We start from the raw sequence: 57,671 nt of genomic DNA, 5'->3' as shown, positions 1-57,671 counted from the left end.
CCGCCGTGCGACTGGTTCGCGGCGCCGATGTCGCCGGAGCGGTGGATCTCACAGCGGTCGGCCGTTCGGACGCCGCGGCGGTGGTCGCGCAGGGGCGTGCCGCCGCACCGTCCGCGGCGACGGCAGTGCTCGCGGGCCTCGGCGGTGCGGTCGCGCCCGCGCCCGCGCTCGCTCCGACCGCCGTGCCGATCAGAGCCTTCGGCGGCGTCTCGATCGCCGCGACCGTGACCACCACGCTCGGTGCGATCGGGGCCGCTTCCGTGCCGCTGCGTTCCGGCGGTGGCGTCAGCCTCGCCGCCGTGAGCGGCGGCACGACCACGACCGGCGGCTCGGGTGCCCTCGGCGGCGAGATGTTCCTCTTGCCGCCCCTGATGCGTGCCGGCACGGTGCGGGTGAACAGCCCCATCGTGGCCGGTGGAGACGTCGTGCTGCACGCCGGGCGCGGTCCCCCGGCTGCGGATGCCTCCGTCTCCCTGAGCGTCGACGTCGACGCCGCCATCACTCTCCTCGATCCCTCCGCCACCCTCGAGATCTCGCCCTCGACGCAGACGCCGGCATTCACGCCGCCTGCCGGGGCAGTCCTCGTCTCGGCCGCCGCCGGCGGCACCGTCAGTACCGGACGAGCGACCCTCTCCTTCGCCCCCGGTGCGCTTCCCGCCGACGCATGGGTCACGATCACCGCTCGTGATGCCGCCGTCTCCGGCATCCTCACCCGCTCTGCGGTCTTCGACCTCCGCGCGTACGACGCCCGCACCGGTGCGCTCATCTCGACGTTCCTGATCGACCCGGTGCTGACCATCGGGGTCGGAAGCACGGCAGGTCAACCGCGCATCTGGTACGTGGCGCCGGACGGGTCGGTGCAGGCGATCGCGACGACGGCGGATGCCGCATCGGGCACGGTCAGCGCCGCGCTCCCCCACTTCTCCGACTATGTCGCCGGCTCTCCGCTCGCCGGCATCGTCGGAATCATCGTGCAGCAGCTCGAGGCCTACGTCGCGAGTCACCCGTACGACCAGGACCTCGACGACATCGTGCTCAGCGACGCGCTCTCGCTCACCGGCATCCACCTGGCCATCTCCCTGAGCGGGCTCACCTCGCCGTACACGGGGACCGCCAGCTTCACCGCGACCCTCCTGCTCGACCTCGCGATCGGCGCCCTGCGCATCCAGGCGAGCGCCGCGGTGAGCGCGACGTACACGCTGGCGGGCGCGACGACTCTCGACGCCGGCACCCTGCTGATCACGCTGGGCCCTGCGTCTCCCGCGACGACCTTCGGCATCTCCGTGTCGTCGGGCGGCACCGAGATCGCAGAACTGTCGGTCGCCTCGGCCACACTCAGCCAGGACGGCTCCGACCTCACGATCTCGGCCACCGGCGTCTCCGTCGCCTTCGGCGACGCGGTGGAGATCACCGGCGGGACGCTGCTCCTCGTCTCGCGCGACGACACCGGCGACGTCGACTTCGCACTCACCGGGGGGACGGTGAGCATCACCGCCGGCGGATCCGGTCTGACGGTGTCCGACGCGCAGCTGAGCTACAACGGCGCCGACGGCCTCTCGCTGGCGGGCGACCTCGAGCTGGCGGTCGCCGACACCACGCTCACCGGCACGGTCCGCATCACGCGGGCTGCCGGGGTGACGACACTCACCGTCAGCGCGCTGCGAGCCACGCTCGCCTCGGGCACCGCCCAGACGCTCGACCTCGCCGACGGGGGCGGCACCCTCGTGCTCGCGCCGGCGGGCGTGAGCGGCACGCTCACCGCGACGGTCGTCGCGACGGGCTTCGTGACCGCGACGCTCGCGGGCCGCGTCGAGATCGACACGGCGGCCGGCACGACGGCGGTCGCACTCGCGGCCAGGAACCTCGGCATCGATCTCGGCGGCGGGCTCGCGCTGTCGGGCGCGGTCGTCGGCCTGTACGTCGAGTCGTCCGCCGCCGGTACGAGGATGGCGCTCGACGCGAGCGGCGCGGTGTCCCTCACCGGCTGGACGGATGTCGCGATCAGTGGACTCTTCCGCGCGAGGGTCAACGGATTCACGGTCGTCGTCGACGAGGTCGTCGCGCTCGGCGACGGATCCGGAGATGTCACCATCGCGTTCGCCGCCGCGGAAGGCGACTCCTACAGCGGGACGGGCCTCTCGATCACGGTGGTGGGCCAGGCGATGACCGGCGACCTCGCCTTCGCGACGACGCCCGACGGATACTCGGTGACCGTCTCGAACCTCTCCCTCGTGCTCGGCGACGGGGCGGCGGCGCGGTTCGAGAACGCGGCGGGCACCTTGACCCTCGACGGCGGCGAGGCGACGGCGACACTCGCCGGGGACCTACGCATCTCGGTGCCGGGGCTGGCACTCGACGTCTCGCTCGCTCTCGACATCAGCACAGCGGCCGCCGACCGCCATGTGCGGGTGAGCGGCGCCGACGTCGTCCTGACGCTCGCCGGCCAGGAGATCACCTTCGAAGACTTCGATGTGTCCCGTATCGTCGTCGACGGCGCGACCCAGACGCGGATCTCGGTCGGCGGCGGCGCCTTCGCGATCACCTCCGGAACGACAGACCTCCTCGCGCTCTCCGGGATCACCGGGTCGCTGACCATCGGTCCCGCCGGCGTCGCCGGACGACTGACCGCGGGCATCTCGTCGGACGTGGCGGGCTTCGACTTCGCCTCGCAGGTCGGCCTCGCCGTGAACACCGGCTCCTCCGCCGTGGGCGATCTGCCCGCAGGGCCGTACCTGCGCATCGACACGATCGGCACGGTGCTCACCGTCGCCGGACAGGAGTTCAGCGCCGATGTCGCCTTCGAAGGCGGCGTCGACGCGGCCGGAGCCGTCGTGCTCCGTGCGGGGGTGGCCGAGGGACGGCTGGTGTTCGCGGCAGGCGGGACCTCCGTCGTCACACTGACCAAGGGCACCGGCGCGCTCGTCGTCTCGGCCGGCGGGTTCGCGGCATCGTTCACGGGCTCCGTCGCGGTCGCCCTCCCCGGCGTCTCGTTCACCGGCGGCCTGAGCGTGCGGGTGAACACCACAGGCGTCGATGTCGACACCACGGTGACCGTGGGAGGTGCGGACCTCGCGCTCGTGCTCCCTGCGGGCGGCGGCTACCTCGAACTGGCGGGCACCGACGTCGTGCTCGTGATCGCTGGGCAGCGCCTCACCGGCTCGGTCTCGGTGGAGAGCATCGGCGGCGTGACGACGATCGGTGTGACCGACGGCACACTCGACTTCGGCGACGGCGTCGTCACCCTCACGGGTGTGACGGCCGCCCTCGGCGTGGGGACCGGCGGAGCCTGGGGCTCGTTCACCGGCACGCCGACGGTCATGCTGCCCGGTGTCGGGATCAGCGCCGGTTCGCTCACGGTGCAGTTCAACACGGATACCGCGACGCACGACACGATCACGGCGGGTACTTTCCGGGTCGGAGCCTCGACGCTCTCGGTCACGGTGGCCGGGGTGTCGATCACCGGCACGGTCTGGTTCGAGCGCGTCGTCACCTCGGGAGCGGCGTCGTACCGTGTCAGCATCGCGGGCGGCACGGCGAGCCTCGGCGCGTTCGTCTCCGTGTCGGCCATCACGGGGGCGTTCGTGATCACGCCGGCTGGCGTCGCAGGAAGCATCGCCGCGACGGCCGACCTGACGGTCCCCGACCTCCTCTCGGTGACCGGGACGGCCGTGACCGTCTCCGTCAACACGACGCCGGGACCGATCGACCCGGGCACCGGCGTGCTGCCGGCCGGACCGTACCTGCGCGTCGAGGTGGCCGGGCTCACCGCCACGATCACGGGCGCCGGGACGATAGAAGGCTCCTTCGCCTTCAGCCGGTCGACGGCGCCGGGCGGGACCGTCGAGACCATCGTCGCGATGACGGGCGTCTCGGTGACGCTCGACGGCGACGCCGAACCTTCCCTGTTCGACGGGTCGGGGGCGCTGGTCGTGCGGTCCGGCGGCGTCGCGGGCTTCCTGTCGGGCTCGGCCTCGCTCGGCGGAGGAGGCGTGTCGGTCGACGGCACCGTGCTCCTGCAGATCAACACCACGCCCGACCCCATCGACACCGTCCTGCGCGTGGGCGGCGCGGACATGGTCGTGAAGCTCCCCGCGCCGGCCGCGGGCGACATCATCTTCAGCCTGACCGCGTCGGATCTCACGCTGACGATCGGCGACTTCGTCACGATCGAGGGCAACCTGACCTTCAGCGACACGGTCATCGGCGGTGTGCCGGTGCGCGTGGTCGCGGCATCCGGTCTCACGATCTTCCTCGGACGAGGACCGGCGTTCCTCGAATCCGGGGCGCTCAACCCCCTCGCCATGGGTGTGCTCCTCACGGATGCCACGATCGGCCTCATCGAGATGGGTGCAGGCCACGCGCTGGTCGCGACCGGGACGGTCAGCGTCATCGGGGTGCCCGGTGTGACGCTCACCGGCACGACCAGCGTGCGCGTCAACGACACCGGCCTCGCCGTGACGCAGACCATCGAGATCCCCGGCAGCACCGCGCCGGGAGTGCTCGTCGATTTCGCCACGGATGCTGCGGTCACCGAGTTCGTCGTCAGCGGGGCGACGCTCGCTTTCGGCGGTCAGTCGCTGAGCGGCACGTTCGAGTTCGGCCGTGACGGCACCGATCTCGCCCTGTCGGTCAGCGACGGCGCGATCTCGCTGGGCGACGCCGTCGCCGTCACGGGCATCCACGGCGACCTCGTCGTGCGTCCGGGCGGCGTCGCCGGCGTGCTCGACGCGACGATCTCGATCGCCGCCCTCGGCGTGAACGCGGTGCTCGCGGAGCTCGCGGTCAACACCGCAGCGGCGACCGTCACCGTCGGAGGCGCGTCGCTCCCCGCCGGTCCCTATCTGCGTGTCGCTCTCTCAGGGCTCGACCTCGTGCTGCTTGGTCAGACGATCCGGGCCGACATCGCGGTCGAACGCGTGACGACCGTCGGCGTGTCCACCACGATCATCGGACTCTCGAACGTCGCGCTCTTCCTCGGCGACGACGGCGGCACGCCGGGCGACTCGGGCACCGCTGTCGACGACGACCTGGGAGTGCGGCTGAGCGCGGGGTCCGGCCTCCTCGTGCTCACGGCGGCCGGGTTCGCCGGTCAGGTCGACGGCACGATCTCGGTGCGCCTCGGCGCCGACGCGAGCCTCGAGGGCGAGCTGTCGCTCGTGCTCAACACCACGGGCGCGAGGATCCAGGCGTCGGTGGTCGTCGGCACGACGAGCACGACGCTCGACGTCGCGGCCGGGCCGTACCTCCGGTTCGAGGGACGGGGCCTGACGCTCGAGGTGCTCGGGCAGTCGCTCAGCGCGAACGTCGCGATCGAGCGCGTGACGCCGCTCGGCGCGGGCGGCGTGCCGGACGGGACGAAGACGCTCATGCGGATCGCCGCCACGGACGTCGAGCTGCGGCTGGCGGGTGACGCGCTGGTGCTGTCGAACGGAAGCGCGCTGATCCTGTTGTCGTCCGCCGGCGCCTCCTCGGCCTTCGCCGGCCGCATCACCGGCGACCTCGTCCTCGATGTCCCGGGCCTCGCCTTCTCGGCCGGACTCGCCGCCGAGTTCAACACCGGGACGGATGCTGCCGACCAGACCTTCCTCGTCCGCGGCGAGACTCTGACGCTGGCACTGCCGGCGGGCGGCGCGACCGGCTACGTCCGGGTCGCGGGCACCGGGGTCGCGCTCACGATCGCCGGGCAGACGCTCACCACCGACCTCGAGGTCGTCGACGACGGCGGTACGCTGACCCTCACCCTCCGCAACACGCGCATCGTGCTCGGCGGCGGGTCACCGCTGCTCACGGTCAGCCAGCCCGGATCCGGCCCCGGTTCGACAGCGACGATCGTGCTCGCACCGGAGGGCGTCTACGGCGCGATCATGGTCGCCGTGGCATTCGGCGTCGCCGACATCGCCGTGACCGGCACGGTCACCGTCGCCTTCAACACGACGGGCACAGCGCAGACCGTCGCCGGGTGGTCGGACACCCTCCCGGGTGGCCTGCTCCGTGTCGGGGGCGAGAACCTGGCGATCACGGTGCTCGGCCAGTCGCTCGGCGCCGACGTGACCTTCGAGCAGGTGGCGGGCGCGGGGGGCCCCGTGGTGCGGGTCGGCGTCGCGAACGTCGCACTCGCGCTCGGCCCGCTCACCGTGAGCGACGGCTCGGGGTTGTTCGTGATCACGCCGAACGGCGTGGCCGGCTCGCTCGAGCTCACCGTCGGGGTGTCCGGCTCGGTGTTCTCGATCGACGGTGGTTTCGAGCTGCACGTCAACACGACGACACTCGCGGTGACGGACACCCTGCAGGTCGGTGCCGGAACGGTGACCCTCGATGTGCCGCCCGGCCCGTACGTGCGCATCGCCGGGACCGGTGTCGTGCTGACGGTGCTGGGGCAGCAGATCCGTGCGGACGCCGCGTTCGAACGCGCGACCTCCTACGGCGCGGACGGGGTCGCCGGCGGCGCGGACGACTCGGTGCTCACGCGGATCGCGCTGACGAACGTCTCGGTCTCGGTCGCGGCGGGTTCCGCGGCGCTCTCCCTCAGCGGCGGCGAGGCCGTCTTCGTGCTCCTGTCCGGCGGCGGGCTGGCGGGTCGGATCACAGCGACCGCGTCCCTGAACGGCGTGCCCGGGGTGAGCATCGCCGCGACGCTCACGGTCGAGATCAACACGACCGCCGCGGAGGTCGACGAGATCGTCCGGGTAGGAGCGGGCACCGTCGCGGTGAACCTTCCCGCGGGCGGCACGAGCGGGTACCTCCGGGTCGTCGGCGACGATGTCTCGATCGTCATCGCCGGCCAGACCCTCGCCGGCGACATCGAGGTGGTGAAGCAGGGCGCCGCGCTGACCTTGACCATCTCGGACGGAACAATCGTGTTCGGAACGCCGACCTCGCCCCTGGTCAGCGTCACCGCCATCCACGGTTCGTTCCGCGTCACGAGCGCCGGCATGGCGGGCTCGCTCGCCGCCACGCTGGAGGTCACCGTGCCGGGGCTCGCGGTGAGCGGTGACGTCGCGGTGCAGGTCAACTCCGGGCTCGCCGCCGTGACCCTCGACCCCGGCGGTCCGGCCGAGGTCGTCGTGCAGCCGGGTCTCAAGGTCGAGGTGACCGGCGCGAGCATCACTGTGGCGGGCCAGTCGCTCGGCGCCGCTCGGGTCCTCGTCAGCCGTTCGCCCACCGGCGAGGTCGCGTTCGCGGTCACCGACCTCACGCTGCAGCTCGGGACGTTCGTGAACGTCACCGCCGCGCACCGCTGGTCGGGCGCCTTGCTCGTGACCGCCGGCGGCGTCGCGGGGAGCTTCTCGGGCAGCGTCACCGGGATCTTCTCGCTCCCTGCCGGGCTCACCCTCGGCGGCGACATCGAGTTCGCCGTCAACACGTCGATCGCGGCGGTGCGCCGCGCCGACCTCGGCATCGACGTCCCGGCGGGTCCGTTCCTGCACGTCGCCATCGCGCGCGGCGTGCTGGGCGTCGCGGGGGGCCCGTCGTTCTCGGGGAACTTCCTCCTCAGTCGCGGCTCGGCCGGCGCCACGACGATCGCGTTCAGCGACGTCTCGGTCGCGCTGACGCCCGAAGGCGGTGAGGGGCTCGAGATCGTCGACGGTCGTGGCGCGTTCCTGCTCACCACCGGTGGCATCGTCGGCAGCTTCTCGGGGGCCATCGCGGCCGCCGCGGGCGGCCTGGACGCCGAGGCCACCGTCGCGGTCCGGTACAACGGCACCACGCAGCCGCTCAACCAGACGATCACGGTCGGCGGCGTGGACGTGCCGCTCGTCTTCGCGGCCGACGAGATCGCCGACGCCGGCGGCGCCTTCATCGCGCTGGCGGTGTCGGGCTCGATCAAGCTCGGCGACTTCGTCGAGATCATCGGCAGCGTCGACTTCAGCGGGGCCGAGCTCGCGGTGGCGGATCTCACCGTGTTCGTCGGGCAGGGCCCCGGGTTCGTCGAGGACGACGCCCGCAATCCCTTCGCCGTGGGCCTGTATCTCACCGGCGTGAACGGGTTCGTCAAGGGCACGACCGGCAGCCGCGTCGTCGCGATCTCCGGGACGGTCGAGCTCGTCGGCATCCCGGGCGTCACCCTCGCGGGCACGGCGTGGATCTCCTACAACGAGACCACCGCCGAGCAGGTGCTCGGCACGGGCGACGACGCCGTCACCGTGGCGGAGGGCGCAGCGGGAGCGCCGCATCTGCTCGTCGTCGGCGACCTCACCCTCGCGGTCGCCGGGCAGGAGCTCACCGGCACGTTCGCCTTCGAGACCCTCGCCGGCGGCGGACTGCGCATCCGCTTCGGGTCCGAGGCCCGCGACGGCGGGGCGCCCCTCACCCTCAGCCTCGGAGACGGCGTCGCCGTCGCCACCGTCGCCGCCGGAACGCTCGAACTCACGCCGCAGGGCCTCGCGACAGTCCTGGTGGCTAACCTGACGCTCAACGCGGGCGACGACTTCGAGCTGACGGGCGACATCGGCCTGCAGCTCAACACATCGACGTCGGCCCGCACCGTGGGCGGAGTGGTGCTGCCGGCCACCTCGCTCCGCGTCCAGGTGGGCACTCTGGCGACCCCGGCGGCCCTCACCATCGCGGGCCAGACCCTCTCCGGCGTCTTCGTCTTCTCGCAGGTGCGCGGGCCGGTGCTGCCGAGCGCTCCCCCGGGCACTCCGGCACCGAGCACCGCCGTGATCATCGCGTCGGCGCTGACGCTGTCGCTCGGCACCGCGACCGCGGGCGCCCGGCTGACCGACGGCTCCGCGGTGTTCCTCATGCGGGACTCCGGGCTCGCCGGCCGCATCAGCGGGACGGTCCGGTTCCTCGTCCCCGGCGACGCCGTGCAGTTCAGCGGTGCGTTCACCGTCGCGGTCAACTCCGGGCCCGAGGTGGACGAGAGCTTCCAGCTCGACGGAACCACCGTCGCGCTCGACCTGCTCGCCGGCCCCTTCCTCCGCGTCGAGGGCACCGATGTGGCGATCGTCGTCGCCGGGCAGCGGCTCTCGGGCGACTTCACCTTCACCCAGTCCGGAAGCGGCCCGTCTGCCACCACGGTGATCACCATCGCGGACGCGAGCGCCGGTTTCGGCGACGGCACGACGGACTTCGTGTCGCTCACCGGCGGCGAGGGCCAGTTCGTCCTCAGCGCCACCGGCGTCGCCGGCAGCGTGAGCGGAACCCTCGCGGTGGCGCTTCCGGGGATCCTCGTGAGCGGCGACTTCTCGGTTGTGCTCGACACGACCGACCCGGCGGCGAGCTCGATCTCCGTGGCCGGCGAGGACATCACCATCGACATCGGCGGATTCCTCCTCACCGAGGGTGAGGTCCGTTTCTCGCAGCGCACCGTCGGCGGCGTCAGGATCGTCGACATCGCGATCGCCGCGATCGCCGACTTCGGCGCCCCGATCGGCGAGCTGTCGCTCGCCGGTGCGCTGCAGATCGGTCCGGCGGGCCTCGCGGGCATCCTGGCCATCCAGGGCGCGAGCATCTCGCTCGGCGGCGGCGTGACGGTCTCGGCATCCGCACTCCGGTTCGAGATCAACCGAGGGTCCCAGGCCGTCGTGCTCGCGGACTCCCCCCACACCCGGCTGGAGGCCGGGCCGTACCTGCGGATCGCGGGCGAGGGCATCGCGGTCGCGATCGGCGACGTGACGCTCACCGCGGATCTGCTGTTCCAGCAGGCCACCTCGAGCGGCGGGACGGCGCGCACCGTCATCGCCGTCGCCGGGGGCGAAGTCGCGCTCGGATCCGATCCGGCGATCCTCACCGGCGTCGAGGGGATCATCGTCCTGACGCCCGCAGGTCTGGCGATGCGTCTGGGTGGGACGCTCGACCTCGGCGCGCTGCTGCCGTCGGGAGTGACGATCGCCGGCTCGTTCGCCCTGGCGATGAACCAGTCCGCGACCGCGGTCACCGAGTCCGTGACCGTCCGCGGACGCACGGTGACGCTCGACCTCCCCGGCAACCTCGCCGTCCGTGTGAGCGGTACGGGCGTCACCCTCGCGATCGCGGGTCAGTCGCTCTCCGGCGACTTCTCGTTCGAGCGGTCCGGAACGACGACGACGATCGGGCTCGCCGATGTCGGCCTGCGGATCGGCGACGGAGGGACCGACATCCTGACGCTGACGGGCGGGACCGGAACGCTCACCCTCGGGGCGACCGGAGTGTTCGGCTCGGTCTCGGGCACCGTGGCGCTCACGGTTCCCGGAGTGGCGGCCTCCGCCGCGATGACGCTGACGATCGACACCCGTCCTGCCACGAAGGCTTTCGCCCTTGCGGTGAACGACCTGGCGCTGGACCTCGCCGGTCAGACCCTCACGGGCGACTTCACCTTCGAGCAGGCGGGCATCGGCGCCGCGCGCGTCGTCAAGGTCACGGCATCCGATGTCCGTCTCTTCCTGGGCGACCCGAAGGGCGCCGGCGACGCCGACGACGTCGGGCTGCGTCTCACCGGCGGGACCGGCGCGTTCCTGCTGACCTCCGCAGGCATGGCTGTCGACGTCTCGGCGGACATCGCCCTCGTCGGCCTCGACGCGATCCCCTTCTCGCTCGGCACCGGCCTCGCGATCCGCCTGCAGATCAACACCGCGCCCACCGCCGTCAAGACGACGCTCGGCTCGCTGAGCCTCGACCTTCCGGCCGGCCGATTCGTGCGCGTCGAGGTGACCGGCGGGGTCACCGTGTTCGGTCAGTCGCTGTCGGGGACCTTCCTGTTCGAGCAGGTGCGCGGCGGCGGGGCGGACGGACGCGCCGGCACCTCCGACGACGTGGACATCCTGCGCATCGCCGCGACGAACGTCGCTCTGTTTGTGGGTGACGACGGCGGAACCCCCGGCGACTCCCCCGCCGACGTCGCGGACGACGTCGGCATGCGGCTCACCGGCGGAACGGCTCTGGTGCTCGTGACGAGCGCCGGCATCGGTGCGTCGATCACGGCGACGGCGTCGATCCGTCTCGGCCCCGGCATCCAGGCCATCGCGACGGTCGGCGTGCAGATCAGCGACATGCGCCGGACCGTCGGCACCAAGGCCGTCCCCGTCGCTGTGGATGAGGAGTTCCTCGTCGGCGGCGAGACGCTCACCCTCGAGCTGCCGGCCGGGCCGTACTTCACGGTCGGGGTGACCGGCCTGACGCTGACGATCGCGGGTCAGCAGCTCACGGCCGACATCTCGTTCGAGAAGTCCACCGCGATCGGGGCCGACGGCAGCGTGGGCACAGCCGACGACGTGACGACGCAGAAGATCCGATTCGCCAATGTCTCACTGCGTCTGGGGACGCCGGATCGCGACGTCGTCGTCGTGCGCGACGGCTCGGGCGCCTTCGACATCGTCGGCAAGAGCGGCGCTGTCGCCGGCGGGATCGCCGGGCGCATCCAGGCGACGGTCGACCTGTTCATCCCCGGGGTGTCGTTCTCCGGAACGCTCGAGGTGCAGATCAACACGCTCGTCGGCGCCCGCTCCGTCGACGGCGCGACGATCGCAGCGGGGCTCAAGGTCGCGGGGCTCGACATCTCGCTCGAGGTGATGGGACAGCGCCTCACCGGCGACTTCGCCTTCGCCAAGGAGTCCCCGAGCGGCCGGATCATCCTCGCTCTGTCGGATGTGGTGCTGGAACTCGGCGACGGCACGCGCACGTACGTGACCGCGACCATCTCGTCGGGGATCATCGAGGTGACCCGCAGCGGCATCGCCGGAGCGCTGATCGCCGGGATCACGCTGAACTCCGCCGTACTGCCCGGCGTCACCGTGGACGCGGACGTCATCGTTCAGGTCAACAACACGACCGCCGACGCGAACCCGTCGCTCGAGGTGGGTGGATCCACGGTCGCGTTCTCGATCCCGAAGAACACGCTCCGGGTGCAGGTCGGCCTCGTGGGCGATCCGGCCGAGATCGGCATCCTGGGGCAGACGCTGAAGGGCGTCGCCGTCTTCGAGCAGACCAGGACCGCCGCCGGCGCGAAGATCGTTCGGATGGCCTTCACGGACGTCGAGCTGTTCCTCGGCGACCCGGGAGCCGACCTCGCGTCGACGTCCGACGACGTCGGTGTGCGCCTCGCGAACGGACGCGGCGCGTTCATCATCACCCCCACCGGGATGGCGGGCGAGATCGCCGGCAGCGTCACGACCCCGGGACTGCCCCTGACGATCACGGCGGACCTCACGCTGCAGCTGAACACGCTCGTCACGAACGGCCAGGGTGTCGTCGTCAACGAGGTGTTCCAGTTCGCCGGCGTCTCCGTCGCGACGATGGCGGACGGGAAGGCGGGGTCCGCCGAGGTGCAGAGCATCACGGTCTCGGCGCCGAGCGGCACCTTCACGCTCGCGATCGACGCCGACAAGGACGGCGTGCTCGAGGCGAGCGAGATCAGCGCTCCGATCGCGGTCGGGGCCGCAGCATCCGTCGTCGATGCCGCGATCGAGGCGCTCCTCGACTCGGACGCCGCCACCGATCGCGTCACGGTCGCCCTCGCCGGCAACCAGTACACGGTGACCTGGAACGCGAACGGCAACCAGGCCGCGCTGCAGGCCAACGTCCGGGTGCTGCGGCTGCCGAAGGGGCCGTTCCTCCGCGTGGCCGCCGACAACATCGAGATCGGCATCCAGAACGGCGCCGAGACCCTCACGATCACCGCGGACTTCGCCTTCGAGCGGATCGGCTCGGGCGTGAACCAGGTCAGCAAGATCGCGCTCGCGAATGTGACCCTCGACGCCGGAGAAGACACCGCAGGCGACAACCCCGGCATCGTGGAGGGCTCGGGATTCTTCGTCGTCTTCTCCCCCGGCGCGACGACGTCGACCAGCCCGGTCAGGACGACGACGACCGGAGGCATCGCGGGCATCATCACGGGCAAGGCCGCGGTCACGGTGCCCGGCTTCTCGGCGTCGGCGTCGCTGGGCTTCACGGTCAACACCACGGGCGCGGAGGTGACGCAGTCGATCGTCGTGGGCGGCGAGACGCTCACGCTCGACGTGCCCGCGGCGCCCGTCTTCCAGTTCATCGTGCAAGACCTCGACTTCAGCTTCGGCGACGTGCTCGAGATCCGCGCGGGACAGTTCGCGATCAGCGGTGACGCGTTCTCGGGGTCGGGCCTCGAGATCTTCATCGGGTCGGGTCCGTCGAAGCTCGCGGGCGGCGGCCTCAATCCCGCCGCGGTGGGCGTGCTGATCCGCAACGCCTCGGTCGACTTCAAGCGGGACGTCACGGGGTGGGCGCTGCGGGCGACCGGTGAGCTCGCGCTGCTCGGGCTCGACGGGCTCGACATCGTGGGCTCCGTGCAATTCCAGGTGAACACGTCCGACGCCACGACGTTCGTCTTCGCGAGCGCCACCGGAACCGGTGCCAACGCCATCGCCGCGGGCTCCGTCGCCGCGGGTGCGTTCAGCTTCGCGGCGACCGGCATGGAGATCCGCGCCGGCGACACGGTGAGCCTCCGGGGCTCGCTGCGCATCAACCGCCAGATCGACGGGACTCTGGCGCTCGCGCTGTCGAACGCCTCGGTCTTCGTGGGCTTCAGCGCCACGAGCGTCGCGAGCATGAGCGGGCTCGCGAGCTTCACGATCTCGCCGGTGAACGGCTTCCAGCTCGTGAACTTCAAGCTCACCGCGTTCTCGATGCTCTCGGCGATGCCGGTCGCGCAGACCGCCTGCGTCGCTGCGGACCCGCGCCCGATCTGCTCGCAGCCGGCACCGGTGGTGACGGCGGACCTGGTCAACCCGGTCCGCGGCTCGGTGTTCAACGGCTCCAGCATCACCTCGCTCCGGGTGCGCTTCACGCCGTCGAGCGGCACGATCCTCGCGACGTCGGTCACCGACGTCGACCCCGAGTTCACCATCAGCGTCGCGGGCGCGTCCGGAACCTGGACACCCGGCACGGCGGTGGCGGTCGCCGGGATGCCGAACACCTGGGACTACGCGATCACCGGCCCGGCGCTGCCTGGCGCCGCGATCGTGACGATCACGTTCATCGACGGCAGCGTCACCTCCGGAAGCGCATCGCTGGTCGGCGAGCAGGAGCAGTTCTTCCGGCTCGCGCCGCTCGCCCCCGGCGGCGTGCCCGCGCCCGTCGCGTCCGTCGCCACGCCGACCATCAGCCTCGCGCAGCTGAACGCGCAGGGCTACATCGACCTCACCTTCACGAACCTCCCGAAGCCCGACGGTGCAGGCGGCACACTCCCGGCCGATCCGATCGACAAGGGACCGATCGAGAACGCGACCGTCGCGCCCTTCACGATCACCGGCCTGGTCGGAGACCTCGAGGTGACGGGGTCGCGCCCCACGATCGTCGGAGCGCCGCTGCTGATCGCCGGCGCCGCCGCCGGCTCGACGAGCGTCACCTACCGGTACTTCCTCAAGGACAAGAACCCGAACAACACGCTGGGCCTGTTCACCGGCACCGGCACGATCTCGATCGTGCTCGATCGCGATGCTCTCGTGCAGTCGGGCGGTCCGACGCAGGGCACGCAGAGTCTGTCGGTCACCGTGTCGCCCGCGGCGGCAGGCGAGATCACGACCGGCGGTCCGCTCGCGCTCGGCCCGCTGACCCTTCAGGGCCCGACGATCGGCCTCGGCGGCTTCGGGTTCGCCGACGGAAAGGTGCTGGTCTCGGTGGTCGTCGGCGTCCAGCGGGCTTCGCTCGCCTTCGGCGGCAACCCGACCACGGGGCAGCAATCGGCGGTGCAGACGAACTCGGGTGTGACGGTCGACCTCATCGGCATCCAGGGCTCGTTCGAGCTCGCCGTCGACGTGTTCGGGCTCCTCGGCGGCAGCGTCGACATCCGCCTCACCGGAAAGTGGGGGCTGCAGGTCGCCGCGCTCGACGCGCAGATCCCCGGGGTGGCGCGCCTCCAGGCGACCGGCATCAAGATCGCGTACGACCCGAAGGGGGCGATCGACCAGGAGATCGTCAAGATCAACACGGCCACGATCACCCTCCCGTCCTTCGGGATCACCGGCTCGCTGCGCCCCTACAACCCGGCCGCGTCCTCGAACATCACCGCCAATAACGACGTGACGCTCGGGCCGGGGCTCATCCCCGGCCTCACCGTCTACGGCAACGGCTTCCGCCTCGGTACCGCCGAGCTGGCGTACGGCATCGCCCCGACCACGGGCGGCACACCGGATCCCGGCAACGCGCTCGCGCCCACCGCAGTCGACCGCAAGATCACGCTCGGCGGAATCCTGGAGCTCGACGACATCCGCGTCGGTGTCTCCGGCCTCGAGGTCCGCTTCCCGCCGGCCGGCGCGCCCAGCTCCGAGACCGCCGGCTTCACGGGCCAGATCTACGTCGCGACCGGCGGCGCCAAGCTCTTCCCCGGCCGCGCGTACGGTGCCACGCTGACCGACCGCCTGACCGCCGACGATCGCAGAGCCGACGGCTCGCCCGATGACGAGGCGTTCCGCATCGCGCTCACGTTCTCGGGCGGCCGGGTCGACTCGTTCCAGCTCACGGTCGACACGCTGGAGATCCGCCTCGGCACCTACGTCACCCTGACGGCCCGTGACTTCCGCCTGGACACGGGCGCGGAGGGCTCCGAGTACATGGTCCAGCTGCAGGCCGTGGGCGCGAAGGTCACCATCGGCTCGCTCGTCATCGCGGGCGAGGGCCGCAACTTCGCGATCACCGGCGACGGGTCGTTCAAGGCGCTGCCGGGCTTCGGCGTGTTCCTCTCGGTCGGCTCGGCCACCGGCGACTCCTTCAAGTGGCCGGCCTTCCTCCCGGTGCGCATCGATGCGATCGGCATCCAGTGGGACGACGTCGAGAACCGTCCGGGCGACTTCGTCCTCATCCTGTCGGCGAGCGTCACCGGCATCCAGGGGCTGCAGGGCCTGCAGATCACCGGCGCCATCCAGGGCATCCGCATCCAGCCGTCGCTGCTGCTCGACGGCGCCTTCCCGATCATCGGCATCGACTCCATCGGCGTCACCGTCAAGGGCAGGATGTTCGGCGGCGAGGTGTCGGCGGGCCTGGTCGGCGGCATCCTCAAACTCGACTCGAACTACTCGATCATCGGCGTCTTCGACACGACGACCCCGGTGCACCAGCGGGTCTTCTACCTGGGCCTCGAGGGGACGATCTCGATCGCCGGCCTCGCCGGGTTCGGCCTGCGGCTCGGCCTGTCCGAGCTCGGGCCGCTGCAGGTCTACATCACCGCGAACATCCCGGGCGGCATCATGCTGGTGCCCCAGATCGGCCTGGTGCTCAATGACTTCGCCGCCGGCGTGGAGTTCTTCAAGACGCTGCCCTCGATCGAGGATCCGTTCGCCCTGCGCTCGTCGGCGTTCCAGCTGCCCACGGTGCTCTCGGCGGCGGAGTGGCTGCTGTCGCTGCAGAACCAGGTGGCCCTCCAGGCCAAGACGATCTCGACCACCCCGGGCCAGAGCGGGTTCGCCGCGGCGTTCACCTCGCCGATGGTGATCACGGGGTCCGCCCGCATCTACTCGATCTTCACGTCGCAGGCGGTCTTCAACGGCCAGGTGATCGTCAAGATCTCGACCGACGGCAAGATCCTCATCATCGGCAAGCTGAACTTCGCGCAGGACAACATCTCCATCAGCGGCCGCCTCTACGCCGATCTGTCGAAGATCGCCAACGGCGATGCGACGGTGCTCTTCCTCGCGGACTTCCCCGACCAGGTGCGTCTGCTCACCATCTACGGGAAGCTCAAGATGGGCTTCCGCGACTCGTCCGGCAACGAGGTGGCGTTCGACGTGGTCGAGGGCGCGGACCCGATCGCGACCGGCACGCCGCCGGTGATCGATCTCGGCGGCCCCACGACGAACGGCGGCACGATCGACGTCGGCGTCGTCAACGGCGCGGCCGGCTCGACGAAGTACCTCGACATCTCCTACACCCCGGCCCCCGGTGCGAGCCTCGACCTCGCGAGCATTCTGACCGACCAGGTGAAGTTCACCCTCACGCGCGGGTCCGACCCGCCGCGGGTGTTCACCTTCACGCGGCCGGTGCCGATCCTGGCGGTGACCACCGCAGGCGGCATGACGCTGGCAGAGCTCCAGGTCGACAGCACCGGCGCCTTCTACATGCTCGACGGCGCGCGCGTCGACGTCCTCACCCGCGCCTCCCTGGCCGATACCGAAGGGGTCGAGGTCGCCGAGATCTCGGACGCGGAGCTGCTCGCGGCGGCCGTCCGGATCAGCGGCACGACCCGCTTCCGCTACGCGATCGGCACCGACGACCTCGGCATGGGTCGCTGGGTCATCCACTTCGCCGCGGGCGCCGTGAAGAACGCCGACCTGACGACGGCGGCCGGCACGACGGTCGGCGCCTCCAGCATCGCCACACAGCTGTCGTTCACCGTGACCGGCGCGACCGCCGTGATCACGAACCCGACACCGGGCGCGTCGGTGGACATCAACGTCGTGAACGGCCGGGCCTGGATCACCGTCACCTTCACGAAGCCGACGCTCTTCACCATCGACCCGGTGTCCATCACCGACCTCGCCGCCGAGTTCCAGCTGTCGGGGCCGGGCCTCGGCACGATCCAGCTGGACGGCACGCAGCCGCCGCAGCTCATCGACACCACCGCGACCACCCTCACCTACCGCTACTGGCTGACCGGGCGCTTCGCGACCACGGGGGCGGTCAACCTCACCTTCCTCTCGGGCAGCTGGTCGTACCTGTTCACGCTCACCGGGGCGCTCACCGTCACGGACGAGCCGACGGAGACGGGTGCGGGCAGCGTGGGCATCCTCTTCCCGGTCGGCGGCGAGCTCGGTCTGCCCGCGGGCTTCACGGTCGACCCGGACTCGGTGATCAGCCGGCTCGCCGGGCTGACGTTCGGCGGCACCGGCTGGGCGCTCACGCGGGACGCTTCCGCGCCGATCACCGCGACGGGGACTCCCGGCGAGTTCCGCATCCCCGTCATCGTCACCGCCGTCGGCAGCGGCGCGCTGACGGCTGCGCTCACCGCGAGCCAGCTCGGGTACCGCGGAACCGTGTCCGCGGGCGCGCAACCCGGGCAGACGCTCACGGTCACTCCCACGGCGTACATCGACGTCGACTTCGACGCCGCGGTGAACGGGCGCAACCTCGACATCGCGTCGATCCTCGACCTGGCCCCCGAGTTCGAACTCTTCGGCGAGGGCCTGGGCACGGTGGTGCTCGACGCCCTCCGTGCGCCCGTGCAACTCACCAGCGCGCCCGCCGGCAAGCTCCGCTTCCGGTTCTGGCTCACAGGTCAGTACGAGGCCGGACTGTCGGTGCAGCTGAACCGCCTCGCCGGCGGCTGGTCCTACCTCGCATCCGTCGCGCCCACAGCCACCTCCGTCACGGCCCCCACGCCGGCGCTCGCGTGGAGTGCGGAGATCACGCTGACATTCCCGGATGCTGCGGGCGCGGGCCTCCCGTCCGGCTACACGGTGGATGCGGCATCCGTGATCAGCCGCCTCGACGCGCTGGTCTTCACCGCGTCCGCCGCGGGCTGGACCGTCGTGCGAGACACCTCGCGCGCGATCCGGGCGGGGACAGGTGGGCTGGAGTTCATCGTGCCGGTCGTGGTCGAGCGCGAGTCGGCCGCCGCCTCGACGTCGTCCGTCACGGTCGCGACGGCGCAGGTCGCGTACACCAGCACGGTGACACCGACTCCGGATGCTGCGTATACGGCGCCGCAGCGCGACTACATCGACGTCCCGTTCGCGGTTCCGACCGGGCTGCTCATCGACACCGCCACGCTGATCGCCGGTCTGCCCGAGATCACGCTGCAGGTGAACGGCACGGCCGTCACCCTCGGAGTGCGGACCCTGCTCTCCATCGAAGACGGGGTCGTCTGGGTCCGCTATCAGCTCGCCTCGCCGCTCGGGGCCGGCGACGACGTGGTGGTCACGTTCCTCGCCGGCGGCTGGTCGTACACGCTGCCCGACGGCACCACGGCCTACACCGGTGCGCAGCCGTCCGCGGGCACCCAGCCCGGGGTCCCGCAGCCGGTCACGATCGCCGCGGCGGACCGCCAGGTCACCTACCTCGACGTGACGTTCATCCCGCCGGTCTCGGTCGGCGGCATCACGTACGCGATCGTCCCGGGCTCGGTCGACGGCGACGAGTTCGTCCTCACCGGGCCCGGAGCCAACGGTGTGCAGATCACGGGCGTGGTTCCGCTCGGCGGGAACACCTGGCGGTTCCTCCTGCGTGGCACGTTCCTCCCCGGCCGGGTCGACGTGGTCTTCGACCTGACGGCGTTCACTGTGAACCCGGACCGCGGGCCTCCGGCCGGCACGACCATCACCCAGTCCTTCCAGGTCGTGGGCTCGACCGGTGACGTCGTGCAGACGGTGCCCGACAACCCGTCCACGCCGACCACGAACGAGGCGACGGTCCGCCAGATCGCCGGTGCGACGATCGGCCGCGACCTCGTCAACGGCCTCAAGTACTTCGAGATCCGCTTCCGCGGCGCCTCCGGCTCCGGCATCGACCACTCGACCATCAACGGCGATGAGCTCGAGTTCCGCGACGCCGCCGGCAACCTGATCATCCTCTCGGCCCCGGTCCGCGTGGGCACGAGCGACACCTACCGCTACTCGTTCACGGCGAACCTCGTCGTCGGCTCCTACACGATGACGTTCCGGGCCGGCAGCTTCGCCGATATCGGGGGCGTGCTCAACTCCGCCGAGACCGAGACCTTCACGGTCTCCGCCCCGACCGCCGCGCTCATCGACCCGACACCGGGTTCGGTGCTCGACGTCAGCGAGCTCGCGCAGCGCGGCTGGGTCGACATCACGTTCCACACCCTGGGCGGCCTGCTGGTCGACGGCGCGACCATCACCGACGCCGACTCCGAGATCGTCGTCAAGGTCGGGACGACCGAGCTCGACGTGATCGGGGCGGCGCTCCTCGTGAGCGGCACGACGTACCGCTACTTCTTCTCCGGCCACGTCTCGGGCGACATCACCGTGACGTTCGTCGACGGGACGTGGAAGAACACCCAGGGCGTCATCTACTCGGCCGCGAGCCACCCCGGCGCCGCGTCCGCGGAGGCGAACCTCACCGACGCGGTCATCCGGCCGCGGACGTGGATCGGAGTGCGCCTCACCCCCGTTGCGGGTGCCACCGTCGACACGACCACGCTGGGTGCCGACGACCTGACGATCTCCGGCGGCGGGACGCAGGCGATGAGCTACGCCGGCGTGCAGTTCGGAGAGGGGATCGCCCGCTACTCGTACACGCTCGGCGCTGATCTCACCGCGGGCACCGTCTCCGTGACGTTCGCGCCGGGCGCCTGGCGCGACACGGCCGGCAACCTTGCCGACGGCGGCGTGCAGACCTTCCGGCTCATCGTCCAGGGCACGTCGTTCTTCATCGAGCTCTCCGGCGGCATCATGCTGCAGGCCGGCGACTTCCTCGAGGAGCCGCTCCTGCACATCCACGCGGAGGTCGTCCTCGAGATCGACACGACGCGCAACCTGTTCATGCTGACGTTCGTCGGCCAGATCGAGGTCTACAAGCTCGGGACCCTCGGCGCGACAGCCGGACGCTTCGTGCTGCTCGTCGGCGACGAGACGACCAACCCGATGCACCCGACCCCGCAGTTCTGGGGCGTCGCATCCGTCGAGATGAACTTCGAGTTCCTGGAGCAGTTCGGCATCCACCTCGACGGCTCCGCGCAGCTGCGCATCAACCTCACCAACGAGGTCAAGACCGAGATCATCACGCTCCCGGGCGTCGGTCCCGGAGGATCCGACCTGACCGAGACGTTCGTCCTCCAGCCGTTCAGCTTCGGGTTCCAGATCGTGGGCCAGCTGATCGTCGCTCCCGGCGGCACGGAGCTCATGCGCGTGCAGGGCGGCGTGTACCTGAACATCTCGCTGGATCCGCCGGCGCCGAAGATGGACATGTTCCTGACCGGGCACCTGTCGTTCGGCTACGGCTCGGCCAGGCTGGAGTACGGCTCGGTCACCGGTCTGCTGATGGTCCGGACGGACGGCCCGCTTCCCGGCGTCGCCGGCAGCATCCGTGTCGCCACCGGCGTCGGAATCGGGCTCCCGAACGTCGGCGCGCTCTTCTCGGCGACCGGCTCCGTGAACGTCATCTTCAACACGACCCTCGCCGATCAGACCTTCGTCGTTCCCAACGCGTTCCTGCCGCTGCTGCTCCCGGGGCAGGCGCCGGTGTTCTACATCCCGGCCGCTCCCCCGGGCATCGACGGCCAGCCGGACCCGTCGGCGACCGGGCCGAGCATCTACGTCGTCGCGGCGATCCAGGCCGAACTGACGATCGGCGGCGCGTTCACGCTCACCGGCTTCATCGGCATCACGGCGGCGATCGACCCGACGGGTACGGCCTACCTCAAGGTCGACGGGATGGTCGGCACGACCATCCCCTACCTCGGGTCGCTCACCGGCGCGCTGAACCTCGCCGTGTACGTGGGCGCGCAGACCGGCGTGGTGGGGCGCGTGCAGCTGACGCTCGGGGTGAACTCGATCCCCGGCATGTCGCTGAACGGCCAGTTCCTCCTCGAGATCAACACGTTCTCCCACGCGCGGCAGATCCGCACCTTCGTGGTCGAGACCGAGAGCGTGAACGGCAGCCCGGTGTTCGGCGGCTTCGCCCGCGACGCGCAGGATCGGCTCCTCGTCGAGAACCAGACGATCAACGTCATCGCCGGCTTCCGCCTCGAGATGTACGGGTCGCTCAAGGTCCTGAACGTGCTCGAGATCACCGGGCACGTGGTGCTCACGATCAGCGCGTCCGAACTGTCGCTCCTCGTCAACGGGCGCGCCGCCCTCGATCCGTTCGGCGAGCTCACGATCGTGGACTCCGGGTTCTCCATCACCGCCCAGGGTGTCGTCGCCCGGTTCGCCATCGCTCTCGACGTCGGCTTCGGCGAGGACATCGGCATCGGCTTCTCGGCGAGCGCCGTCATCCAGCTGAACACCACCGGCTCCGCGAAGATGATCGGCTCGACGAGCGTCGCGCCCGGATTCCTCCTGCGCCTCGACGGCGCGATCGACTTCCTCGGCTTCGCCCGCGGTTCCGGCTTCGCCGAGATCCGCATCGCGGCAGGCGCGTTCGAGATGTCCTTCGGGGTCGACTTCGACCTCGCCGGACTCACGTTCCGCGCCAGCGGCCGGGCAGGTGTCTACGACGACGGCTTCGTGATGGCGGTCGCCGTCAGCGCCTCGGCCGATGCCTTCGTCTTCAGCATCAGCGCGAGCGGCGAGCTGCGCATCAACACCGTCGGCGAGCGGCGGAACGGCGTCGACCCGGGCTTCAAGCTTCAGCTCACCGGCTCGGTGACACTCCTGAGGCTGTTCAGCTTCGACGCGGGCTTCACGATCGAGGTCGGCAAGACGAGTGCGACGGACACGACCTACTCCTCCGGCGACTGGTATCTCGACGCGTACGCGACGCTCAACTTCTTCATCGCCGACCTCTCCGGCTCGATCTTCCTGAACTCGGACGGCAACTTCAGCCTGAAGCTGTCGGGCCGCATGCAGCTCGGCGGCTCGTTCATGGGCATCCGCGGCGAGTTCCACCTCGAGGTGTCGTTCCTCACGCACGAGCAGGACGGCATCGTCTGGTACACGCTGTTCATCGGCGGTGGCGCGAGCGTCGAGGTGTACTTCGACTTCAAGATCTTCGAGATCAGCCTCGGCGTCGGTCTCGACCTGTCGGTGTCCGCCGACTCCCGCGACGGCGTCGACAGCGACGGAGACGGGTTCGGCGAAGTGCCCCTGCGCTTCCGCATCACGGTGCGGTTCAAGGTGCTCGGCACGTGGTACTCGCGCAGCGACACCTTCACCATCGGGAGCGTGTCGTTCCCGGTCGTGCCCTACCTCGCGAGCAACGGCACGACGGGCAATCCGGATCCGTACCACGACCTGCGGGCCTGGCGTTCGACCGACCGCGACCTCTACGTCAACGTGGGCGGCAGCCCGCAGCGCACCGCGAGGAACGTCGCGACCTCGGTGACGAACGAGACGGTGTTCATCGAGCAGATCGGCAGCCTGCAGAACGGCCTGGCGACGATCCGCATCACCGCCTTCGGACACTCCCGCACCTACGCGAACGTCCAGCGCATCCACGCCAGCTTCGGCGACGGCGTCGATCACCTCGTCATCGATCCCAGCGTGCAGGTGCCGGTCACGATCGACGGCGGGTCGGGCGACGACACGATCCTCCTGCAGGGCTCCAGTGCCGGCAGCGTGCTCAGCGGCGGCTCCGAGAACGACACCATCACGGTCACCGGCTCGGCGAGCGCGACGGTCAACGGCGGCTCGGGCAACGACATCCTGCGCCACACCGGCTCAGGCACGGTGACGCTCAACGGCGACGACGGCGGCGATCAGCTGTTCGGCAGCAGCATCACGGACATCCTCAACGGCGGAGGCGACAACGACACGCTGTCGGGGCTCGCCCGTCGCTACGACGGCGGCGCCGGTGACGACGCCATCATCGCGACGGTCGCGGTGTTCACCTCCGGCGACGCGCAGGTCGTGATCGGAGGTTCCGGCACCGACTCCCTGACCCTTTCGCTGAGCGGCGGCGCCGACCTGCTGACGGTCGGGAACCCGGCCTCGAGCACGCTGAGCCTCGACCTCGCCGGCGTCGTCAAGACGACGTCGGGGATCGAGCGCCTCATCGTCGACGCGGGCGCGGGAGCGGATCAGATCACCCTCGACGACGTCACGGGCAACGCCTCAGGCCTCACCCGCGTCGATGTCGCTCTCGGCACCGGCAGCACGGACATCGTGACGGTCCGCGGCTCGAACACCGCCGGCGACACGTTCGTCGTCGCGACCGACAGCGGCCAGACCACCGTGTCGCGCACCTCGGGTGCCGCCTACGCGGTGTGGATCTCCGGCGGCGTGCGCGGCCAGGGCGATGCGCTCGTCATCGAGGGCCGCGGCGGGGCGGACTCGATCTCGGCCGCGGGTGTCACGGCGAACCAGCTCGCCCTCACCCTCCGCGGCGGCACGGAGAACGACGTCCTCGTCGGGTCGGGATTCGACGACGTGCTCGACTCCGGCGCCGGCGACGACACGGTGACGGGCGGCCTCGGGCAGGATCAGTTCTTCGACGACGGCGGCAGCGACACCCTCGTCGAGTCGTTCGCCACCGGGGACTTCGGCCTCTACGGCAACCTCTTCGTGGTCGGGCTCGCGGTCGGCACCGACTTCGGCATCGGGTCGATCGCCGAAGACCTGAAGGGCATCTTCGAGATCGCTCGCCTGACGTCCGCCGGGGGCGGCGCGACGGCCATCCTCGTCGGCGACGCCGACGGTACGGTCACGGTCGGCGGCATCGCCCGCACCGCGAACCCCTGGACCGGGACCGCCTACCTCGACGCCGGCCCCGGCGCCGACCTGGTGCGCATCGAGCTCACCCGCTCGACCGGCATGGCCGTGCACGTCGTCGACACCTCCGGTTCGGACCGCCTCGAGATCTGGGGCTCGACCGCCCCGGACGACCTCATCGTCGATGTGGTGGCAGCGCCGCCTGCGGGTACGCAGCCGAACCGCATCCGCCGTATCGCATTCAGCGACGCCGGGCTGATGACGACCCTCGGCACGATCACGCACTCGGGGGTCGAGCTCGTCGAGATCCGCACGCTCGCCGGCGGCGACCGCGTCGCCGTGCGCGCCATCCAGGTCGAGCACCGCATCTTCACCGGTGAGCACACCGATCGGGTCGCCGTCGGCTCTCAGGCGGCGGCCTCTGGCACCACGAACGCGGCCTGGACGAACAGCGGCGGGAACGTCAACGCAATCAGCGCTCTCCTGGTCGTCTCGGGCGGTACCGGCCCGGGCGCGATCGCGGGCGCCGACGTCCTCGCCGTGGACGACACCGGCGACACCGCGGCGAACACGGGCGAGCTGACGTCCGACCGCATCACCGGCCTCGGGATGGCCGCCGGGATCACCTACTCTGGCGTCGAATCGCTCGCGATCGACCTCGGATCCGGCGGCGACACCTTCACGATCCACTCCACTCACGCCGGCAGCACGACTTTGACCACCTGGAACGGCGCCGACACCGTCATCGTGCGGACCGTCGCCGGCGCCACCACCCTCAGCACCGGCGAGGGCGGAGACACCGTCCGGGTGAGCTCGACCCTCACCGGCATCGGCGGCGTCCTCACCGGCATCACCGCGCCGCTCACCATCTCGGGCGGCTCCGGCACCGACACGCTGTACCTGGACGACGCCGCGACCGTGCTCGACCGCATCGGCGTCGTCACCGGCACGTCGGTGGCGGGACTCGGGATGACCGGAGGGATGCCGCGGCCCAGCCTCGTGCAGGTGGTCACCGTCGCCGGGGCGATCGACGGCCGGTTCGCCCTCACCGTCGCCGGCGTCGGCACGACGGCGCAGCTCGCCTTCGACGCGACGGCCGCACAGGTTCAGGCGGCGCTCGCGGCTCTCGTGGGCGCCGGCAACGTCGTCGTCACGAAGGCCGGCGCTCGCTGGACGGTCGCCTGGACCGGAGCGCTCGCGGGCGCCGCCGGCTGGACGCGTCTGCTCACGATCGCCGGCGTCGCCGGACACCCGCTCGTGCCGGCCGGTGCATCCGTCACCACGAGCACCTTCGCCATGACCGACGGACGCATCGACTACGCCGCCTTCGAGTCCCTCGACGTGACGCTCGGCTCGGGATCCGACGTGCTCAACGTCGACTCGACCCACGCGGCGGCGACGACCGTCCGGGCGGCGGACGGCGACGACCGCGTGTTCATCGAGGGACTGTCCGGCCCGACGACCGTCCTCGGCGAGAACGGCGCCGACTGGCTGCTGGTCAACGCGACCCCCGGCCCCGTCGGGGTGAACCCGATGGACGGACAGGTGCTCAACCTCGACGGCGGCGCGCACTCCGACTACTCCGTCATCGACCTGTTCGGCGTGGGCAACATCCGCATCAACACGCTCGACGTCGCGGACGGCGGCACCAACGTCCTCATCGTCAACGGCTCCTCGCTCGACGACACGTTCCTGTTCCGCCGCAACGCGACCCGCGCACTCATCGCGGCGCTGTCGCAGCCCGGTGCGACGTCCGGGCAGTTCGGCACGGCCGAAAGGGTCACCTACGGCACCGAGATGACCGGCGGCGTCATCGTCAACGGGCTCACCGGCGACGACACCTTCGCCTTCGACGACACGGCCTCGGTGCTCACCGTCAACGGCGGGTCCGGCAACGACCGCTTCCGCTTCGGCCAGCTCTACACCGCCTACGTGCAGGACGCCGAGTTCCCGGCATCCGCCTTCTTCTCCTCCACGCGCGGACAGCTCACGCGAGGCGTCTCGTTCACGGCCAATGTCTACGGCGGCACGGGCGACGACACCTTCGAGGTGTTCCGCAACGTCGCGACGCTCAACCTCTACGGCGACGCGGGCGACGACACGTTCGTGATCCGCTCGTTCGTGGGCGAGTCCGAGCTGACGTCCCTCAACGCCGGTGAGGGGCGCAACTTCATCCAGTACGCGTCGAACGCTCCAGTGAACATCGACGGCGGCGCCGGTTACGACCTCGTGGTGATCATCGGCACCGAGTTCGGCGACACCTTCGTCATCACCTCGGGCGGCGTGTACGGCGCGGGCCGCGTGATCCGCTTCGTCAACGTCGAGCGGGTCTCGATTTACGGCATGGAAGGCGACGACGTCTTCCACGTCCTGTCGACGAACCCCGCGGTCGAGCTGTCGATCTTCGGTGGACTCGGCTCCGACCGTGTCGAGGTCGGCAGCGCCGCCCCGGCCGTCCAGGCGAACGATCTGCTCGGGCACACCGGTCTCATCCGCCACGAGGTCGAGAGCACGCTGGCCAACAGCGCCTGGGCGCTGCTGCCCGTGGACGGCATCTCCACCGAGATCATGGACGACGACGAGCCGACCGTCGTGGTCGCACCCGTGGGCGGCTCGCTCGTCCTCGCCGAGGGCGGTGCGCCGGGCGCGGTGACCGTGCGGCTCACCCGCGCCCCGAGCGTCGCGGTCTCTGTGACGCTGTCGGCTCCTGCCGTCGACCCGACCTCGACGAGCCGCGCCCGGGCCATCGAGCTCTCGCTCGACGGCTCCACCTGGAGCACGTCCGTCACCCTCACCATCGGCGACGCCGCACAGCGCACGGTCTTCGTGCGCGCCCTCGGCGACCTGTCCGCCGAGGGCGAGAGCCTCGCGCCCATCGATGCGATCGTCGTCGGCGCCGAGTACAGCGGAGCCCTCGTCGCGACCACGTTCGTCCGCGTCATCGACGACGACGCCCCCGAGGTGCCGATCGTGCTCCCGGACGGCGGCATCCGGGTCGTCGAACCGGTCGACGCCGCCGGCACCGGCGGCACGACGGCGACCTACCAGGTGCGTCTCACCTCGGCACCTCAGGGTTCCGCGACCGTCCGCGTCTCCGCGCCGACCGGCCTGCTCCTCTCGACCGACGGAGCCACATGGCTCGCCACGCTCGACCTGGTGTCCACCGCCGCGGGTGCGCGCACCCTGCACGTGCGTGCGATCGACGACACCGCCGTCGAGGGCCAGCACGTCCAGGCCATCACCGCCGTGATCGTGTCGAGCGATCGCCGCACCGGTATCGTCGCCGGCGCCGCGGGCCTCGCGAACGAGTTCGCCTTCTCCGGCCTCGCCGCCACCGCGGGCTCGCTGAAGGGCCACCTCATCACGATCACGAGCGGGCCCGCCGCCGGCCAGGTGCGCCGCATCTGGGACAACACCGTCACGACGATCCAGATCGAGGGCGAATGGGATGCCGCCCCCGGCGCGGGCGCCTCATTCACCGTCGTCGGGTACGCCGCGCCGCTCACCGAGACCGAGCTCGTCGGCACGGTCGCCGCGATCTCGGCCGACCGCCGCACGGTGACACTCTCGGGTGTCACGCTGCCGACCGCCGCGGGTGGGCTGAGCGGGTCGCTGCTGCGGCTGGTCGACGCGAACGGCACGGCGGCGTACCGCACGATCGCGAGCAACACCGCCACCACGATCACCGTCCTGGACCCGTGGGGCTCCGGCCTCGTGGTCGGTGGGCGGGTGTACGTGGCCGAGCTCGCCGGCACCGTCGTCGACCGCGTCAGCGTGCTCGTGCACGACGGCGACACGGCCGGCGTCGTGATCACCCCCATCGGCGGCGACCTCCGCCTCGTCGAGGGCGCGACGAGCGGGCAGTTCGGGGCGACCGTGTCGTACACCGTGCGTCTCACGAAGGCCCCCGCCGCCGGTGAGACGGTGAGGGTGACGCTCGGCGCCATCGCCTCTTTCACACTCGACATCGGCGGCGCCGACTGCGGGCTGCCGAACGGCTGCCACGAGCGCCAGCTGGAGATCTGGAACGGCAGCGCCTGGGTGTCGTCGCTCACCCTCGCCTTCACCGCGGCGAACTGGGCCTCGGCGGTCGTCATCACCGTGCGGGCGCTCGACGATGCGCGGGTCGACGGCGACGACGTGCAGGAGTTCGCCGACGCGGCCCGCCGCGTGCACCTCATCCAGGGTCCGCTGTACGTGTCGGGCGGTGACGACCCCAACCCGCCGGTGTCGCTCGAGCTCGACGACTACCTGCCCATCGTGCTGCCCGGCGAGAGCTCGGGCCACCCGACTCCGATCACCGCGAGCACCGGGGAAGCGATCGAGTCGGCGCAGGTGGACGTCCTGGTCGTCCACAACGAGGACAGCCCCGCGAGCGACACCGGCGTCCTCACCCGCGACCGCATCACCGGCCTCGGCATGGCGGGCGACTACTCCCTCGCCGGACGCCCGGTGCTCGGCGGCATCCGCTACGCCGAGTTCGAGGACCTCACCATCCGCCTCGGATACGGCGACGATCGGTTCACGATCGAGACGACCCACGCCGGCACGACGACGGTCGACGCCGGCCCGGGCGACGACCTCCTCACGATCCGCACGATCGACGGCCACACCCGGGTGATCGGCGGCCCGTCGAGCGCCGCCGCCCCGCTGTACGGAAACACCGACCATGACACGTTCGCGGTGGGCACAGCATCCGGTGTCCTGGATCTGCTGGCAGCTCTGCTGGTGCTCGACGGCGGCGTCGGGACGGATGTCGCGAACCTGAGCGACGCGAGCGACACGAACGCCAACCTCGGCTGGCTGACGCAGGACACGCTCACCGGTCTCGACATGACTCCGCGCACCGCCCTCGACGCAGTCGGCCGCCCGCTCGACCGTCTCTACTCGGTCACGCCGCGGGGCGGTTCGTTCACGATCATGCTGTCGCAGGTGCAGGGCGGAGCCGCCACCGGCATCGGCGCGATCACCTTCGCGGCGGGCACGTCGGCCGAGATCGTCCGCTCGGCTCTGCAGTCGCTCCTGCACCCGCAGACCGTCGGCGCCGATCCGGGCGTCGCGATGAGCTGCGGCGAACAGGATCGCACCCGCTGCGCCGCGAGCGTCTACGTGTGGCTCGTCGGAGGCACCTACGTGATCGGCTTCCGCGGTGAGGTCAACGAGAACCCGGCCAACGCCATCACGATCCACCTGTCGGCTCTCGGCGCCGCAGTCACCGCTCCGGCGACGGATGCCTCCGCCCAGGCGGGCATCCGCTACGCCGGGCTCGAGACGCTCAACCTCGCGCTCGGCGCGGGCAGCGACGTGCTCAACATCCGCGGCACGCTGCCGATCACCAACGTCTCGTTCGGGCTCGGCGACGACCGCGTCTACATCTCCTCTCGCGCCGACGTGGGGATCGACCAGAAGCCGCAATTCCTCGCCGGCGACCTCGACCTCGTGCAGGGCACGCTCAACCTCGACCTCGGCGCGGGCCGCCACACGCTGCTCCTCAGCGACGAGGGCGCGGCCGCGGGCGACGCGAACGTGCTGATCACGGATGCTGCCGCCGCCGCGATGGCGCGCGACGCAGCGCTCGCCCCGACCGGCGAGATCTTCGTCACCGGGCTCGCGCCCGCCGGGATCTCGTGGCGCGCCGCCGCGGCAGGCACGTTCGCGGACGGCATCCGTATCTGGTCCAGCGGCTTCGCCGACACGATCGCGATCGACGGCACGCACGTGCGCGCCGGGGTGCGCACCACGACGTGGCTCAACACCGGGCTCGGCGACGACACCGTCACGGTGAACCTGTCGGCGGCCGAGGACGACTTCTTCGTGCTCAACACGCAGGGCCCGAACGACAACGTGATCGGCCTCGGCACCGACCTCGACGACGGCGACGAGCCGCTGCGAGCCGACGTCGTCGCCGGCATCGCCGTCACGCGCGGGGGCGTCACCACGACGATCGACCCGGCGCTGTACGTGGTGTCGTCGCGCCTCGACACCGCGGGTCTGTTCGACGCGCTGCTGCCCGGTGACATCGTGACCGTGCTGCTCCACCTGACGACGTGGGCGGTGCAGTCGAGCGGCGCCTTCGCGCTCGGCGCCACCGGCGATCTGGTCGCATACCGGGTGTGGGTCAACGGTCGTCAGCTGGCCGCGTCCGAGATCGCCGAGAGCGGCGGGGTCCTGACCTTCGCCACCACGGTGCAGCGCGACGGCTCGGCCGCCCACGTGGTGGTCGAGGTCACCCGGTCCACGACCGTCACGGCCGTGATGCCCGCGTCCGGTGCGATCCTTCCCGCAGGGACGACGGACGACGATGTGGTCAACGCGCACGCGTCGACGCTGCCGCTCGTCATCTTCGGCGGCATCGGAGCCGACACGCTCCACGGCGGAACGGGTGGCGACATCGTGTTCGGCGATCGCGGCGTCGTGCGCTGGGTCGACGCGTCCGGCGTCGTCGTCGCACAATCCGGCCACGGCGGCATCGGCGACTTCACTGACGGCGCCGTGCGTCCGCTCGGCTTCCTCACCACGGTGGACCCGACGATCGGGGGTGCCGACGTCGTGACCACCGGGCTCGGCGCCGACATCGTGCTGGGCGGCGCCGCCGGCGACACGGTCATCACGAACCGCGGTGAGACGCCCCTCGCATCCGACAGCACCGGCATCGTGGTCGGCGACCACGCCTCCATCGACTGGGCGCTCGATGGCGCGCCCGCCGACATCGACCGCGTGTGGTCGATCGACCCCTCCTTCGGCGGCTCGGACATCATCACGACCGGCCGCGGCGACGACCTGGTCATCGCCGGCGCCGGCGGCGACACCATCGCCGTGTCGGACGGGCGCAACATCGTCATCGGCGACAACGGCCGCTTCACCGCCGACGCCGGACCCGCCACCGCGCTGTGGAGCGGCGTGCCGCTTCCCGCCGGCCGCATCGAGACGACCGATCCGGCGATCGGCGGGGCCGACGTCATCACGTCGGGCTCCGGCATCGACCTGGTGCTCGGTGGCGCCGCCGCCGACGTCGTCACCGCGGGTGCGGGGGCGGACATCGTCCTGGGCGACCACGGCCTCTTGCTGCTCGCCGTGCGCGCAGGCGCGCTCCAGGTGATCACCGTCTCCATCACCGACAACGCCCTCGGCGCCGGCGACACGATCCGCGGCGAGGCCGGCGACGACCTCCTCATCGGCGGTAGCGGCGCGGACCGCATCGACGGCGGCTCCGACCGCGACCTGATCTTCGGCGACAACGTCTCGCTCGATCGCTCGGAGACCTTCGGCAACCACACGAACCCGCGGTTCCGCGTGCTCAGCGGCGGACAGATCTACAGCACGGATGCTGCGACCGCGGGCTCCGCGCTCGTCACGACGACATGGCAGAACGACCCGGCAGGTCCGACCGCGTGGAGCGACTTCCGCATCACCCTGCTCGACCACGACACCGCCACGCCCGGCGCGCGCTACGGGGCGGACGACATCGCGGGTGGCGCCCACGACGACACGATCTTCGGGCAGCTCGGGGATGACCGGATCCAGGGCGACGGATCGATCGACGAGTCGGTGGGCGCGTCGCGCAACCCCGCCGGAGACCTCGTCCTCGACCCGTCGGTCGAGGCGGCGAGCGACGGCGACGACTACATCGAGGGCGGCGGCGGCTCCGACGTCATCTTCGGCAACCTCGGCCGCGACGACATCATCGGCGGCAGCTCGGATCTCTTCTCGCTCGTCACGCCCGATCGGCGGCCGGACGCCGGCGACATCATCTTCGGCGGCGCGGGCACCGACGTCGGGCGCAACGACGACACCGCCCTGCACGGCCGCGACTCCGACAACATCGTGGGCGACAACGGACGCATCCTCCGGCTCGTGGCGGCCGTGGCCGGCGGATCGACGCAGTACCGTACGTTCACGTACGACAACTACGCCGGCGTCGGTGAGATGCGCCTCGTCCCCCGCGCCGTCGTGATGCTCGACTACACGCCGGGCGGCCCCGACTTCGCGGCCGGGGCGCTCGCGAACGACATCGGCGGCGCCGACGAGATCCACGGCGAGTCCGGCGACGACACCGTCTATGCGGGTCGCGGCAACGACGTCATCTACGGCGACGCGGGCGACGATGATCTCATCGGCGGCTGGGGTCACGACTGGATCTCGGGCGGTACCGGTGTCGACGGCATCCTCGGTGACGACGGCCGCATCTTCACGAGCCGCAACGGCACCACCGAACCGCTCAACGGCATCACCACCGCGAGCGTGCAGGTCGAGATCACCACACCGGGGCGGGTCCAGGTCGCCACGCTGTTCCCGACCGGACAGCTCACCAAGCGGGTCGACCTCACGCCGTTCGCGGCCAACGGCGACGTGTTCGACGTGCACGCGACACCGCTGCACGCCAACGACGTGATCTTCGGAGGCTGGGACACCGACTTCATCCACGGCGGCTCGGGCGACGACGCCATCTCGGGTGCGGAGGCGCTCCCCGTGGGCTACGGCGTGGGCGGCACGCGCAGCGACTTCACCCGGCCCTTCAACGACGGGACGCTCCTCGGCTTCGACGCCGTCACGGGAGAGTTCCTGCTGTACGACGAGTACTCCCCGATGCGGAAGATCCTCGTGAACGGTGGCGAGTGGTTCCTGAACTTCGCCCACGCGGAAGGCCGCCTCGCCACGGGATGCTCGGCATCGAACAACCAGGGGACCTGCACGGCGACGACCACCGTGGCCTCGGACGGCGACGACATGCTGTTCGGCGACAACGGCCACGACTGGATGGTCGGCGGCACCGGTCGCGACACGCTGTGGGGCGGCTGGGGCAACGATCTGCTCAACGTCGACGACGTCCTGACGACGGCCGGCGGGGAGAACACGCAGCCCGACACGCACACCACCTACGAGGACCGCGCCGTCGGCGGCGCCGGCCTCGACGTGCTCATCGCCAACACGGGCGGCGACAGGCTCATCGACTGGGTGGGCGAGTTCAACAGCTACCTCGTGCCGTTCGCCCCGTTCGGCCTCGGAACCGTGAGCCGCCAGGTGCCGCCGGGACTCTTCGAGTTCCTCTCTGCGCTCTCGGCCGCGCAGGGCGCCGACTTCACGGTCGCCCAGCTCGCGGGCGCGGTGTCCGTCCCGCGCAACGGCGAGCCCTACGGCGAGATCGGCCTCGTCACGCAGAAGGACCCGCAATGGCAGGACCAGACCGGCGGGCCGCGTGACCCGCAGCCCGGCAACGTCCCCGGTGGGAAGCGCGACGTGCTGCGCACGGCGGGATTCACGGACGGCGCCGAGGACTTCTTCGCGGACTCCGGGGTGTTCCAGGTGCAGGGTGGGGCGCTCACGGTCACCGCGGCCTCCACCACCGGCGACGCCGTCGCGGTGTACTACATCGACCAGTACCTGCCGATCTACTTCGAGATCCACGCGCAGATCTACCTCACCAAGCCCACGGGCGGGTGGAAGGCGAACGCCTACGTCGTCTTCGACTACTTCTCGCCCACCGACTTCAAGTTCGCGGGCGTCGACCAGTCCACCAACAAGCTCGTCATGGGCCGCCGCACCTCGGCGGGATGGATCGTCGACGTGCAGTCTGTCGTGAACGGCGGCGTCAAGTCGAACAAGTGGTACACGATGATGGTCGCGGTCAACGGCACCACGGTGAGTGTCGTGCTCGACGGCACCGTCGCGTTCACGCATACGTTCGCGCCGCGGATCATCGACGGCGAGTCGGTCGGTCTCAACAAGGGCTTCGTCGGCGTCGGCTCCAACCAGGCGCGGGGACAGTTCGACAGCATCTCGGTGCAGGTGCTGCCGCCGACCATCACGTACGACGTGACCGAGGACTTCACGGCCGGCCCCGGCATCGTCGCACAGGTGCCCAGCGGCACCCTCGTGCCCGCGACCGGCACGGTGAACGGGACCGTCGCGGGCGGTCAGCCGGTCATCGGTCTCGTCGGCATCGGCGGCACGGTCTCGTCGAACGCGTATCTCGAGATCACCCAGGTCGTCACGCTGTCAGCCGGTTCGCGCGCGGGCCTCGTGTACGACTTCTACAGCACCTCCGACTACAAGTTCATCGTGCTCGATCTCGCCGCGCAGACCGTCGTCTTCGGGCACGTGGTCGGCGGGCGAGTGGTGGTCGACCAGACGATCAGCCGTGCGCTGATCGCCGGTACGAAGTACACGCTCTTCGTCACCATCAAGGGCGCCTCGGTGTCGCTGATGCTCAACGGCGTCTTCATCGCGTCGCGGGCGTACAACGCAGCCCTCGCCGACGGCCGTTTCGGACTGCTCATCGCAGCCGGCTCGGCCCAGTTCGATTCGCTGCGAATACGCACCGATGGCTACGTCCCGGCGCCCTCGCTGACAACGACTGCGTTCCTCGCCTCCGAGCCGCCCCCGACCACCCGGCCGCCGACACCCCCGCAGTCCCCCGCGCCGGAGATCGTCGAGCCGGAGATCGTCGAGCCGGAGCCGACGCCGGGGGCGCCTGCCCCGGCACCCGAGCCGACTCCGACGTCACCCGGCTCCGGCAAGGGCAAGAAGAAGTAGCGCCGGCATCCACCCCGATCGTGTCGGCGACCACTCCGCGCAACTCGTGTATCCTATTCACTATGTCCGGCACTCAGATTCTCGACACGCTTCTCGCACTGTCGACCGTGCTCAGTGCCGATCAGGAGCGCGAGCTCGATCGGCGCGGCCTCACCCCGGCGCGCACCCACGTGCTGTGGCTCGTCTTCCACCAGGGGCCGCGAACGCAGGCCGAGTTGGCGGCCGCACTCGGCGTCACCCCGCGCAACGTCACGACCCTCGTCGACGGGCTCGAGGCCACCGGCTTCGCGCGACGCGAGCCGCATCCGCACGACCGCCGGGCCGTGCTGGTCACCCTGACGCCGCGGGGCGAGGAATCGATGCGGGCGATGGACGCCGAGCACACCGAACTCGGTGCCCAGCTCATCGACGGTCTCGACGAGCTGACGGCGCAGGCGACGCTCCGCGGCCTGACGCACGTGCTCGACCGTCTCACCCGACTGATCGCAGAGCACGAGGCCCGCACGGGCGAGGACGCCGCCTCATGAGCGCCGTCGACAACCCGCCCCGGCCGTCCACCGAGCCGGCGTGGCCCGCGAAGCTCCGCACACTCGCCCGCCGCGCCTGGATCATGGAGCTCGGCGTCTATCAGAGCATCTACCGCTTCGTGTTCCGGCGGCCGCGGGTCCCCACGGGTGCGAGTGCGTTCCGGTACCACTCCCCCGTGCTGACACTGCTGGTGATCTTCATCGTGCTGTCGGCCATCGAGATCCCGATCGTCGACCTCATCGTCCACCGCTGGGTCTGGGTGCGCATCCCGCTGCTCGTGCTCGGCATCTGGGGCGTCACGTGGATGCTCGGCCTCCTGTTCGGCTACCTGACGAGGCCGCATGCGGTCGGTCCTGCCGGCATCCGGGTGCGACAGGGCGCCGAGCTCGACCTCGATCTGCCCTGGGATGTCGTGGCATCCGTCGAGCGCTCCCCGCACCGGGTCGAGAAGGCGCCCGCCGTCGTGGACGAGCCGGAGGGCCGCACGTTCGCGGCGCGCATCGCGAACGAGACGAACATCCTCATCCGCCTCGAGCACCCGCTCGACGTACGGCTCCCGCAGGGGCAGGACCGTGTTGAAGCCGTGCGCCTGTGGACCGACGATCTCGACGGCTTCCTGTCGGCGGTGCGCACCCACATCCCCTGATCGCCGTCGACAATGGAGGGGTGAACGAGCCGGTCTTCGTGATCCCCCTGTGGGCCGACCTCATCGCCGTGGGTCTCGGCGGCATCCAGGGCGCGCTGTTCGCGTCGGGCTTCCGCGGCGAACGCCGGCTCGACATGCTCGGCGTCGCGATCATCGGCATCGTCGTCGGCATGGGCGGCGGTCTCATCCGCGACTTGCTCCTGAACGTCACGCCCACGACGCTGCAGAGCAACTGGTACCTGCTCACCGCCGCCGGCGCTGCGCTGTTCGGGATGCTGCTCGCCGGCCTCTTCCAGCGGCTCAACGCCGTCATCGTCGGCCTCGATGCCCTCGTCATCGGCCTGTTCGGCGCGTTCGGCACCAGCAAGGCCCTCGTGCTCGGTCTCCCGCTCGTGCCGGCCGTGTTCGTCGGCGTGTGCGCGGCCGTGGGCGGCAGCATCCTGCGCGACGTCATCATGGGGCTGCCGGTCGCGATCATGCACGTGGGATCGCTCTATGCGGTCGCCGCGGCGGCCGGATGCCTCGTCCTCGCGACCGCGGAGCGGCTCGGCGTGGATGTGGTCATCGCCGCCGCGATCGGCATCGTCGTGACGACGGTGATCCGACTCCTCGCGGTGATCTTCGACATCTCGCTGCCCGAGCAGCGTGCGCTCTATCGCCGGAAGGTGGCGGTCGAGACCTCGACGATCCCGATCGTGAAGCCCTGAGGCATCCGTTCCGTCTCGCCTCGTCCGCTCGACGGCCGGACTCCGGGCGAACACCGGCGGGTGCGCGCGGGATCAGCCACGCACACCCGCCGACGGTTCGCGTTCAGACGCCCGCGAGGGCTCCGGACCGCTGCCGCGTACGGATGGCGCGGTTCACGCCCGACACGATCGCTTTGAGCGATGCGGTCGAGATGTCCGAGTCGATGCCGACGCCCCAGAGGCGCTCGCCATCGACCTGGAGTTCGATGTAGGCGGCCGCCTGGGCGTCGCCGCCGGCGCTCAGGGCGTGCTCGACGTAGTCGTAGAGCGTCACGTCGAACCCCTGTGCGCGGATGATCTCGAGGAACGCGGCGACCGGGCCGTTGCCCCGGCCGGATGCCTCGAACCGGTCGTCGCCGTCGCGCAGCGTGATGTCGAGCGCGACATCGCCCGACAGGTCGCTGCGGGTGCTGGTGGCCAGCAGCTCGAAGCGGCCCCAGCGCTCGTCGGCGACCTCCGACGGCAGGTACTCGTCGGTGAAGATCTTCCAGATCTGGTCGCTCGTGACCTCACCGCCCTCGGCGTCGGTCTTGGCCTGGACCACGCCCGAGAAGTCGATCTGCAGCTTGCGGGGCAGGTCGAGCGAGTGGTCGGTCTTCAGCAGGTACGCGACGCCGCCCTTGCCCGACTGCGAATTGACGCGGATGACGGCCTCGTACGACCGGCCCAGGTCCTTCGGGTCGACGGGCAGATACGGGACCGCCCAGTCGATCTCGTCGACGGTCACGCCGGCGGCCGCGGCCCGGGCGTCCATCGCCTCGAAGCCCTTCTTGATGGCGTCCTGGTGGGAGCCGCTGAACGCGGTGAACACGAGGTCGCCCGCCCAGGGGCTGCGCTCGTGCACGGGAAGCTGGTTGCAGTACTCGACCGTGCGCTTGACCTGGTCGATGTCGCTGAAGTCGATCTGCGGGTCGATGCCCTGTGTGAACAGGTTGATCCCGAGCGCGACCAGGTCGACGTTGCCCGTCCGCTCGCCGTTGCCGAACAGGCAGCCCTCGATGCGGTCGGCACCGGCCATGTAGCCGAGTTCCGCCGCCGCGATCGCGGTGCCGCGGTCGTTGTGCGGATGCAGCGACAGGATGACGTTCTCGCGGTGGGCCAGGCGACGGCTCATCCACTCGATCGAGTCGGCGTAGACGTTCGGCGTCGCCATCTCGACGGTGGCGGGCAGGTTGATGATGACCTTGCGCTCCGGCGTCGGCTCGAAGATCTCGATGACCTGGTTGCACACGCTCAGCGCGAACTCGAGCTCGGTGCCGGTGTAGCTCTCGGGCGAGTACTCGTAGAAGACCTGGGTCTCGGGGATGCGCTTCTCGAACTCGCGGCACAGGCGAGCGCCCTCGAGCGCGATGTCGACGATGCCCTGCTCGTCGGTGCGGAAGACCACCTCGCGCTGCAGCGTGCTCGTCGAGTTGTACAGGTGCACGATCGCCTGCTTCGCGCCGGCGATGGACTCGTAGGTGCGCTCGATCAGATGCTGTCGCGCCTGCGTCAGCACCTGGATCGTGACGTCGTCGGGGATCAGGTTCTCCTCGATGAGCTGGCGGACGAAGTCGAAGTCCGTCTGGCTCGCCGAGGGGAAGCCGACCTCGATCTCCTTGTAGCCCATCTTCACGAGGAGGTCGAACATGATGCGCTTGCGCTCGGGGCTCATCGGGTCGATGAGCGCCTGGTTGCCGTCACGCAGGTCGACGGCGCACCAGCGGGGCGCGGTCGTGATGCGCTGGTCGGGCCAGGTGCGGTCGGGCAGATTCACGGTGATCTGCTCGTGGAACGGCCGATACTTGTGGGTCGGCAGGCCCGAGGGCTTCTGGGTGTTCTCCATGATGTCGTCGCTTCTCTCGTGTGTTCCGAGCCTCAGCCCGATCGGGGTGGCTCAGTGCCTGATGATGCGGGCCAACACAAAGCTCCGCGACGAGGAAGGCCCTAGAACGAGGTCTCGTCGCGGCGGCTAAGAAGGAGAAGCCCGCCGAAGCGCATGGCATCAGGCTACACCCCGTTCCGGACCGAGAGCGAACGGATGACGAACGGATGCCGCAGCATCCGCTTCTGAGACGATCTGCGCCGACGCGACACCTTGAAGGCATGAGAGGTCTCCGTCGCCCCCTCGGCATCGCGGCCACCGCCGCCGTCGTCCTGCTCGTCGCCGCTTCGTGCGCGAGCGCCGGCCCCGCGGGCACGCCCGCGCCCGCCGCGCTCGGTACCGTCACGCCGGTCCCGCCCGAAGGCGAGGTGGCCGCCACCGGAACCGTGCTCGACACCGCCGGCGAGGTGCAGCTCTGCCTGGGAGCGGTGGCCGAGTCCTATCCGCCGCAGTGCACGGGGACGCCGCTCGTGGGGTGGTCGTGGGAGGGCGTCGACGGTGCGGAGTCCTCGGGGGACGTGACCTGGGGCGCCTACGCCGTTCGCGGCACCTACGACGGCGAGACGTTCACCTCGACGCAGCCGCCGATCCTCCTGGCGCTGTACGACCCGATCCGCCCCGAGGACCCGACGGGCGGGAAACCGGGAGCAGGCGACGAGGCGACACTCGCCGCGATCCAGGACGAGCTGCCCGACACGCTGGGCGACGCCTACCTCGGTTCGAGTGTGCAGGACGGGTGGCTGTGGGTCGACGTGGTGTGGGACGACGGGAGCTGGCAGGATGCCGCAGACGCCGAGTACGGCGCCGACACCGTCGTCATCCGCTCGGCGATCACCCAGACCGTCGGGTGAGGCGCGTCAGTAGTCGCACTCGCAGATGAGGTTCCACTCGACGACGCGGTCGCCCTCTTCGGGACGCGCCCACGCTTCGGCCTCGGCCCGGCTCGCGAACCTGCGAGGCGCCAGGCGGCCGTTCGACATCAGCACGCCGACCGCGATGTCGTCGCGAGGGTCGTTCCACGCGACAGTCTGAGCGGGCGTCGTCATCGCGGGCTCCTCTCCGGACGGCTCATCGCCAGGCTACGCCTCTCCGGGGCCGCGAGGGCCGGATCGCGGCATCCGTCCGCTCTCCTGCTTCAGAAGCCGAGGCGCCCCAGCTGTTTGGGATCGCGCTGCCATTCCTTCGCGATGCGCACGTGCAGCTTGAGGAACACCTTGGTGCCGAGGAGCGGTTCGATCTGTGCGCGTGCGCGGGCGCCGACGTCGCGCAGCCGGGAGCCCTTGTGGCCGATGATGATGCCCTTCTGGCTGTCGCGCTCCACGACGATGTCGGCGTAGATGTCGGTGAGGTCGGAGTCCTCGCGGGGCTCCACGTCCTGCACGACGACCGCGATCGAGTGCGGGAGCTCGTCGCGCACGCCGTCGAGCGCGGCCTCCCGGATGATCTCGGCGATGCGGTCCTCGGTCGACTCGTCGGTGACGACGCCCTCCGGGTACAGCGCCGGACCCTCCGGCATGAGGGCGAGCAGCTCGTCGCTCAGGACCTCGAGCTGGTCGCGCGTGAAGGCGGACAGCGGGATGACGGCGGCCCAGTCCTCGCGCAGCTGGTCGACCTCGATGAGCCGCTCGGTGATCTGCTCGCGGGTGGCCGCATCCGTCTTCGTCACGATCGCCACCTTCTTGGCGCGTCCGTACCCGCTGAGCGACTCCGCGATGCGGCGGTCGCCGGGTCCGACCTTCTCGGTCGCGGGCACGCAGAAGCCGATGACGTCGACGTCCCCGAGCACCTGCTCGACGAGGTCGTTGAGGCGCTGCCCCAGCAGCGTGCGCGGCTTGTGGAGTCCCGGGGTGTCGACGATGACGAGCTGACCGCCGGGGCGGTTCAGGATGCCGCGGATCGCCCGGCGCGTCGTCTGCGGCTTGTCGCTGGTGATCGCGACCTTCTCGCCGACCAGGGCGTTCGTCAGCGTCGACTTGCCGACGTTGGGGCGTCCGACGAACGTGACGAAGCCGGAGCGGCCTGCAGCGGGCTCGTGCGCGGAGCCGGGCTCGGATTCCGGCGTGGGCTCGTTCTCGGTCATGACGTCTCTTCCTTCCGAGGCAGCCGGATCTCGCCGGTGCGGGGGCTCACGATGCGGATCTCGCCGGTGCGCGGCGAGCGTCCGATGTCCAGCGCGGGGTCGCCGCGCTCGACGAACACCGTCGAGATGCCGCGTCCGCGCCCGCGCGATGCGCCGCCGGTGAGCACGAGCCCGGCGTACTCGGCGGTCGCGCCCGGCTGCGGCACGCGCCCGAGCGCCTTGCCGAGGAGTCCTCCGATGGAGTCGACGTCCTCGTCCTCGAGCTCGAGGCCGAACAGGTCGCCGACCTCGTCGAGGCCGAGTCTGGCGCTGACGCGGTAGTGGCCCGGCTCGAGCTCGGTGACCTCGTCGGCACGGGCGTCGTATTCGTCCGAGATGTCGCCCACGAGCTCCTCGATGAGGTCTTCGAGGGTCACGAGACCCGACACGCCGCCGTACTCGTCGACGACGAGGCACACGTGCACGGCGTCGCGCTTCATCTGCTGCAGCAGGGTCTCTGCCTTCATGGACTCCGGCACGAACACCGCAGGCCGCGCTATGCGGCTGATCGGGGCATCCCGCCAGCCCGTCTCGTCGCGGAAGCCGAACTGCACGAGGTCCTTGAGGTACAGCACGCCTACGACGTCGTCCGCGTCGTCGTCGACGATCGGAACGCGCGAGACGCCCTTCTCGAGGAAGATCGTCATGGCCTCGCGTGTCGAGGTCGAGGCATCCACCGTCACCATGTCGGTGCGCGGCACCATCACCGCGCGGACGAACGTGTCGGTGAAGTCGAACACCGAGTGGATCAGCTCGCGGTCGTCCTGCTCGATGAGCTCGTTCTCGGCCGCCTCGTCGATGATGCTGAGCAGCTGTTCCTCGGAGGCGAACGACGAGCCGCGGGACGCCCCCGGAGTGATGCGCGTGCCGAGAGCGACGAGGCCGTGGGCGAGCGGTCCGAGGATGATGCGCACCCCGCGGACGATCGGTGCGGCGCCGCGCAGCAGGCCCTTCGCGTGGAGCCGGCCCACCGTGCGAGGGCTCGCGCCCACGACGACGTACGAGATGCCGGTCATGAGCACGGCGGCGGCCAGCATGGCCCACCAGATGCTGTTGAAGAGGTCGACGAATGCGACCGTCACGAGCACTGCGGCAGTCGTCTCGGCCAGGACGCGGATGAAGATCACGGCGTTGGCGTGCGCGTCGGGGTCGTCGGCGATCCTGCGCAGCGACGCCGAGTTGCGACCGCCCGCGCCGAGTTCGGCGAGATCCGCCCGCGAAGTGACGCTGAGCGCCGCGTCGATCGCGACCATGAGGGCGCCGAACGCGAGCAGCAGCGCCGCGGCGACGAGCAGGAGGGCGGCGGTCATGCGCGAGGTCGTCGGCGTTCGGACGCCTGGAACGAGGTGATGAGCTCGCGCTGCAGTCCGAACATCTCGCGCTCCTCCTCCGGCTCGGCGTGATCGAATCCGAGGAGGTGCAGGAGGCCGTGCGTCGTCAGGAGGATGAGCTCGTCGAGCGTCGAGTGCTTGGCTGCGACCGCCTGCGTCTCGGCGACCTGCGGGCAGAGCACGATGTCACCGAGGAGCCCCGCGGGTGTGGGCGCGTCCTCGGTGCCCGGACGCAGCTCGTCCATCGGGAAGCTCAGCACGTCCGTCGGACCGGGCTCGTCCATCCACTGCACGTGCAGCGCCTCCATGGCGCCCTCGTCGACGAGCAGGATCGCCACGTCGGCGTCGGGGCTGACGTGCAGCTCGGCGAGGTTGTGCTCCATGAGACGCAGCAGCACCGTCTCGTCGACGGCGATCCCCGATTCGTTGCCGATCTCGATGGTCATGGGCGTCCTCGCTTCGGAAGGTGGTCACGGGGTCCGCCGCCGCGCACGGTGGCGGCGCGGCGCTCGGCGCGGTTCGCGAACTCGGAGGCCTCGTCCCGCTCCCGCCGCGCGGCGAGACGGCGCTCGTCGTACTCGCTGTAGGCGTCGACGATCCGGCCGACGAGGGTGTGGCGCACGACGTCGTCGCTCGTGAGGTACGAGAAGTGGATGTCGTCGATGTCGCCGAGCACGCGGGTCACCAGGCGCAGACCCGACGCGCCCTGCGGCAGGTCGATCTGCGTGATGTCGCCCGTGACGACCATGCGGGTGCCGAAGCCGAGGCGCGTGAGGAACATCTTCATCTGCTCGGGTGTCGTGTTCTGCGCCTCGTCCAGCACGACGAACGAGTCGTTGAGCGTGCGTCCGCGCATGTACGCCAGCGGGGCGACCTCGATCGTGCCGGTCGCCATGAGCTTCGGCACGAGCTCCGGATCCATCATCTCGTTGAGCGCGTCGTACAGCGGGCGCAGGTAGGGGTCGATCTTGTCGGTGAGCGTGCCCGGGAGGAAGCCGAGGCGCTCCCCCGCCTCGACGGCCGGCCGCGTCAGGATGATGCGGCTGACCTCCTTGCGCTGCAGCGCCTGGACGGCCTTCGCCATCGCGAGGTACGTCTTGCCGGTACCGGCGGGGCCGATGCCGAACACGATCGTGTTCTCCTCCATCGCGTCGACGTACGCCTTCTGGCCGAGGGTCTTCGGGCGGATGACCTTGCCGCGCGAGGACAGGATCGCCTCGCCCAGCACCTCCGACGGGCGGGGACCGCCCTCGCTGCGGAGGATGCGGTTCGACGAGGCGACGTCGTCCTCGCCGAGCGACTGGCCCGCCTTCGTCATCGCGACGAGCTCGTCGACCAGCGACCGCGCTGCGGCGACCGCCGGCGCCTCGCCCGTGAGCGTGATCTCGTTGCCGCGCACGTGCACGTCGACACCCGGATGCTCCTTCTCGACGACCCGCAGCAGGCGGTCCTGCGGACCGAGCAGCTGCACCATCGCGACGCCGTCGACCTCGACGTGGTCGCTCACCGTCTCATGACCGGGTTGATCAGGCACCGACACTCTTCTCTTCGAGGCCTCCCGCGAGCACATGGGCGTGCACGTGGAAGATGGTCTGGCCCGCGTTCGGGCCGGTGTTGAAGACGAGGCGGAAGTCCCCGTCGGAATGCTCGGCGGCGATCGTGTTCGCGAGGCCCACGAGCTCCGCCATGAGGTCCGGGTCGCCGGCAGCGAGTTCGACGACGTTGCGGTACTCCCCGGACTTGGGGATCACCAGCAGGTGCACGGGTGCCTTCGGGGCGATGTCGCGGATGGCGAATGCGTTCTCGGTCTCTGCGATGATCTCGGACGGGATCTCGCCGTCCAGGATGCGCGTGAAGATCGACGGTTCACTCATGGCGCAAGTCTACCGACGGGGGTGCGCACGGGGACGGCCGCGCCCCGCCCGGTGAGCCTGTCGAACCGTCACCAGCGGCCGAGGGCGGTGCTGACGACGGCCAGCGCCGCGGGACCGGCCGTCGAGGTGCGCAGCACGGTCTCGCCGAGGCGGACGAGTCGCGCGCCGGCGGCTGAGAGGGAGTCGAGCTCCTCCGGGGCGATGCCGCCCTCGGGACCGACCACCAGCACGACGTCGCGCTCGTCGCCCTGCTCCAGCGCGAGCCCGCTGAGCCGCTCGGTCGCCGTCGGCTCCAGAATCAGGACGACGGATGCTGCCGCCCGGCGCGCGAGGGCGGCCGTCGTGGTCAGCTCCGCCACCTCCGGCACCCACGCGCGGTGGGCCTGCTTCGCGGCCTCGCGCACGATGGTCCCCCAGCGCGCGCGGCCCTTCGCCGCCTTCGCGGCGTCCCATCGCGAGACGCTGCGCGCGGCCTGCCACGGCACGATCTCGTCGACGCCGAGCTCGGTCGCCGCCTGGACGGCGAGCTCGTCGCGGTCGCCCTTGGCCAGCGCCTGCACCAGCACGATGCGCGGGCGCGGGGGCGCGGCATCCGTGCGTCCGTCGATGCGGATCACCACCTCGCGCGGCGCCACCGACTCGACCAGGCCGGTGAGCCACGCGCCACGGCCGTCGCCGACCGTGACCTCCTCGCCGACCCGGACGCGTCGCACCGTCGCCGCGTGGTGCGCCTCCGCGCCGGTGAGCGTCACGGCGTCGCCGGGAGCGGCGTCGACGGGCTGGTCGAGGAGGAAGTGCAGCGCCACGGGTCAGACGTTCCGGAAGCGGTCGCGGAGCTTGGCGAACAGGCCCTGGTGGAACTCGGCGAGCTTCGGGGAGGGCGCCTTGGTGCGCTTGGCGAACTCCTCGATGAGAGCGCGCTCCTTGTGGTCGAGCCGCGTGGGCGTGACGACGTGCACGCCGACCTTGAGGTCGCCGCGCTGCGTGCCGCGCAGCGGTGTGATGCCGCGGCCCTTGATGGTGAGGACGTCGCCCGCCTGCACGCCCGCCCGCACCTCCAGGTCGACGGGGCCGTCGAGGGACTGGATGGTCGTCGTGGTGCCCAGGATCGCGTCGGGCATCGAGACCTCGAGCGTCGCGAGCAGGTCATCGCCGTCGCGGCTGAACACCTCGTGCGGCTGAACCGTCACCTCGATGTAGAGATCGCCGTTGGGGCCGCCCGCGGGGCCGACCTCGCCGGAACCCGGCAGCTGCAGACGGAGTCCGGTCTCGACACCGGCGGGGATGTCGAGCGAGACCGTCCGACGTGCACGCACGCGGCCCTGACCCTGGCAGGTGGCGCACGGGTACGGGATCGTCGTGCCGTAGCCCTGGCAGACGTTGCACGGCTGCGTCGTGACGACGTTGCCGAGGAGGCTGCGCACCTGGCGCTGCACGTTGCCGGTGCCGTGGCAGATGTCGCATGTGACCGGGCTCGTCCCCGGCTGGCAGCAGGAGCCCTGGCAGGTCTCGCACACGACGGCGGTGTCGACCTCGATGTCGCGGTGCGTGCCGAACACGACGTCGGCGAGCTCGAGCGTGACGCGCACCAGCGCGTCCTGGCCGCGTTCACGGCGCGATCGCGGCCGGCCGCCGCGCGACCCGCCCGCCGCCCCGAAGAACGTCTCGAAGATGTCGTTGAAGCCGCCGAAGCCGCCCGCCCCGCCGAACGGGGAGTCGTTGCCGCCCATGTCGTAGCGCGCCCGCTGCTCGGGATCGCTCAGCACGTCGTAGGCGTGCGTCACGAGCTTGAACCGCTCGGAAGCCTCCTCCCCCGGGTTCACGTCCGGGTGCAGCTGTCGGGCCAGCCGCCGGTAGGCCTTCTTGATCTCGTCGGTGGTGGCCTCGCGTGAGACGCCGAGGACCTCGTAGTGGTCAGCCACTTTCGCCTTCCTGCCGCGGCGGTGCCGCGGAATCGTGTGTGCGCGTCCGCGTCAGCGGGAGTTCTCGTCCTGCTCGAGCATGCGCGTGAGATAGCGCGCGACGGCGCGGACCGTCGCGAGGTTCGTGGGGTAGTCCATGCGCGTCGGGCCCAGCACGCCGACGCGAGCGAGGGAGCCCGTCGCGTCGTAGTCGCTGGCGACGACGGATGCCTCGGCCAGGCCGAACGCCTCGTTCTCCCGGCCGATGCTCGCCGAGAGGCCGTGCTCGTCGGCGACCATCTCGCCCATCAGCCGGAGCAGGGTCACCTGCTCCTCGATCGCCTCGAGGAGCGGGTAGATGCTGCCGCGGAAGTCGGACTCGCGGCGGGCGAGGTTGGCGCTGCCGGCCATGACGAGCTTGTCCTGGCGGAACTCCTCGAGCTCCTCGGCGACGGCGCGCACGATCTCGTCGGTCGCGCGCTCGTGCGCCGGGGCCTGCGCATCGGGACCCTCGAGGCGCTCGGCGATGCGCTGCAGTCCCTCGCGCACCGGCCGGCCGACGAGCAGGGTGCCGAGGCCGGCGCGGATGTGCGCGAGGTCGGCGTCGTCGAAGTCCTCGCCGACGAAGGTGAGGCGCTGCGACACCCGGCCGGTGTCGGTCACGAGGATCACGAGCATGCGTCCTCCGCCGAGCTGCACCAGCTCGACGTGGGTGATCGTCGCACGGGCGAAGGAGGGATACTGCACGATCGCGACCTGGCCGGTCAGCTGGGTGAGCGCCCGCACCGTGCGCACCAGGACGTCGTCGAGGTCGCCCGAGCCGTTGAGGAACGACGCGATCGCGGAGCGCTGCGCCGCAGAAAGGGGCCGCAGCTCGGCGAGGTGGTCGACGAAGACGCGGTAGCCCTTGTCGGTGGGCACCCGGCCGGAAGAGGTGTGCGGTGCGACGATGAGCTCCTCGTCTTCGAGCAGCGCCATGTCGTTGCGGATGGTCGCCGCGGACACGCCGAAGGCGTGACGCTCGACGATCGCCTTGCTGCCGACCGGCTCGCGCGTGTCGACGTAGTCCTGGACGATCGCCCGCAGCACCTGCAGGCCTCGTTCGCTGACCATCCCGCCTCCTCACGCCGGATCTGGCACTCGCATGACTGGAGTGCCAATTCTATCCGATGCCCCTCGAAGGATCGTCGAGCGACGCTGCGCGACGTCCGACCCGTCCTCCACGTGGATGACGTCCCGGGTCAGTCGGTGAGAGCACGGACCACGGCGTCGGCGAGGAGGCGGCCCCGGCGGGTGAGCACGACCCGCCCCCGCAGCGCCGCCGGACCCTCGATGAGACCGTCCGCGATGAGCGCGGCGACCGAGTGACGGCCCTCGCCGAGGAGCGCCTCGACAGGCAGCCCGTCGCGGATGCGGGTGCGCAGCAGCACGGTCTCGAGGGTGCGGGCCGCAGCATCCGGGATCTCGCGTCCTGCTGCCGGAGACTCCCCCGCCGCGAGCCGCTGGGCGTAGGCCGCGGGGTGCTTGACGTTCCAGAACCGCACGCCCGCGACGTGGCTGTGCGCACCGGGGCCGAACCCCCACCAGTCCGCCCCGACCCAGTAGGCGAGGTTGTGCCGCGAGCGGTGACCGTCGCCGCGCGCCCAGTTCGACACCTCGTACCAGTCGAAGCCCGCACGCTCGAGGAGGTCGTCGACCAGCTCGTACATGTCGGCCTGGAGGTCGTCGTCGGGGGCTGCGACCTCGCCCCGGCGGATCTGGCGCGCGAGCTTGGTGCCGTCCTCGATGATGAGCGCGTACGCCGAGACGTGGTCGGGCTCGAGCGCGACCGCCGCCTCCACCGAGGAACGCCAGTCGCCGAGCGACTCGCCCGGTGCGCCGTAGATGAGATCCACGCTGACGTCGAGCCCGGCGCCGCGCGCAGCCGCGACGGCGGTGCGCACGTTGTCGGGGTCGTGCGTGCGGTCGAGCGCGGCGAGGACGTGCGGAACGGCGGACTGCATGCCGACCGAGAGGCGCGTGACGCCGGATGCCGCGAGCTCGGCCGCGACTGCAGGGGTGACGGTGTCGGGGTTGGCCTCGACCGTGATCTCGGCGCCGTCGGCGATGCCGAACGTATCGCGGACGCCGGCGAGCATACGGGCGAGGTCGCCCGGCGGGAGGAGGGTCGGTGTCCCTCCGCCGAAGAACACCGTCGATGCGGGGCGGTTCCCGCCAGCGCGGTCGAGGGCCCGCGCGGCGAGCGCGATCTCGCGGAGGAGCGTGTCGGCGTACTCGTCCTGGCGGGCGCCGCGCAGCTCGGACGATGTGTACGTGTTGAAGTCGCAGTACCCGCAGCGCACGCGGCAGAAGGGCACGTGCAGGTACACGCTGAACTCGGTCGCCGGATCGATGCGGGTACCCGGCGGCAGCGATCCGTCCGAGGGAACGGGCTCGCCGAGCGGAAGAGCAGAGCCCATCAGCGGCTCACGCGGGGGTCGTGTACAGCGGCGAGATCGCGCGCAGGTACCGGGTGAACAGCTCGCGGCGGCGCCGTTTCGTGAGCGCCGGAAGCATCCGGTACAGGAGAGCGTGCGGCGCGTCGAACGCGCGGACCGTGAACCAGACCTCGTCGTTCTCGTACCAGTCGAGCATGAACGACTCCTCGCCGCTGACGACCGAGTCGCTCACGGTCCCGAGCGCGAAGCCCACCCGACGGGGCTCTTCGACGGCGAAGATGACGCGCAGCTCGGCGTCCGCGCGGAGGCCCCTGACGCGGCCATCGACGCGGATCGTCGTGCCTGGGCCGACGAACGGGGTGCCGTCGGCGTCGAAGCGCTGCTCGGCCTCGGAGCGACTGGGCTTGACGGGGTTGCCCTCGGCGTCGAAGCTCACGCCGGAGTACATCGGCCCGGAGGCGGGTCGCACGTCGGTGACCTCGAGTCCGGCGCCCCGCTGCGCCGTCCACGACATCAGCGCCTCGCCCGCGGCCCGGAAGCGGGCTTCACCGCTGCCGATCCGCCACGACTGCTCCGCCGGGATGCTGCGCTCCGGCGGGTACTGCATCAGATCCGGCGCTTGGGTCGCGCCGACAGCCGCATAGTCGACGGTGTCGTCACGGAAGGTTCCTCGACGCATGGATTCCAGCCTACTTCGCGAGTCGCATCACTTCTTGGCAGGACCCTCGACGTCCCCTGAGAGCGCGGCGATGAACGCCTCCTGGGGGACCTCGACGCGACCGACCATCTTCATGCGCTTCTTGCCCTCCTTCTGCTTCTCGAGGAGCTTGCGCTTGCGGGAGATGTCGCCGCCGTAGCACTTCGCGAGGACGTCCTTGCGCATCGCTCGGATGTTCTCGCGAGCGATGATCCGGGCGCCGATGGCGGCCTGGATCGGCACCTCGAACTGCTGGCGCGGGATGAGCTTGCGCAGGCGCTCGGTCATCATCGTGCCGTAGGCGTAGGCCTTCTCACGGTGCACGATCGAACTGAAGGCGTCGACCTTGTCTCCCTGCAGCAGGATGTCGACCTTGACGAGGTCGGCGGTCTGCGAGCCGGCGGGCTCGTAGTCCAGGCTCGCGTAGCCCTGGGTCTTGGACTTCAGCTGGTCGAAGAAGTCGAAGACGATCTCGCCGAGGGGCATGTGGTAGCGCAGCTCGACCCGGTCCTCGCTGAGGTAGTCCATTCCCAGGAGCGAGCCGCGGCGGGACTGGCACAGCTCCATGACGGTTCCGACATAGTCCTTGGGCAGCAGGATGCCGACCTTGACCACCGGCTCGGAGACCTCTGCGACGCGGCCGTCGGGGTACTCGCTCGGGTTGGTGACGACGACCGTCTCGCCGGTGTCGGTGGTGACCTCGTACGTCACCGAGGGCGCCGTCGTGATGAGGTCGAGGTCGAACTCGCGGGAGAGCCGCTCGGTGATGATCTCGAGGTGCAGCAGGCCCAGGAAGCCGCAGCGGAAGCCGAAGCCGAGCGCCACCGACGTCTCGGGCTCGTACTGGAGCGACGCGTCCGACAGCTTGAGCTTGTCGAGCGCCTCGCGGAGGTCGGCGTAGTCGCTGCCGTCGATCGGGTAGATGCCCGAGAAGACCATCGGCTTCGGGTCCGTGTAGCCGGCCAGCGCCTCGCCCGCGGGCTTGCGCTGATTCGTGATGGTGTCGCCGACCTTGGACTGGCGCACGTCCTTCACGCCGGTGATCAGGTAACCGACCTCTCCGACTCCGAGACCCTTCGTGGGCACGGGCTCCGGGCTCGACACGCCGATCTCGAGGAGATCGTGCGTCGCCTTCGTCGACATCATCTGGATGCGCTCGCGCGGCTCCAGCTTGCCGTCGACCATGCGGACGTACGTCACGACGCCGCGGTACGAGTCGTAGACAGAGTCGAAGATCATCGCCCGGGCCGGGGCATCCGCGTTCCCCTTCGGGGCGGGGATCTGCTCGACGATGCGGTCGAGGAGCGTCTCGACGCCCATGCCGGTCTTGCCGCTCACGCGCAGGACGTCGTCCGGTGAGCCGCCGATGAGCCCGGCGAGCTCCGCGGCGTACTTCTCGGGGTCGGCGGCGGGCAGATCGATCTTGTTGAGCACCGGGATGATGTGCAGGTCGTTCTCGAGCGCGAGGTAGAGGTTGGCGAGCGTCTGGGCCTCGATCCCCTGAGCCGCGTCGACGAGCAGGATCGCCCCCTCGCAGGCCGCCAGCGAGCGCGAGACCTCGTACGTGAAGTCGACGTGGCCGGGCGTGTCAATCATGTTCAGCGCGAAGGTCTGGTCGGCGGTGGCCCACGGCATGCGCACCGCCTGCGACTTGATCGTGATCCCGCGCTCGCGCTCGATGTCCATGCGGTCGAGGTACTGCGCGCGCATGTCGCGGTCGGAGACGACGCCGGTGATCTGCAGCATGCGGTCGGCCAGCGTCGACTTGCCGTGGTCGATGTGGGCGATGATGCAGAAGTTGCGGATCAGCTCGGGCGGCGTGGCAGAGGGCTCGAGGGGCTTCAGGGCGCGCGGTGACATGTCCAGACGATTGTACGGGTGCGCGCCCGGCGGCACCGCCCCGGGGGAAGACGGGCCTCGCGCTCAGGCGGGCGCGGGGATCCGCCCGAGGCCCTCGAGCAGCTCGGCGCGATCGCTCGCCACGCACACGCGGATCCATCCCTCGCCCGAGGCGCCGAACGCGCTGCCGGGGGCGACAGCCACTCCCTGCTCGTCGAGGAACCGCTCGCACCACGACACGACATCGCCGCCGGACACGTGCGAGACGTCGATCCAGAGGTAGAACGCGCCGGTCGGATCGAGGTAGCGCAAGCCCCGCGCGTCGAGGAGTGACGTCGCGGCGGCGAGGTTGTCGCGATAGTGCGCCGCGCTGTGCGCGACCGCCGTCTGGTCGCCGGTCAGCGCTTCGACGGCGGCGCGCTGCGAAGGCTCGTCGACGCAGCTCACCACCGACTCCTGCACTCGGAGCATCGTCGGGCGCCATCCCACGGGCGTGACGAGCCATCCGACGCGGGCCCCCGTCATCGCGTACGTCTTCGACATCGAGAACACCGACAGCACGCGGCCGTCGGCGTCGAGCGTCGCCGGGCTCACGTGGGGCTCACCCCACGTGAAACGCTCGTACACCTCGTCGCTGATGAGCCACAGGTCGTGACGGCGGGCGAGGGCGATGAGCGCCTCCAGCGTCTCCCGATCGAACGTCGAGCCCAGCGGGTTGGAGGGTGTGTTCACGATGAGCGCACGCGTTCGCGGGGTCACGAGCGACTCGAGCTCGCCGAGGTCGGGCTGGAACGCGCGCTCGGGACGCAGCGGGTACGGCACCGGCGTCGCCTGCAGGAGGTGGGCGTTCATCGTGAAGGTGGTGTAGCCGGGGTCCGGCACGAGCACCTCGTCGCCCTGGGACAGCGTGAGCGCCATCGCGAGGTGCAGCGCCTGGGTGGCGCCGACCGTCACCCACACCTGCTCGAGGTCGACCTCGAGCCCGTTCTCGCGCGCCAGCTTGTCTCGGATCGCCTCGCGCAGCGCGCGGATGCCGCCGTTCGGGGTGTACCGGATCGCGCCGTCCTGCCACGCCTGGGACGCGGCATCCCGGATCCGCTCCCCCGCGACCTCTCCCGGCTCGCCCACCGCAAGGATGATCGTGCCGGGGCGGCGCAGGGCGCGCTCGAGGATGTGGCGCACGCCGGAACCGGGCATGCGCGCGATGTGCGGGGCGATCTCGGGCATGCCGCCCATGCTAGGTGCGCGGTCGCGGCTAGCCTGGCGTCATGGTCGTCCAGGTCGTGCTCGTGCACGGCATCCGGACGTCCGCGACCATGTGGCGTGCCCAGGTCGAGTACCTGACGGCTCGCGGGAACCCCGTCACGGCCGTCGACCTGCCCGGTCACGGCTCGCGGATGGCAGAGGAGTTCACGCTCGAGGCGGCGTTCGAGACGATCGACTCCGCGGTGCGCGCGGCCGCCGGGCGCGGCCCGGTGCTGCTGTCGGGGCACTCGATGGGTGGCCTGCTGTGCATCGAGTACGTGGGGGCCGAGCAGCCGCCGCCCGTCGCGGGGTTCATCGCGGCATCCTGCACGGCGATCCCCCGCGGCGTGGGGCTCGCGACGTACCGCGTGCTCGCGCGCGGCTTCGATTCGCTGCCCGACCGCGGCATGTGGCTCACCGATCGCATGCTCGACCGCATCCTCCCCGACGAGACCCGCTCCGACTTCGGCGCCGGCGGCTACGCGCTGGATGCGCAGGACATCGCGCTGCGCAGTCTCTCGGTGCTCGATCTGCTGGCGGCCCTCCATCGCATCGACGTCCCGCTGTGGTTCGTCAACGGGCAGTGGGACCAGCTCCGCGTGAACGAGAGACTGTTCATGAGGGTCGCTCAGCACGCCGAGCTCATCGTGGTGCCGCGGACCACCCATCACGTGACGGTGATGCGGCCGCGCGTGTTCGATGCGGTGCTCGAGGTGGCGCTCGCGACGCTCGAGACCTCAGACGGCTGACGCGGCGCGCTCCCTGCTGCGGATCGCCAAGGTCATCAGTCCGCCCGCGATCGACAGGACGCCGCCGACGAGGAACAGCAGCCAGAAGCCGCCCACCAGGGCGACGAGGCCGGCGCCGAGGAGCGGGCCGATGAGCTGGCCGAGGCTCGCGGAGACGTTCACGAAGCCGAGGTCGCGGGCGTGATCCTCGGGATGCGGGAGAAGGTCCGTGCCGAGGGCGAGTCCGACCGACATGTACGCGCCGTAGCCGACACCCAGGAGCGCCGCGGCGGCCATCGCCGTCGTGAACGACGGCGCCACCACGAGGATGATGGACGCGAGTCCCTGCACGACGGCCGACCACACGACGAAGGGGATCCGCCGTCCGGTGCGGTCCGAGATCCACCCCGACGCGATCGAGGAGCCCACGACGAACAGCGTGTACACCACGATCAGGAGCAGCAGCTCGTCCTCGGCTGTCGCGGGGTCGCGGTGCAGACCGTAGAGCAGGAAGAAGAGCAGCAGGCCCGTTCCGAGTGCGTTGCCGACGTTGACCGTGAGGCGCCCGGCGAGCAGCCATGCGAAGTCACGATCGCGGAGGGCGGCGAGTCGCTCGCCGAGCGTGCGCACCTGGCGGGCCACGGCGACTTCGGCGCGCGCGGGCGGGTCCGGCAGGAGGAGCGCCGCCGCGGTACCGACGACAGCGAGCAGGCCGGCGAGCACGAGGTAGCCGACGACGACGCCGAGTTCGAGCAGCACGATGACGCCGACGCCCACGACGATGCCGAGTGCCTGCGAGGAGGAGACGGCGGCGGATGCTGCGCCCCGCTGCGTCGTCAGCTGGTCGGCGATGAGCGCGGTGAAGGCCGCGGATGCGACGGCGACCCCCACAGAGACGCCCACCCAGGCGAGTCCCACGCCCCACGGTCCGGACGCGAACGCGATCGCCGCGAGGGACGCGGTGCCGAGCCACACGCCGCCGAGTGCCCAGGGCCGGCGGCGCCCGAACCTCCCGCGCGTGCGGTCGGACAGGCCGCCGGCGACCGGAGCGGCGATCACGCCGGCGATGCCGCCGATCGCCAGCACCAGCCCTGACGACACCACCCCCGTCACCCACCCGTCGGCGTCGTCGGGGGTGTCGAGCTGAAGGGGGATGAGCAGCTGCAGTGGGGTGAGCTGCACCGTCCACAGTGCGAGCCACGCGAGCGTGAAGAGGGTGAACCAGCGCGCGCCGACCTTGGCGCCCTCCCGCCCGCTCACGCCCGCGCCTCCGCGATGAGGGCGCGGTACCAGTCGAAGGAGGCCTTCGGCGTGCGCGCGGCCGTGTCGAAGTCGACATGGACGAGTCCGAACCGCTGCGACCAGCCGTCGGCCCACTCGAAGTTGTCCAGCAGCGACCACACCGTGTACTCCCGCACATCGACGCCGGCGCGCGCTGCGGCGCCCACTGCGTCGACGTGGCCCGCGAGGTATGCGATGCGGTCGGCGTCGGCGACCGGACCGTCGACGTGATCCGGCTCGGGGAACGAAGCGCCGTTCTCGCCGATGACGAGCGGCGGCAGGCGGTCGCCGTACCGCTCCCGGAAGCCGAGCAGGAGGTCGGTCAGCGCCGCCGGCACGATCGGCCACTCCGGTCCGAACCCGGTGACCGCAGCGCCGGGCGTCGGCACGATCTCGAACGGGACGGGGCTGCCCTCGAGCGCCGCAGCGACGGTCGTCGGGTTGTAGAAGTTGATGCCGTAGAAGTCCCCTGGCGCCGAAATCATCTCGAGATCGCCCTCTTCGACGGGCATCGGCGGGATGCCGAACGCCTCGAGGTCGGGGTATGCGCCGGACAGCACCGGATCGGCGAACAGCCGGTTGTGCAGCAGGTCGTAGACGGCAGCCGCCTCGAGGTCGTCATCCGTCTCGCCCGCCGGCAGCACCAGCGTGTGGTTGTTGACGATGCCGACCTCCTCAGCACCCGCAGCACGCAGCGTGCGCAGGGCGAGACCGTGCGCCAGCAGCTGGTGGTGCACGGTCGGCAGCGAGCCGAACAGCAGCTGCCGGCCCGGCGCGAGCGTGCCGACGGCATAGCCCTGCAGCGAGGTCGAGACCGGCTCGTTGAGCGTGTACCAGTGACGGATGCGGTCGCCCAGCGCCCGCGCGACGTTCTCGGCGTAGTCGCCGAAACGCAGCGCCGTCTCACGGTCGAGCCATCCGCCGCGCTCCTCCAGGACGCTCGGCAGATCCCAGTGGTACAGCGTCGCGAAGGGCGTGATCCCCGCCTCGAGAAGGTCGTCGGCGAGCCGTCGGTAGTAGTCGAGCCCGGCCTGCAGCACGGGCCCACCGGGCACTGGTTGGATCCGCACCCACGAGATCGAGAAGCGGTAGCGGTCCACGCCGAGCGCCGACAGGAGCGCGACATCCTCGTGATGCCGGCGATAGCTGTCGGGACCCGGCTCCGCCGTCGCCCCGTCGCGCACAGCGCCCGCGGTGCCGACGAAGTCGTCCCAGATCGACCGGCCCCGTCCGTCCGCGGTGCGCGAGCCCTCCACCTGGAACGCGGCGGTCGCCGCCGACCACCGGAACCCCGGCGGGAACGGCGAGAGATCGACGGACGGATGCTGCGGCACGGCGGACTCCTTCGTCACTGAGCGCGTCCGGGTGAGCGCGCTCCCACGCGTAGATCATGCATCATCGAAGGGCTCCGCCGCGCGAGCCCTGTGAGTGTCAAGGGCCCACCGGATCACCTGATAGAATCCTTGTTTGGCTTGCGTGTGGGTTCGCCCTCACGACCGCCGCGAAGCGCCCCTCTCTCGCTGACCGGCACATCAATCCGATTCACCTTCGAACGAAAGAACGTCGACACGTGGCGAACATCAAGTCGCAGATCAAGCGCAACAAGACCAACGAGAAGGCGCGCGAGCGCAACAAGGCCGTCAAGAGCGAGCTGAAGACGCACGTGCGTCGCACCCGCGAGGCGATCGCGGCCGGCGACAAGGCCGCGGCCGAGAAGGCGCTGGGCACGGCGACCAAGAAGCTCGACAAGGCCGTCAGCAAGGGCGTCATCCACAAGAACCAGGCGGCGAACCGCAAGTCGGCCATCGCCAAGCAGGTCGCCGCGCTCTGAGGCTTCCACGAGCTTCGCGGCCGTGAGGTCGCGTGAAGGCCCGTCCCGTGAGGGGCGGGCCTTTCGCATCTCCGCGGACCGCCGCGTCAGGCGCCGTACGGTGCGCGCGTCGCGATCACGGTGATCATGCGCTCGAGGGCGAACACGGCGTCGCGCGAACCGCCCTTGACCTCGGCATCCGCCCGTGCCGTCGCCTGGATGGCGCGACCGAGGCTCTCCTCGTTCCACCCGACCAGGTCGCGGCGGGCCCGATCGACCTGCCAGTCCTTCATCCCCAGGCGCGAGGCGAGGGCGGCCGCCGGCTCGCGATTGCCGGCGACCCTCGCCATCGTGCGCAGCTTCAGGGCGACGGCGGCGACCAGGGGCACCGGATCGGCGCCCGACGCCAGGGCGTGGCGCAGCGCGATCAGCGCCTCGCCGTAGCGGCCCGCGATCGCCGTGTCGGCGACGGTGAACGCCGACGTCTCGACCCGGCCGCCGTAGTAGCGCTCGACGACCTGGTCGGTGATGTCACCGGGAACATCGGCGATGAGCTGCTGGCACGCCGCCGCGAGCTCGGTGAGATCGTCCGCGAACGCGGAGACGAGCGCGCGCAGCGCCGTGGGCGCGATGCGCTTCTTCGCGGCCTGGAACTCGCCGGCGGCGAAGTCGAAGCGGTCGGAGTCGCGCTTGACGGCGGGGCACGCGATCTCGACGCCGGACCCCTGGCCGGCGCGGATCGCGTCGAGCAGCTTCTTGCCGCGCACGCTGGCGCCGGTGTGGCGGAGGACGACCGTCGCGCCGTCCTGCGGGGCGGCGAGGTACGCCACGGCCTCCGCGAGGAACGTGTCGGAGCACTTCTCGACGCCGCTCACGCGGACCAGCCGCGGTTCGCCGAACAGCGACGGTGAGGTCACACCCAGCAGCGTGCCGGCGGCGTAGTCGTCGGCGCGGACGTCGGACACCTCGAGCGTCGGATCCTCCGCGCGGAGGTAGTCGCGCACTCCCGCGATCGCGCGCTCGGCGCAGACCTCCTCGGGTCCGGAGACGAGGACGATCGGCGCCGGCTGCGGAGCCCGCCACGACAGCTGGGGAATGGCGCTGCGCGCGGCCTTCGCGGGTGCTCGGCGTGCGGGGGAAGCCATTCCCCCAGCCTACCGAGGGCCGCCGACGGCGGCCGCTCGCTCACCCGCCGCGGTCACGCCAGATCGCGATCGCACCGGCTCCCGATGCCCGGAGAGCGATCGCCCCGTCGAGGTCGGTCCGCGCGATCCGGGCGCCCACACCGTCGACGATCGCGAGCGCCTCGTCGCGCGGATGACCGTAGTCGTTGCCGACTCCGACGGTGACGAGCGCGACCGAGGGCCGGGCGGCGACGTAGAGGTCCGGATCCTGGTCGGCGCTCCCGTGGTGGGCGACCTTGACGATCGCGTACGGCGGTGCGAGCGCGCCGGAGGCCGTCAGCAGCCGCTGCGGCGAGGCGGAGAGATCGCCCAGCAGCAGCGTCGGGGGGATGCCGCCGCCCCGCACATCGAGGACCACGCTCGCGTCGTTGCCGGTGGGGAACGCGCGGCTGCCCGCTTTCGGCCAGAGCACGCGCCACCGCGCGTCGCCGAGTGCACCGGCGAGCCCCGCCGATGCCTCCGTCGCCCGTGCGCCCAGGGATGTCAGGGTGGCGACCGCTGCGCGTCCGTCGGCGTCCACCGGTCCGTGGAGCACCATGCCGACGCGGCCTCGCACCGCGTCGAGTCCGCCGACATGGTCGAGGTCGAAGTGCGTGAGAACGAGGAGGTCGATGCGCTCGATGCCGGCGCGCGAGAGGCACGCCGCGAGCGGCTCGGGGTCGGGACCGGTGTCGACGAGGGCCACAGCCGGC

General features: G+C 70.9%; 25 protein-coding genes (2 of these 25 only partly in view). 7 read left to right on the top strand and 18 right to left on the bottom strand.

The window, feature by feature from the left end; genetic code table 11:
* From ACFQ7C_RS08325 to ACFQ7C_RS08310, 4 genes are all read left to right on the top strand, one after another.
* Positions 1-34,748, top strand: partial view of a hypothetical protein gene (locus ACFQ7C_RS08325; protein ID WP_378899049.1) — the 3' portion only. Its footprint begins 2,689 nt before the window's first position; the window shows 34,748 of its 37,437 coding nt (coding positions 2,690-37,437); the start codon falls outside the window, past its left edge; the stop codon is at positions 34,746-34,748.
* Positions 34,749-34,810: 62 nt separating this feature from the next.
* Positions 34,811-35,275 (top strand): MarR family winged helix-turn-helix transcriptional regulator, encoded by a 465-nt coding sequence (locus ACFQ7C_RS08320; protein ID WP_378899047.1) that lies wholly within the window; start codon positions 34,811-34,813, stop codon positions 35,273-35,275.
* Complete coding sequence (locus tag ACFQ7C_RS08315; protein WP_378899045.1) at positions 35,272-35,922, top strand: hypothetical protein; 651 nt, start codon at positions 35,272-35,274, stop codon at positions 35,920-35,922. The genes ACFQ7C_RS08320 and ACFQ7C_RS08315 overlap by 4 nt, the downstream gene beginning before the upstream one ends.
* A gap of 20 nt (positions 35,923-35,942) precedes the next feature.
* Positions 35,943-36,629 carry a trimeric intracellular cation channel family protein gene (locus ACFQ7C_RS08310; protein ID WP_378899043.1) on the top strand — a complete coding sequence of 229 codons (687 nt, stop codon included), beginning with the start codon at positions 35,943-35,945 and terminating at the stop codon, positions 36,627-36,629.
* A gap of 103 nt (positions 36,630-36,732) precedes the next feature.
* Here ACFQ7C_RS08310 and leuA read toward each other — a convergent pair whose 3' ends face one another.
* Positions 36,733-38,493, bottom strand: coding sequence for a 2-isopropylmalate synthase (gene leuA / locus ACFQ7C_RS08305; RefSeq protein ID WP_378899041.1), 1,761 nt, complete (start codon positions 38,491-38,493; stop codon positions 36,733-36,735).
* 260 nt (positions 38,494-38,753) lie between these two features.
* Between leuA and ACFQ7C_RS08300 the strand changes: the two genes are divergently transcribed.
* A complete protein-coding gene (locus tag ACFQ7C_RS08300; protein WP_378899039.1) occupies positions 38,754-39,383 on the top strand; it encodes a hypothetical protein in 630 nt (209 codons plus the stop codon).
* 6 nt (positions 39,384-39,389) lie between these two features.
* Here the strand turns inward: ACFQ7C_RS08300 and ACFQ7C_RS08295 are convergent, their stop codons facing one another.
* From ACFQ7C_RS08295 to ACFQ7C_RS08235, 13 genes are all read right to left on the bottom strand, one after another.
* Complete coding sequence (locus tag ACFQ7C_RS08295) at positions 39,390-39,578, bottom strand: hypothetical protein (protein ID WP_378899037.1); 189 nt, start codon at positions 39,576-39,578, stop codon at positions 39,390-39,392.
* A gap of 89 nt (positions 39,579-39,667) precedes the next feature.
* A complete protein-coding gene (era, locus tag ACFQ7C_RS08290; RefSeq protein ID WP_378899034.1) occupies positions 39,668-40,612 on the bottom strand; it encodes a GTPase Era in 945 nt (314 codons plus the stop codon).
* Positions 40,609-41,961 carry a hemolysin family protein gene (locus tag ACFQ7C_RS08285; protein WP_378899032.1) on the bottom strand — a complete coding sequence of 451 codons (1,353 nt, stop codon included), beginning with the start codon at positions 41,959-41,961 and terminating at the stop codon, positions 40,609-40,611. The genes era and ACFQ7C_RS08285 overlap by 4 nt, the downstream gene beginning before the upstream one ends.
* Positions 41,958-42,428, bottom strand: a complete 471-nt coding sequence (ybeY, locus tag ACFQ7C_RS08280; RefSeq protein ID WP_159844058.1) for an rRNA maturation RNase YbeY — start codon at positions 42,426-42,428, stop codon at positions 41,958-41,960. Before ybeY ends, ACFQ7C_RS08285 begins: the two co-directional genes overlap by 4 nt.
* Positions 42,425-43,456, bottom strand: a complete 1,032-nt coding sequence (locus tag ACFQ7C_RS08275) for a PhoH family protein (RefSeq protein WP_378899133.1) — start codon at positions 43,454-43,456, stop codon at positions 42,425-42,427. The genes ybeY and ACFQ7C_RS08275 overlap by 4 nt, the downstream gene beginning before the upstream one ends.
* 52 nt (positions 43,457-43,508) lie before the next feature.
* Complete coding sequence (locus ACFQ7C_RS08270; RefSeq protein WP_378899030.1) at positions 43,509-43,856, bottom strand: HIT domain-containing protein; 348 nt, start codon at positions 43,854-43,856, stop codon at positions 43,509-43,511.
* A gap of 68 nt (positions 43,857-43,924) precedes the next feature.
* On the bottom strand, positions 43,925-44,662 hold the full coding sequence (locus tag ACFQ7C_RS08265) for a 16S rRNA (uracil(1498)-N(3))-methyltransferase (protein ID WP_378899028.1): 738 nt from the start codon (positions 44,660-44,662) through the stop codon (positions 43,925-43,927).
* A 3-nt stretch (positions 44,663-44,665) separates the two neighbouring features.
* Positions 44,666-45,778, bottom strand: a complete 1,113-nt coding sequence (dnaJ, locus tag ACFQ7C_RS08260; protein ID WP_378899027.1) for a molecular chaperone DnaJ — start codon at positions 45,776-45,778, stop codon at positions 44,666-44,668.
* Between the two features lie 51 nt (positions 45,779-45,829).
* The gene (gene hrcA / locus ACFQ7C_RS08255) at positions 45,830-46,870 is read right to left on the bottom strand and encodes a heat-inducible transcriptional repressor HrcA (protein WP_378899026.1); all 1,041 of its coding nucleotides are present in this window, start codon (positions 46,868-46,870) and stop codon (positions 45,830-45,832) included.
* Positions 46,871-46,998: 128 nt separating this feature from the next.
* Positions 46,999-48,216, bottom strand: coding sequence for a radical SAM family heme chaperone HemW (gene hemW / locus ACFQ7C_RS08250; RefSeq protein ID WP_378899024.1), 1,218 nt, complete (start codon positions 48,214-48,216; stop codon positions 46,999-47,001).
* A 7-nt stretch (positions 48,217-48,223) separates the two neighbouring features.
* Positions 48,224-48,874 (bottom strand): DUF1990 family protein, encoded by a 651-nt coding sequence (locus ACFQ7C_RS08245; protein WP_378899022.1) that lies wholly within the window; start codon positions 48,872-48,874, stop codon positions 48,224-48,226.
* 27 nt (positions 48,875-48,901) lie between these two features.
* A complete protein-coding gene (gene lepA / locus ACFQ7C_RS08240) occupies positions 48,902-50,752 on the bottom strand; it encodes a translation elongation factor 4 (RefSeq protein ID WP_378899020.1) in 1,851 nt (616 codons plus the stop codon).
* A 63-nt stretch (positions 50,753-50,815) separates the two neighbouring features.
* Entirely contained in the window at positions 50,816-51,958 is a 1,143-nt protein-coding gene (locus tag ACFQ7C_RS08235; protein WP_378899018.1) for a pyridoxal phosphate-dependent aminotransferase, read from the bottom strand.
* A 41-nt stretch (positions 51,959-51,999) separates the two neighbouring features.
* On the opposite strand from ACFQ7C_RS08235, the gene ACFQ7C_RS08230 reads away from it, so the two are divergent.
* Positions 52,000-52,725 (top strand): alpha/beta fold hydrolase, encoded by a 726-nt coding sequence (locus ACFQ7C_RS08230; RefSeq protein ID WP_378899016.1) that lies wholly within the window; start codon positions 52,000-52,002, stop codon positions 52,723-52,725.
* Here the strand turns inward: ACFQ7C_RS08230 and ACFQ7C_RS08225 are convergent.
* Positions 52,714-53,964, bottom strand: a complete 1,251-nt coding sequence (locus ACFQ7C_RS08225; RefSeq protein WP_378899014.1) for an MFS transporter — start codon at positions 53,962-53,964, stop codon at positions 52,714-52,716. The genes ACFQ7C_RS08230 and ACFQ7C_RS08225 overlap by 12 nt on opposite strands.
* Positions 53,961-55,319 carry a GH1 family beta-glucosidase gene (locus ACFQ7C_RS08220; RefSeq protein ID WP_378899012.1) on the bottom strand — a complete coding sequence of 453 codons (1,359 nt, stop codon included), beginning with the start codon at positions 55,317-55,319 and terminating at the stop codon, positions 53,961-53,963. The genes ACFQ7C_RS08225 and ACFQ7C_RS08220 overlap by 4 nt, the downstream gene beginning before the upstream one ends.
* A gap of 236 nt (positions 55,320-55,555) precedes the next feature.
* On the opposite strand from ACFQ7C_RS08220, the gene rpsT reads away from it, so the two are divergent.
* Positions 55,556-55,816: a 30S ribosomal protein S20 gene (rpsT, locus tag ACFQ7C_RS08215; RefSeq protein WP_045302706.1), complete on the top strand. Its 261-nt coding sequence runs from the start codon at positions 55,556-55,558 to the stop codon at positions 55,814-55,816.
* An 86-nt stretch (positions 55,817-55,902) separates the two neighbouring features.
* On the opposite strand, the gene holA is transcribed toward rpsT, so the two are convergent.
* Together holA and ACFQ7C_RS08205 are read right to left on the bottom strand one after the other, a co-directional pair.
* Positions 55,903-56,940, bottom strand: a complete 1,038-nt coding sequence (gene holA / locus ACFQ7C_RS08210; RefSeq protein ID WP_378899011.1) for a DNA polymerase III subunit delta — start codon at positions 56,938-56,940, stop codon at positions 55,903-55,905.
* A 40-nt stretch (positions 56,941-56,980) separates the two neighbouring features.
* Positions 56,981-57,671, bottom strand: the end of a protein-coding gene (locus ACFQ7C_RS08205; RefSeq protein ID WP_378899010.1) for a ComEC/Rec2 family competence protein. The gene runs 1,493 nt beyond the window's last position; 691 of the gene's 2,184 nt are visible here — the last part of the coding sequence; its start codon lies beyond the right edge, outside the window — the gene reads right to left on this strand; the stop codon is at positions 56,981-56,983.

Source organism: Microbacterium sp. NPDC056569 (genome assembly GCF_042793475.1).
Taxonomy (GTDB): Bacteria; Actinomycetota; Actinomycetes; order Actinomycetales; family Microbacteriaceae; genus Microbacterium.
The sequence above is the reverse complement of the archived record's forward strand: the minus strand, read 5'-3'. Positions and strand labels throughout refer to the sequence as shown.

Bases quoted from the DNA above. Each gene is read 5' to 3' on its own strand.
- ACFQ7C_RS08285 (WP_378899032.1), bottom strand. From the start codon at position 41,961: ATGACCGCCGCCCTCCTGCTCGTCGCCGCGGCGCTGCTGCTCGCGTTC.
- hemW (WP_378899024.1), bottom strand. From the start codon at position 48,216: ATGGGCTCTGCTCTTCCGCTCGGCGAGCCCGTTCCCTCGGACGGATCG.
- era (WP_378899034.1), bottom strand. From the start codon at position 40,612: ATGACCGAGAACGAGCCCACGCCGGAATCCGAGCCCGGCTCCGCGCAC.
- lepA (WP_378899020.1), bottom strand. From the start codon at position 50,752: ATGTCACCGCGCGCCCTGAAGCCCCTCGAGCCCTCTGCCACGCCGCCC.
- ACFQ7C_RS08320 (WP_378899047.1), top strand. From the start codon at position 34,811: ATGTCCGGCACTCAGATTCTCGACACGCTTCTCGCACTGTCGACCGTG.
- ACFQ7C_RS08230 (WP_378899016.1), top strand. From the start codon at position 52,000: ATGGTCGTCCAGGTCGTGCTCGTGCACGGCATCCGGACGTCCGCGACC.
- ACFQ7C_RS08315 (WP_378899045.1), top strand. From the start codon at position 35,272: ATGAGCGCCGTCGACAACCCGCCCCGGCCGTCCACCGAGCCGGCGTGG.
- ybeY (WP_159844058.1), bottom strand. From the start codon at position 42,428: ATGACCATCGAGATCGGCAACGAATCGGGGATCGCCGTCGACGAGACG.
- ACFQ7C_RS08245 (WP_378899022.1), bottom strand. From the start codon at position 48,874: ATGCGTCGAGGAACCTTCCGTGACGACACCGTCGACTATGCGGCTGTC.
- leuA (WP_378899041.1), bottom strand. From the start codon at position 38,493: ATGGAGAACACCCAGAAGCCCTCGGGCCTGCCGACCCACAAGTATCGG.
- ACFQ7C_RS08300 (WP_378899039.1), top strand. From the start codon at position 38,754: ATGAGAGGTCTCCGTCGCCCCCTCGGCATCGCGGCCACCGCCGCCGTC.
- ACFQ7C_RS08235 (WP_378899018.1), bottom strand. From the start codon at position 51,958: ATGCCCGAGATCGCCCCGCACATCGCGCGCATGCCCGGTTCCGGCGTG.
- ACFQ7C_RS08275 (WP_378899133.1), bottom strand. From the start codon at position 43,456: ATGGTGCAGCTGCTCGGTCCGCAGGACCGCCTGCTGCGGGTCGTCGAG.
- hrcA (WP_378899026.1), bottom strand. From the start codon at position 46,870: ATGGTCAGCGAACGAGGCCTGCAGGTGCTGCGGGCGATCGTCCAGGAC.
- ACFQ7C_RS08295 (WP_378899037.1), bottom strand. From the start codon at position 39,578: ATGACGACGCCCGCTCAGACTGTCGCGTGGAACGACCCTCGCGACGAC.
- holA (WP_378899011.1), bottom strand. From the start codon at position 56,940: ATGGCTTCCCCCGCACGCCGAGCACCCGCGAAGGCCGCGCGCAGCGCC.
- ACFQ7C_RS08270 (WP_378899030.1), bottom strand. From the start codon at position 43,856: ATGAGTGAACCGTCGATCTTCACGCGCATCCTGGACGGCGAGATCCCG.